This is a genomic window from Sphingobacterium litopenaei (genome assembly GCF_014692495.1).
Lineage (GTDB): Bacteria > Bacteroidota > Bacteroidia > Sphingobacteriales > Sphingobacteriaceae > Sphingobacterium > Sphingobacterium litopenaei.
Map to the genome: position 1 here is coordinate 1 of NZ_JACOIJ010000014.1, position 57,671 is coordinate 57,671.

At 36.8% G+C, this 57,671-nt stretch carries 45 protein-coding genes (1 of these 45 running past the window's edge); 7 read left to right on the plus strand and 38 right to left on the minus strand.

The window, feature by feature from the left end:
• Positions 1–530 precede the first annotated feature (530 nt).
• The 6 genes from H8B04_RS08765 to H8B04_RS08790 form a co-directional block, all read right to left on the minus strand.
• Positions 531–1,085, minus strand: a complete 555-nt coding sequence (locus H8B04_RS08765; protein ID WP_190302103.1) for a discoidin domain-containing protein — start codon at positions 1,083–1,085, stop codon at positions 531–533.
• A gap of 2 nt (positions 1,086–1,087) precedes the next feature.
• The gene (locus H8B04_RS08770) at positions 1,088–1,888 is read right to left on the minus strand and encodes a hypothetical protein (RefSeq protein ID WP_190302104.1); all 801 of its coding nucleotides are present in this window, start codon (positions 1,886–1,888) and stop codon (positions 1,088–1,090) included.
• A gap of 74 nt (positions 1,889–1,962) precedes the next feature.
• A complete protein-coding gene (locus H8B04_RS08775) occupies positions 1,963–2,556 on the minus strand; it encodes a hypothetical protein (protein WP_190302105.1) in 594 nt (197 codons plus the stop codon).
• Complete coding sequence (locus tag H8B04_RS08780; protein WP_190302106.1) at positions 2,502–3,719, minus strand: alkaline phosphatase family protein; 1,218 nt, start codon at positions 3,717–3,719, stop codon at positions 2,502–2,504. The genes H8B04_RS08775 and H8B04_RS08780 overlap by 55 nt, the downstream gene beginning before the upstream one ends.
• Before the next feature lie 11 nt (positions 3,720–3,730).
• Positions 3,731–4,150 (minus strand): discoidin domain-containing protein, encoded by a 420-nt coding sequence (locus tag H8B04_RS08785; RefSeq protein WP_190302107.1) that lies wholly within the window; start codon positions 4,148–4,150, stop codon positions 3,731–3,733.
• Positions 4,086–5,957 (minus strand): TonB-dependent receptor plug domain-containing protein, encoded by a 1,872-nt coding sequence (locus H8B04_RS08790; protein ID WP_190302108.1) that lies wholly within the window; start codon positions 5,955–5,957, stop codon positions 4,086–4,088. Before H8B04_RS08790 ends, H8B04_RS08785 begins: the two co-directional genes overlap by 65 nt.
• A 400-nt stretch (positions 5,958–6,357) precedes the next feature.
• Between H8B04_RS08790 and amaB the strand changes: the two genes are divergently transcribed.
• A complete protein-coding gene (gene amaB / locus H8B04_RS08795; RefSeq protein WP_190302109.1) occupies positions 6,358–7,887 on the plus strand; it encodes an L-piperidine-6-carboxylate dehydrogenase in 1,530 nt (509 codons plus the stop codon).
• A gap of 25 nt (positions 7,888–7,912) precedes the next feature.
• Positions 7,913–9,199 (plus strand): L-lysine 6-transaminase, encoded by a 1,287-nt coding sequence (gene lat, locus H8B04_RS08800; protein ID WP_165291186.1) that lies wholly within the window; start codon positions 7,913–7,915, stop codon positions 9,197–9,199.
• 40 nt (positions 9,200–9,239) lie between these two features.
• On the opposite strand, the gene H8B04_RS08805 is transcribed toward lat, so the two are convergent.
• From H8B04_RS08805 to hutH, 7 genes are all read right to left on the minus strand, one after another.
• A complete protein-coding gene (locus H8B04_RS08805; RefSeq protein ID WP_262891410.1) occupies positions 9,240–10,007 on the minus strand; it encodes a GLPGLI family protein in 768 nt (255 codons plus the stop codon).
• Between the two features lie 22 nt (positions 10,008–10,029).
• Positions 10,030–12,816 carry an outer membrane beta-barrel protein gene (locus H8B04_RS08810; RefSeq protein WP_190302111.1) on the minus strand — a complete coding sequence of 929 codons (2,787 nt, stop codon included), beginning with the start codon at positions 12,814–12,816 and terminating at the stop codon, positions 10,030–10,032.
• A 194-nt stretch (positions 12,817–13,010) separates the two neighbouring features.
• Positions 13,011–13,883: a pirin family protein gene (locus H8B04_RS08815; protein WP_165291189.1), complete on the minus strand. Its 873-nt coding sequence runs from the start codon at positions 13,881–13,883 to the stop codon at positions 13,011–13,013.
• Between the two features lie 27 nt (positions 13,884–13,910).
• The gene (hutG, locus tag H8B04_RS08820) at positions 13,911–14,879 is read right to left on the minus strand and encodes a formimidoylglutamase (RefSeq protein WP_165291190.1); all 969 of its coding nucleotides are present in this window, start codon (positions 14,877–14,879) and stop codon (positions 13,911–13,913) included.
• The gene (locus H8B04_RS08825) at positions 14,879–16,885 is read right to left on the minus strand and encodes a urocanate hydratase (RefSeq protein WP_190302112.1); all 2,007 of its coding nucleotides are present in this window, start codon (positions 16,883–16,885) and stop codon (positions 14,879–14,881) included. Before H8B04_RS08825 ends, hutG begins: the two co-directional genes overlap by 1 nt.
• 9 nt (positions 16,886–16,894) lie before the next feature.
• On the minus strand, positions 16,895–18,133 hold the full coding sequence (gene hutI / locus H8B04_RS08830) for an imidazolonepropionase (RefSeq protein WP_190302113.1): 1,239 nt from the start codon (positions 18,131–18,133) through the stop codon (positions 16,895–16,897).
• Between the two features lies 1 nt (position 18,134).
• Complete coding sequence (gene hutH, locus H8B04_RS08835) at positions 18,135–19,703, minus strand: histidine ammonia-lyase (protein ID WP_165291193.1); 1,569 nt, start codon at positions 19,701–19,703, stop codon at positions 18,135–18,137.
• Positions 19,704–19,782: 79 nt separating this feature from the next.
• Between hutH and H8B04_RS08840 the strand changes: the two genes are divergently transcribed.
• The gene (locus tag H8B04_RS08840; RefSeq protein WP_165291194.1) at positions 19,783–20,676 is read left to right on the plus strand and encodes a LysR family transcriptional regulator; all 894 of its coding nucleotides are present in this window, start codon (positions 19,783–19,785) and stop codon (positions 20,674–20,676) included.
• 80 nt (positions 20,677–20,756) lie between these two features.
• Positions 20,757–26,552, plus strand: a complete 5,796-nt coding sequence (locus tag H8B04_RS08845) for an alpha-2-macroglobulin family protein (protein ID WP_190302114.1) — start codon at positions 20,757–20,759, stop codon at positions 26,550–26,552.
• Positions 26,553–26,608: 56 nt separating this feature from the next.
• Here H8B04_RS08845 and H8B04_RS08850 read toward each other — a convergent pair whose 3' ends face one another.
• From H8B04_RS08850 to gyrB, 8 genes are all read right to left on the minus strand, one after another.
• Entirely contained in the window at positions 26,609–28,837 is a 2,229-nt protein-coding gene (locus H8B04_RS08850) for a sodium-translocating pyrophosphatase (protein WP_165291196.1), read from the minus strand.
• Between the two features lie 103 nt (positions 28,838–28,940).
• Entirely contained in the window at positions 28,941–30,839 is a 1,899-nt protein-coding gene (locus H8B04_RS08855; RefSeq protein ID WP_190302115.1) for a RecQ family ATP-dependent DNA helicase, read from the minus strand.
• A 2-nt stretch (positions 30,840–30,841) separates the two neighbouring features.
• Positions 30,842–32,500 (minus strand): ComEC/Rec2 family competence protein, encoded by a 1,659-nt coding sequence (locus H8B04_RS08860; RefSeq protein ID WP_223815341.1) that lies wholly within the window; start codon positions 32,498–32,500, stop codon positions 30,842–30,844.
• A gap of 133 nt (positions 32,501–32,633) precedes the next feature.
• Entirely contained in the window at positions 32,634–33,095 is a 462-nt protein-coding gene (locus tag H8B04_RS08865) for a DUF4131 domain-containing protein (protein ID WP_223815342.1), read from the minus strand.
• Complete coding sequence (locus H8B04_RS08870; protein ID WP_190302117.1) at positions 33,083–33,562, minus strand: hypothetical protein; 480 nt, start codon at positions 33,560–33,562, stop codon at positions 33,083–33,085. Before H8B04_RS08870 ends, H8B04_RS08865 begins: the two co-directional genes overlap by 13 nt.
• Before the next feature lie 2 nt (positions 33,563–33,564).
• Positions 33,565–35,133, minus strand: coding sequence for a ComEA family DNA-binding protein (locus tag H8B04_RS08875; protein ID WP_190302118.1), 1,569 nt, complete (start codon positions 35,131–35,133; stop codon positions 33,565–33,567).
• Complete coding sequence (locus H8B04_RS08880) at positions 35,123–35,923, minus strand: PorV/PorQ family protein (protein ID WP_190302119.1); 801 nt, start codon at positions 35,921–35,923, stop codon at positions 35,123–35,125. The genes H8B04_RS08875 and H8B04_RS08880 overlap by 11 nt, the downstream gene beginning before the upstream one ends.
• 134 nt (positions 35,924–36,057) lie before the next feature.
• Positions 36,058–38,016, minus strand: a complete 1,959-nt coding sequence (gene gyrB, locus H8B04_RS08885; RefSeq protein ID WP_165291202.1) for a DNA topoisomerase (ATP-hydrolyzing) subunit B — start codon at positions 38,014–38,016, stop codon at positions 36,058–36,060.
• 180 nt (positions 38,017–38,196) lie between these two features.
• Between gyrB and H8B04_RS08890 the strand changes: the two genes are divergently transcribed.
• Positions 38,197–38,817, plus strand: coding sequence for an OmpH family outer membrane protein (locus H8B04_RS08890; RefSeq protein WP_190302120.1), 621 nt, complete (start codon positions 38,197–38,199; stop codon positions 38,815–38,817).
• 86 nt (positions 38,818–38,903) lie between these two features.
• On the plus strand, positions 38,904–39,809 hold the full coding sequence (locus tag H8B04_RS08895) for a CorA family divalent cation transporter (RefSeq protein ID WP_165291204.1): 906 nt from the start codon (positions 38,904–38,906) through the stop codon (positions 39,807–39,809).
• Here the strand turns inward: H8B04_RS08895 and tsaB are convergent.
• The 5 genes from tsaB to mscL all read right to left on the minus strand — a co-directional run bounded on the left by tsaB (position 39,804) and on the right by mscL (position 41,934).
• Positions 39,804–40,496, minus strand: coding sequence for a tRNA (adenosine(37)-N6)-threonylcarbamoyltransferase complex dimerization subunit type 1 TsaB (gene tsaB / locus H8B04_RS08900; RefSeq protein WP_190302121.1), 693 nt, complete (start codon positions 40,494–40,496; stop codon positions 39,804–39,806). The genes H8B04_RS08895 and tsaB overlap by 6 nt on opposite strands.
• A 14-nt stretch (positions 40,497–40,510) precedes the next feature.
• Positions 40,511–40,762, minus strand: a complete 252-nt coding sequence (gene yidD, locus H8B04_RS08905) for a membrane protein insertion efficiency factor YidD (protein ID WP_190302122.1) — start codon at positions 40,760–40,762, stop codon at positions 40,511–40,513.
• Entirely contained in the window at positions 40,746–41,135 is a 390-nt protein-coding gene (locus H8B04_RS08910; RefSeq protein WP_190302123.1) for a ribonuclease P protein component, read from the minus strand. The genes yidD and H8B04_RS08910 overlap by 17 nt, the downstream gene beginning before the upstream one ends.
• Before the next feature lie 61 nt (positions 41,136–41,196).
• Positions 41,197–41,355 (minus strand): 50S ribosomal protein L34, encoded by a 159-nt coding sequence (rpmH, locus tag H8B04_RS08915; RefSeq protein ID WP_003002285.1) that lies wholly within the window; start codon positions 41,353–41,355, stop codon positions 41,197–41,199.
• 156 nt (positions 41,356–41,511) lie between these two features.
• Positions 41,512–41,934, minus strand: coding sequence for a large-conductance mechanosensitive channel protein MscL (gene mscL, locus H8B04_RS08920; RefSeq protein ID WP_190302124.1), 423 nt, complete (start codon positions 41,932–41,934; stop codon positions 41,512–41,514).
• A 182-nt stretch (positions 41,935–42,116) separates the two neighbouring features.
• Here mscL and H8B04_RS08925 point away from each other — a divergent pair, with 182 nt between their 5' ends.
• Positions 42,117–42,764 carry a response regulator transcription factor gene (locus H8B04_RS08925; protein ID WP_190302125.1) on the plus strand — a complete coding sequence of 216 codons (648 nt, stop codon included), beginning with the start codon at positions 42,117–42,119 and terminating at the stop codon, positions 42,762–42,764.
• Positions 42,765–42,842: 78 nt separating this feature from the next.
• Here H8B04_RS08925 and ftsZ read toward each other — a convergent pair whose 3' ends face one another.
• The 12 genes from ftsZ to rsmH all read right to left on the minus strand — a co-directional run.
• Positions 42,843–44,540 (minus strand): cell division protein FtsZ, encoded by a 1,698-nt coding sequence (ftsZ, locus tag H8B04_RS08930; RefSeq protein WP_190302126.1) that lies wholly within the window; start codon positions 44,538–44,540, stop codon positions 42,843–42,845.
• A gap of 139 nt (positions 44,541–44,679) precedes the next feature.
• Positions 44,680–46,047, minus strand: a complete 1,368-nt coding sequence (gene ftsA, locus H8B04_RS08935) for a cell division protein FtsA (RefSeq protein WP_165291211.1) — start codon at positions 46,045–46,047, stop codon at positions 44,680–44,682.
• Positions 46,048–46,058: 11 nt separating this feature from the next.
• Positions 46,059–46,877, minus strand: coding sequence for an FtsQ-type POTRA domain-containing protein (locus H8B04_RS08940; RefSeq protein ID WP_190302127.1), 819 nt, complete (start codon positions 46,875–46,877; stop codon positions 46,059–46,061).
• A gap of 1 nt (position 46,878) precedes the next feature.
• Positions 46,879–48,231 (minus strand): UDP-N-acetylmuramate--L-alanine ligase, encoded by a 1,353-nt coding sequence (gene murC, locus H8B04_RS08945; RefSeq protein WP_190302145.1) that lies wholly within the window; start codon positions 48,229–48,231, stop codon positions 46,879–46,881.
• A 7-nt stretch (positions 48,232–48,238) separates the two neighbouring features.
• Positions 48,239–49,333: an undecaprenyldiphospho-muramoylpentapeptide beta-N-acetylglucosaminyltransferase gene (murG, locus tag H8B04_RS08950; protein ID WP_190302128.1), complete on the minus strand. Its 1,095-nt coding sequence runs from the start codon at positions 49,331–49,333 to the stop codon at positions 48,239–48,241.
• Between the two features lie 12 nt (positions 49,334–49,345).
• Positions 49,346–50,566, minus strand: coding sequence for an FtsW/RodA/SpoVE family cell cycle protein (locus tag H8B04_RS08955; RefSeq protein WP_165291214.1), 1,221 nt, complete (start codon positions 50,564–50,566; stop codon positions 49,346–49,348).
• A 7-nt stretch (positions 50,567–50,573) separates the two neighbouring features.
• The gene (gene murD, locus H8B04_RS08960) at positions 50,574–51,947 is read right to left on the minus strand and encodes a UDP-N-acetylmuramoyl-L-alanine--D-glutamate ligase (protein WP_190302129.1); all 1,374 of its coding nucleotides are present in this window, start codon (positions 51,945–51,947) and stop codon (positions 50,574–50,576) included.
• Position 51,948: 1 nt separating this feature from the next.
• On the minus strand, positions 51,949–53,193 hold the full coding sequence (gene mraY, locus H8B04_RS08965; protein WP_165291216.1) for a phospho-N-acetylmuramoyl-pentapeptide-transferase: 1,245 nt from the start codon (positions 53,191–53,193) through the stop codon (positions 51,949–51,951).
• 8 nt (positions 53,194–53,201) lie between these two features.
• Positions 53,202–54,656: a UDP-N-acetylmuramoyl-L-alanyl-D-glutamate--2,6-diaminopimelate ligase gene (locus H8B04_RS08970; RefSeq protein WP_165291217.1), complete on the minus strand. Its 1,455-nt coding sequence runs from the start codon at positions 54,654–54,656 to the stop codon at positions 53,202–53,204.
• 1 nt (position 54,657) lies between these two features.
• Complete coding sequence (locus H8B04_RS08975) at positions 54,658–56,772, minus strand: penicillin-binding protein (protein ID WP_190302130.1); 2,115 nt, start codon at positions 56,770–56,772, stop codon at positions 54,658–54,660.
• Positions 56,773–56,790: 18 nt separating this feature from the next.
• Positions 56,791–57,201 carry an FtsL-like putative cell division protein gene (locus H8B04_RS08980; RefSeq protein ID WP_190302131.1) on the minus strand — a complete coding sequence of 137 codons (411 nt, stop codon included), beginning with the start codon at positions 57,199–57,201 and terminating at the stop codon, positions 56,791–56,793.
• A gap of 11 nt (positions 57,202–57,212) precedes the next feature.
• A protein-coding gene (gene rsmH, locus H8B04_RS08985) for a 16S rRNA (cytosine(1402)-N(4))-methyltransferase RsmH (protein ID WP_190302132.1) crosses the window boundary here: on the minus strand, positions 57,213–57,671 show its final stretch. It continues 459 nt past the right edge of the window; only the last 459 of its 918 coding nucleotides appear in the window; the start codon falls outside the window, past its right edge; its stop codon occupies positions 57,213–57,215.

Sequence of the window (57,671 nt, forward strand, 5' to 3'; positions counted from 1 at the left end):
TATTTATAAAAAAATAGAATTGTCTTTTTAATATCTATTTCCGTTATTGACTAAGGTTTGATTTTTTTAACTTTCGTTGTTTCTCAAACTACTCGTTACGCTACATGATCATTTTCTTAAAGAACTTCATTCGTCGCCGCATCGCGCTTTGACTTATATTTCGAGCATTACTGCTGTACTTATCTTTTTTTTGTTTTCCCTTCGTTTCCGTCGGACTGCAAAGGTAGAAACTTTATTTTAAACCGCAAATTTTATTTGAAGTTTTTTTTTGTTTACCTCCCGTTAGGGATGGCTTATGGTTTTCCCTGATTTCTCAGTTTAAACCGCTTCTAACCTCGTATTTCACTGCTGTTACCAGCATTCCTCCCTTGCGGAGTGCTGCAAAGATAGGGAAGTTTCTACCCTACTTCCAAGCTTTTTGGTAAAATATTTTTGAAGACAATGGTAAGTCATTGGAGCATTGGGGGATAAAAATTAAAAAAGGAAATCTTGTTTCCAAGACCGCCTTATAGGTAGATGTTAAATTATGCTTAATTTTCAGGATAGGCTGAGAAATTAACTTCAGCCAAGTTCATAAACGCGTGACCTGTTAGCGAATTTTTAAAATAAAGTCTTACATATTTAGTCGCTAATGGATTTGCCAATGAATAATCCACCATAGCGCCACTAGCACGATTACTATTTGAAAAGAATTCATGAGTTACCCAATTTACTCCATCGACACTTGTTTGAATATCAAAATCCTTATATACGTTGGGCGTAGTATTATTACGATTCTGTAAACTAAAACTAGTAATCAAATGAGATTTGGGAAATTGAAATGCAACCCAATGTGGATAATCAGTAGATCCGTCATAAGGAGTGTGCCAATACGTACCTGGAACACCATCAATTAGCCCAGGTCCTCCAATACCATCTCCAATGACATTAGAAGATACATTTACAATCCAATCCGATTTAAGTGCTGCAGTATTAAAATGTATAAAAGGAGTTCCACTAACTGTCGTATATCTAGATTCGGTTCTTTCGTCTTCAATACCAGCTGTATAATATTCAATATTTGTTGGCTCGGATGGCAAACCCAAAATCAATAAGGTATCTGTATATAAATCCGATTCTTTAATGCGTGTAATTTCCTGCCCCCCACTCTATATTTAACCACAACTTTGTCCGAACGTAAAGAACGATTTGTCCAACTCAATAATGCTCCTCCGTAATACTGTTTGGCAGTCAATGTTTCACTAATCACCAAATAAGGAACAGGTGAAGGCTTAATACTAGCTGTAAATTCATACGAATTGTGATCAAACACTTTATCATTGATCTTAACTTTAAAATTATAGATATGATTTTCATCCTCAATTTCATCCAGAACAAAAGTATCAACGGTATCAACTCCAGAATTAAATTGCTTCACTACATCTTTTCCATCATAGTTATAAGAAATCGTATAAGTATACTCCCCCATCAACAGTTTGGTAAAAGAAAATCTAGCTTTTCCGCGCACACCTTCTGCAACCATATTTTCTCCAATGATATTTACTTCATAATCTTTGGGACTTACAAAAATACTATGCGTTTTACTAGAAGATTCATCCTTCCCGAAATAAGTAATATCCACTTTATATTCTTCCATATCTTCGGATTGGAATATAATATCAGGATTAAAATCTGTTACAGTAATTTCATTTACAAAATCAGCCTTAGTAATAACCACTTTGGCAGAAGTCACATTTTTGGAAACCTCTGGCCAAGTTATCCTAATTTTACGATTTAATTCTCCTTCTACAATTACATTTTCAGGTCTAGCAATGATTCTAGGTGAGCCATCATCTTCAAACATCGGAGTCTTGTCCAAAAGAATTAATTCTTCTTTCGAACATGACATAAGCATTCCCGATATAAATAGTACACTATATAATAAGCGAATACATTTCATAATTAAAATCTTATTTGGTTAGGTTATTTTTTAACATTAATAAACTCACTCTCAAAAGTATTTAACACTTTAGCTCCTTTGAGATTCCATCCTGGTTCAGGAGTAATTCTTAACCAATAGAAAATCATCGTAACATAATCTTGGCTAGTTATCAAGATATTATTTAAATCATCTGCATTACACTTTGTAGATATTAACGATACATCAGATTTGGAAATACTATTTGTTGTAAATCTTAATATTGGTTTATCAGCAATATCATTTTCGAAAGAATTATTTATAACATTATCTAATTTATAAGAACCTATTTGAGCTGAAAATAATGGATCATCATTATTAATTTCATTTATATAACATGCTAATCTAGATGCATCCCTATTATCTATTGCTTTATTGTATATTCTCAAATCTGCAAATTGTAAATCATCTTTTGCTAACGCACTACCATTATGTCCCTTTCTAACACCAATAAATAATGGCGCTGAGGTAGTAAATGTACCATTAACAGATCCAGTCGTGGTAATTGTAGCGGTATTTGCTGTTGTACCATCATTAAATAGAGTTAATTGAACTGTCTTTTCTGCTGTTTTTTCAGTGAGAATGCAATATGATGCCATTTAAAATCGTTAATATCAGCACCAAAATTGTACTCGTATTTCACATCATCATCAAAAGTTATATAAAAAATCAGCTTATTATTCGCTGTAGCAACCCCCCAACCTTTACCTGATCCGCTATGATTCTCTCTAGAAGTTTTTCCTATCACAAACGCTTGACTTGTATGGTTGATATGCTGATTTTTCTTGAATTTAAACTCTACGCTCATTTCGCTAGAGTTGAAATTATACTCATTACCATCTGCCGCTTCTGCAACATTTGCAATATAATCATCACTCACACCAGCATATTGAGAGAAATTCGTTGAGCCTATTAGAGCCGGCTTAATTTCTTGTTTAGTAAAATTTTTATAATGTAAAATAGTAAATGTGTTTCTATCTTGGAATGCGTCAGAACCCGATGTACCATCTGGCGAACCGCCTTGGTTAGAAGTCACCATTACAATCCACTCTTCTTTGTCATAGTTTTCACGGGCAGAAAGTGCTTTCATAATCTCACCTATATAACCATCCACTTTCTCTATAGCATTAGCATACTCTTGATTTTCAACAGTAAAACCCTTACCTTGACCAGCAAAGAAAACATCACGAAATTGAACAACCATCACTTCTGGATCCTCATTGGCTAATTGAAATACCGCTGAATCCCTCGTAATTTCATCACTATTCGTAATCACTTGTGTCTCTGCTTCTACCAATAATTTAGAAACTAACGGTTCCCATGAAGAAACTATTGTTGTATTGTATTCTGGTCTAGTGGCAAAGAATCTATAAAAAAATGTTGGGGCAAAAGCTATTTCAGCATGTTGATCACTAGCATCAGCTTTTGCTGTAAAAGTTTCATCTTCTACATGATGTATTGATGAATTAACACCCGTCATCATGGTGGTCCATGTTGATACAGGATTACTTTTTTCATCACTGATAGAGTTAAATGTAAACTTCCCTTTGTCTATTAATGATTGAAGATTTTTAGGTATTGATTTTTCTAGTTCACGTCCTACCAAACCATCAATAGATATAAACAAAATTTTTCTTTGAGGAGGAGTTACTTCTTCCTCACTATCCTCAAAATACGGAGCTGGATTGTCATACACTGTACAAGAATTGTACAGTATAATCGTCCATAATAATATCAAATATTTAAAAAGATTTTTTTTCATAATTAAATTTCTTATTCGTCATAAAAAGTACCTATCTCGGCCATTGTAGCATGTACCCCACCTGCATAATTTGTAGGCTCATTGAAGTTGAAGCGAACATATCTAAATTTAGTTAGGCTTGGCAGCACTACTTCTTGACGGGTAATAACATTTGCCATATCAAAAGTTCCTAGGTTAGTCCAATTTTGATTGTCCGAAGACACTAATATTTCAACTTTACGAGAACGTCCATTCGCACTATTTTGACGCGCATAAAAGTAGAAGCCTTTTACATTCAACTCCTCATTCATATCTATAATAATATGGTGCGGAGGAGGAGGGTTAGCGCCGTTCCATTGTGTATGCCAAAAAGTGGACAAATCAACATCAATTGCCGCTACAGCTCGTCCATGAGGCCCACCCCATAGTATATGGACGAGATACTGTCGCAAAACCATTGTAAGAAATCATATTAGGCTCTTTGTCCCAACCCAAATCCGTACGGTATTGCGGACCATATGCATATTGATCAGTCAAAAAAGTTTCACCAATTCTTGCAAATGAAGCACCTAATCGAAGTTTATTTAAGTTATCACTTGGTTTAACAAAGGATAATAAATCCAATTCGGCCGAAAGACCAGAGCTGATATACCATCTTTTATCCGGAGTGCGATTGGAAGAACCGTCCGTTCTCAATGTATAATTGATATCCAAAAAGTCTTTGTAAGTATATTTTACATTCCCAAAGAAAGAAGACAGCTTATGTTCGATATCATCTGTATAACGGTAAGTCATAAAACCTACAGGTGACAAATACCCTCCTTCACTCGCATTTCCCTGAACCACATTCACTTTGATAAAATCACTTGGTCCATCATATGCTGTTGCATAATTGTATTTGTTTTTATCAGCCCAATACACATGCCCTAAATCGAATGACAAGCTATGATTGGAAGTCAAATCGATTTTATAATTCAATCGGTTAGTTAGGTTGAAACGCTGGTTATAACCAAAATAATTCGAAACAAAATTGATTGTCTCCATCAAAGTGGTTGGCCAGAATACGTCACGGATGGATTGATTGTAATCAAAGGAGAATTGGGTTTTATAACTCAAGTTTTTTAGGATATCAAAATTCAAACTGATATATCCCTTTGTCATGTTGTTGATATTGTTATCAATGACTTTTTGATATTCATTCAAGAAGCCTTGATAAACTGATCCTCCGGGAGGAAGCGGGGTAGTTACATCTGGCAAATAGCCTGTTTCGTTGTATCTATCTCGAAAAGATTTATTTCGATCACGATCCAATCGAGTAACATTGACCATACTGGCTAAGGAAAGCCACTTGAAAGGAACCATATTAATGTAGAAAACACCATTATATCGATCTAACTTTGTGCTTTCAGCACTTCCTGGAAGAGAATTTACACCACCATAAAATTTGAAGTTTGCCCTTTCAGAACCACCTGTAATAGACAAATTCACATTATGTGTTAAGCTATTATCGTAATAAGCTTTATGCCAATTGGTAGGTCCGTAATAATCGGTATTCGTGGAATCTCTTAAATAACCCGCATAATTTAGCTTTTGCGCTGAAGTAGCGTATTTTGCATAGAATTGTGATCTGAACCTATTTTCGTAATCGCCATTTACAGGGGTAATACTTTCTATCAGACTAGAACCTAAAAAACTATTGATGCTAATCTGTCTATCTCCAACTACAGCCTTTTTTGTGGTTATCAATAAGACACCATTAGTTGCCAAAGGACCATACTGTGCTAAAATTGCTGGATCTTTGATGACTTCGATAGACTTGATATTGTCCATATCCGAAGTAGCGAATTGATTCGTTGCTGGACCAATATTGATATTATCGTATTTTTTGATGTCGTACACAAATGGGTGATCGCCAATGAGTGGAATACCATCAAGGATATACAATGGCTGTTGATTGTGCAAATCAGACTTATAAATCAAAGGACTTTTCAACCCCCGAACTAACAAACTCTGCTCTCTACCTGGTTCGTATGTGTTTTCATTAACGATCACACCCGGAATCATTCCTTTAATAACTTGCTGCGGGGATACAAAAGGCTTCGTTTCTACAATAACCATATTTGCACTATCACCAACAGAAGTTCTCTTATTAATGGTTTGTAGCTTTTTTAAAAAATTAACAGAATCTTGATTAACTGTATCGGGTCTCAGTTTCAGCGAAGACAGCGTAATAACTTTCTTCTTTCCCCCAGGCTTCACTTCCAGATAGCGAGGACAAAAAGAACAAAAAACATTAAAAGTAGATGCGACTTCTATGATCTCTAACTTTGGTTAGTATAGTAATAGTTGAATAAGTTTATAATTTGATTTTTCAGATAGTTATACTGCGTTATGTATTATTATACTATGTAATACATAATCATATTCAATATTATATCTTTTTTGTTTGAATAAAAAATCTGGAAGAACATCAAACGTTTGCGCTATTTTTTTCTTTTACCACTCGCTAGTTCTAGGTATATTTTTAGAAATAAGAAAATAACAGAAATAAATTTCCTTTATCATGAACTTAATAATTAAGTTTTATTCGATAAAAAGTATTGATTTTAAGTTTTTATTCGGTATATTTATACATTAAAAGAATATTCGACATAATTTTATGAATCTAAAAGAACTATCGTCATTAGGAGTAATAGAGAATAACTTAGGAACTTCCACGGGTTCTATCTGGTTTGCTAGCGGAATCAACATTGATTCTTATTCTCCTACCAATGGAAAATATATTGCTAGCGTGGTAGCAAGTACTAAACATGAATACGAAAAAGTAATTCACGAAGCGGAGAAAGCAAAGCTATTTTGGCGAGACATTCCTGCACCTAAACGCGGTGAGATCATTCGTCAACTTGGAGATAGACTCCGTAAAGAAAAAGCGACGCTTGGCAAATTGGTATCTTATGAGATGGGCAAATCTTACCAAGAAGGACTTGGTGAAGTACAAGAGATGATTGACATTTGTGATTTTGCGGTAGGACTATCCAGACAATTGTACGGAAATACAATCCATTCCGAAAGACCTGGACACCGCATGTACGATCAATATCATCCCTTAGGGATAGTAGGTATCATTACGGCTTTCAACTTTCCTGTTGCCGTTTGGGCCTGGAATGCGGCTTTAGCTTTGGTTTGTGGGGACGTTATTGTGTGGAAACCTTCGGAAAAAACACCGTTATGTGCTGTAGCTTGTCAAAAAATCATAGCCGACATCTTGAAAGAAAATGATTTGCCTGAAGGCATTTCTTCGTTGGTAACAGGCGATGCAGATGTTGGTAAATGGATAGCTGAAGACGAAAGAATCGCACTAGTCTCTGCTACAGGCTCAACACGCATGGGTAAACAAGTGGCGGTAACTGTAGCTAATCGCCTAGGTAAATCCTTATTGGAATTAGGCGGGAACAATGCCATCATCGTAACTCCTTCGGCGGATTTAAAAATGACAATTATTGGTGCTGTTTTCGGTGCAGTCGGAACTGCCGGTCAACGTTGCACAAGTACACGCAGATTAATAGTACACGAAGAAGTTTACGATAAAGTGAAAGAATCTTTGGTCGAAGCATATAAACAAATCAAAATCGGCGATCCATTGGATAGTATTAACCATATGGGACCACTTATTGATAAGGCGGCAGTAGATATGTACCTGAAAGCTTTAGATAAAATTAAAGAAGAAGGTGGAAATATTTTAGTAGAAGGTAAAGTGCTTGAAGGAGAAGGCTATGAAAGCGGTTGCTACGTGACCCCTGTGATTGCCGAAGTAGAAAACCACTACGACATCGTTCAAACAGAGACTTTTGCCCCTATTCTTTATTTAATAAAATATACCGGAGAAGTTCAAAATGCCATTGCCTTACAAAACAATGTAAAACAAGGTTTATCCTCTGCGATAATGACGACAAATCTTCGTGAAAGCGAATTATTCTTAAGCCAGAATGGCTCTGACTGTGGTATTGCCAATGTAAACATTGGTACTTCGGGTGCTGAAATCGGTGGGGCTTTCGGTGGTGAAAAAGAAACCGGAGGTGGCCGTGAGTCGGGTTCAGATGCTTGGAAAGCGTATATGCGTAGACAAACAAACACCATTAATTACACCACAAATTTACCTTTAGCACAAGGCATAAAATTCGATTTATAAACCTAACCTAAATAAACACTACATTATGAACAAGACGCATGAAATATTAGCTCAACATATATTAGCGGATGGCTTACCATTCACTATGGACCTTAGCAAGTCCTTCAAATCGTATGTGATCGATACAGATGGAAACGAATATCTGGATATGTTCAGCATGTTTGCATCCTCTCCTATCGGCTACAATCATCCTTATATTTTAGAAAACTCGAAACAATTAGAGGCAGCGGCTATCAACAAATTAGCGTTGTCTGATATTTATACAGAGAGCTATGCGGAATTTTTAAAAACTTTTGAACGTGTAGCAATACCCAAAGAATTAAGCTATGCTTTCTTTATAGACGGTGGAACCTTAGCTGTAGAAAATGCCTTGAAAGTGGCTTTCGACTGGAAAACAAGACTTAATCTAAGTAAAGGAATCGAGAAAGAAGCTTCCCAAGTCATTCATTTCAAACAAGCATTCCATGGAAGATCCGGATATACCCTGTCTTTGACTAATACGAAGGACCCGCGTAAATATCAATACTTTCCAAAATTTGATTGGCCGCGTATTATAAACCCAAAACTTCATTTCCCGATTACGGAAGAAAATTTGATTGCAACGATAGCAATCGAGAATCAAGCTTTAGTTCAGATTAATGAAGCTATCTCTAAAAATCCTACGGACGTAGCCTGCCTTATTATTGAATCTATTCAGGCTGAAGGAGGTGATAATCATTTTCGTAAGGAGTTTTTCCAAGAACTGCGTCGCATCTGTGATGAGCATGATATTTTGCTGATCTTGGACGAAGTCCAAACAGGTATCGGGATGACGGGTAAAATGTGGTGTTATGAACATTACGACATTATTCCAGACATCATTGCCTTTGGTAAGAAAACTCAAGTGTGCGGTATCTTAGCTAATCGTGAAAAAATCGATAGAGTAGAAAAGAATGTTTTTAAAGAATCAAGCCGTATCAATTCGACTTTTGGTGGAAACTTGGTAGATATGGTGCGTTTCAAATTGATTCTAGAAGTCATAGAAAAAGAAAACCTTGTTGCTAAAGCAGATGAAATGGGTAAATATTTGCTTCAGCAAATAACGAAATTAGTTGAAGAACATCCTCGCTTATCTAATCCACGTGGAAAAGGTCTTTTATGTGCATTTGATTTTGACACCGTAGAAAATCGAGATGCTTTCATTAATAAAACCATGGAAAACAAACTTCTGATTTTAGGCTGTGGTGAGAAAAGTGTGCGTTTCAGACCGCATCTAACGGTAACCGTAGAGGATATCGATAAAACCTTCGAAATTGTTCGTAAATCATTATAACAAAATCGGCGTTCAAATTGGACGCCGATTTTTATTTAAACTAAAAAATTATCTTGCTCCACTGCTCTTGAAACCTCTTATCATCTAAATAATCATATGCGGATGTTTTAAGTTTTTTAATAATAGCTTCTTTTGATTCAGGAACTACTTTTTTCGTTTTGGTCAGCGTCGAAGAAACTACATCATTATTAAGCTCTACTTTAGTAGCAAACATGTTGATATTGAAAGAAGGAATGGACACGCCGAGAATGGTACCAGGTAAACCCTGAATCAACTCTGGTCCAGCTGGCGCTTCTAATTGATTCGTAAAAAAAGCCACAACGTATATCGAATCCTGAATCAACCCGTTTGCACGTCGACAGTCATACCCTGCAATATTGCGATATTCGTCTGTGTATTTCCATTTCACATAAGGAACTGAATCTGCCAAAATCAATTCTTCATCCCCAAAAGGAAGCAACTTGTGAAAGATTCCTTTGTCATAATTGACATAGGTTTTGGTTTCTGCTCTTAAGGGAATATACCACATCGCATTACGATAAGTCGAGGGATAGTCTTCCTTCACCGTCTCAAATACCGTTTCCATACCATTAAATTTTAAAGTATGATGGGTAACCAGTTCGGTAGGACCATGTTTTTGCAGATAATCTAACGTACTTTTGTCCCAGAAATCAATATCCGCCTTACTGCCCAATTTTTTCTTTAGGTAGTTTTGTAAATGAAATTTGCGTTCATAAGTAACTGTGCCACTTACAGGGAAATATGCATATTGAGCACTTACTTTTTCAAAACACAATATTGTTAGCATTATATAGAATAGCTGCTTCATCTTAATTATCTCCTTTCATTGTTGTAAAATTGTAAATCAACTTAAACATACCGTATCTTCTCAACGCATCATTAGTAGATTGTGAGAAGGTATAACCTGATTGATATCTTCTGACACCTGTATTTTTATTTAATAAATCATTCACAAAAAATTGTGCTTCTAGAGATTTATCCTTCAAGAATTTTTTAGATACATAACCTGAGACATTGACCACATTGAATTCTGGTAAAGTTTTAGTAGCCGCTTCATGTGATTGCTGCATATTCATTACTATTTTATAATCTTTAGGGAATGTATAACTCAAATCTAAATATGAACTCAATATAAAATTATTGATATCCAAATCAGGCTGTAATGTGGATTTTGAAATACGGTAACCCGGACTTACATTCGCATGAAAAGACCATTTGTTAGCTTTATAGGTACTAAAGCCTATATTTGGACTCAACGAATAGTTTTCTGTATTATTGAGTTGTGAATCTGTGTTTGGCAACGCCAAATAATTATAGTTATTCTGATAACCCAAATTAGCTCCAACATTCATACTTAAGGCAATTTTTTTCCAAATAGGTCGACGGTATCCCCCATACATACTTGATGAAATGTTTGATTTATTCACATTCACATATTTAATATCTCTTTTCCCTGTTTCAGTATAAAAAGTAACTTTACTATTTATTGGATTTATATATTGGTTAAAATCAGCTCCGAAATATACACTTATATCTTTCAACTGTTTGTACGAATTGAAATATCCATATATGCTATTATTGAATCCTGATTCTAGGTCTGGATTATCCAAAAAGTTGACTAAAGGATTATCATTTTGTTTTAATGGTTCAAATTGTCCCAAATCGGGTTGTACCGTACGACCATAGTAACTCAAATACAAACTTTTGCTTTTAGTTATTTGGTAATTCAGTGAAACCGAAGGATTAACAATGACTTGATCTCTATTTAACGCATGATTGAGGTTGTTATAATTTCTTTTTAGCGATTCGAAAGAAAGCGTATTACTCATATTTAGCGTGAATTTGGTCTTTTTAAAATTCACCCCTGTATTAACAGAATTTCTGAAGTTGCTATTATCAAAGTCATTTAAAAGACTTTGGTCAAGAATATCATATTTACCCGTTCCTTCATTTTTGTTAAATGATTGATTCAAAGTGTACGAATCAATTTTTCCTATGGTATACCCAATGGTAGCAGTAAGATCCTTTGTCAATGGCTCCGTATAATTAAGAGAAGCATTTACGTTCCTATTCTCCCAAACATTATTTTTTAATTGATCAATTAATAAAGAATCATTTGTTTGATATAAATTCGATTTCGAAAAATAATTAGATACACCATCTGTGTTATTAGAAGAAATAGAAGTATTTAAGGTCAATGATCTTCTCAATTTTTTGAAACGTTTGGTAAACATTACGTTAGCATTCAACGTCTCATTTATACTCGTATTATCATTGGTTGAATAGATATCATTCAAAAGCTTATCCTCCAAATTTCGTTCTAATGAATTATTCCTGCTGAAATTATCTCTATTAATTTTGTTGTAACCAAACTTTAAAGTCATATCAGATGTGGAATCAACTTTCAAATCATAACGCATATTTGCATTATGTGATGTGTTTTCGTTCAATGAAAAACCAGTGGATTGTTGAAAACTAGCCAACTGCGGAAGGTTATTTTGTACAAAGCTTCCACTATTATTTTCCACTTCCATTTGTCCTCTTCGGTAATTCACGTTTAATTTATGTTTATCACCTTTGAACTTGTCTGTATAGCTAGCTCCTAAATTCAAGGCATTAGGAACACCATTACCTCTATAAGCACCAGACCAAGAATCCATTCCATCACTTGATCCAGATGAACTAAAGTAATAACCTCCATCTTCCATCATTTCTAGACCACCCTCTGCACCATATTTTTGTCCATCCTCAAACCCAAGACTGACCATCCCATCATTAGCTGATATGGCATAAGCGGCGATTTTTTGGGCTCCTTTAAACTTATTGACCATACCTTTTACGCCATAGTAATTATCTGCCCCATACCCACTCAACACCTGCCCAAAAGCACCTTTCTTTTTATCTTCTTTTAAAGTAATATTAACTGTTTGTGTTCGCTCGCCATCATCCACTCCTGTGCGATCGTTCAAATCTGATTTTTTTTCATAAACCTGCACCTTGTCCACCATATCCGCACGGATATTTTTTGTTATTAATGTAGGATCATTACCAAAAAACTCTTCCCCGTCCAACAGCACCTTCTTGACTTCTTTTCCTTGCGCTGTAATTTTTCCATCAGCATCAATTGTCATTCCGGGCAACACTTTAAGCAAATCTTCGACTTTTGCATCCTTATCTACTTTAAAACTTGCGGCATTATATTCAATAGTATCTCCTTTGATGATAATGGGAAGTTTTCCAGTCACCGCAACTTCTTCGAGCAATAAAAAAGCCTTAGATAATTTTATCTGTCCCAAATTTTGATCCTCAAGGATATGCACATCTTGTACATAATCCGCATATTGAGGATAAGATACAATCATCTTGTATTGACCTGTGTCTAATTTTGGAATAGTAAAATTTCCACTTTCATTCGTTCGGGAAAATTTCATAAGGATGGAATCTTTGGGATTCAATAAGGCAATAGTAGCTTTTTGTAATTTAACATTGTCCATAGCATCCGCAATTGTTCCTGATAATTTGATTTGAGCAAACGAAGAAGAAATGCTGAAAAATAGAACAAATGCCAAAAAAGACATTAATTGATTAGAATTCATTCAATTGGCGCATTAAGTTTATAATGGATAAAACTAAAAATTTAGTTGTTAACATTTATTAAAAAACAGTTAAATTTTAATTCTTTAACTATTTTTAACAATATAAACTAAGAGATATTATTTTTGAATGATGCCATTTTAAATCAAATTCCATAAAAAAGTGCTGTATAACTACAGCACTTTAAAAAATTTTATTAATACCCTGGCAACGGTACATAGCCATCATCACCAGGGACGGTTGGAAATTGGTGATTTTTCCAACGTTCTTTAGCTTCTTCGATCGTTTGCTTATCTGTCGCTACAAAATTCCAATAGATAAATCGTTCTTCAGGAAATGGTTCTCCACCAAAAATATAAACGGTCGTATTAGCTTTCATAGTGAATGAACACAAATGTGCATCTTTGGTAATCAAAATTTGCTTTGCACCATATTGATGTCCGTTACTTTCGATTTCCCCTTCCAAAATATACAAGCCACTTTCGCCATATAATTCTCCACGAATATCAATCAATGCTTCCTCCGTAGTTTTTATTTCTATCATGTACAATTTGCTATACACAGGCACTGGCGATTTTTTACCGAAGGCCTCACCAGCGACTAGTTTATATTTTACGCCATTTTCTTCCCAAGCAGGAATGTCCTTTGCTTCGGTATGATGAAATTCGGGTTCCATAAATTCTAATGCTTTGGGTAAAGCCACCCAAATTTGTAAACCATGAAGAAATTTATCACGCTGACGCAAATGTTCAGGAGTACGTTCGGAATGTGTCACGCCCTTTCCCCCTGTCATCCAATTCACAGCTCCCGGCGTAATTTCCATAGCTGTACCCAAACTATCGCGATGAAAAATAGAACCTTCAAAAAGATAAGTTAAAGTTGAAAGTCCAATATGTGGATGCGGACCAATATCTAAATTTTCGTGATCTGCCAAACATGCAGGTCCCATATGATCTATGAAAACAAATGGACCTATAGAACGTTTTTGACGGAATGGCAGCAGCCTTCCTACCAAGAAATTACCAATATTCGCAGCAGTCTCTTCTCTGATGAAATCAATGTTTGACATAGTTCAAAAATTTTAACCTAAAAATAGTTAAAATTTCTGAAGGTACTGAAAGATTAAATTCGCAGCCAAACGTGCAGTTCGTTCATCCAAATCAAAGCGCGGATTGAGTTCGGCAATATCAAGATTTATTAACTTGGGTTGTTGATAGATAAAATCCAACATATTATAGAAAGTAACATCGGGAATTATTCCATTATATGCTACAGCACTTACGCCAGGAGCAAAAGCTGCCGAAAATGCATCCATATCAATGGTTAAGTACAATTCATCTACTTGATCAGCAAAGTGTTTTATTTTATTTTGAATAGACGCTAAGTTTTCAGCATAGATCTCATTAGAATTAATAATTTCTACACCTTGAGTTTGGGCATAATCAATCAAACCTTTTGTATTTGAAATTTCTTGAATTCCTATAGCTAAGTATTTCAGCTTTTCACCATTATCAAATAATTCTTTATTCAATTGATAGAAGCTCGTTCCCGAATTTCCCTTCCCATCGAGCAAGGGACGCATATCTAAATGCGCATCTAAATTAATTATACCAGTTTTTCTATTAGGCTGATGAAGTCCCTTAAAATGACCGTAAGTAATTTCATGACCACCACCTATTAAAAGTGGTTTTCCTCCAAGAGTTCTGATTTTTTGAACAGCCATAACTAAAGCTTCTTGTGCTGATTCTAAATCGTAACCATTGGTATTTATATTTCCAGCGTCCACTAAAGCAATTTCTGGAATAAAATGTACTGGTAGATTGGCTAATATTTTCCGTAAATAATCAGGAGCCGCTTTTGCGCCTTCACGACCTTGATTTCGGCGTACTCCTTCATCACAACAAAAACCTAAAATCACTACTGCATTATCTAAAGATTGAACCTCATTTAAATCTACACAGGAAACTATCTGATGCCACCGCTGAAATCCCGGTTGTTCACCATCAATTCTACCTTTCCATAAAGAAGAATCAGTCTTAGTATATAAATTTTTGAATGTATCCATTACGAAAAGATTTTTTCCAACAATGAAGTATCTACCAATTGGGCTTTTGTGATTTTCAAACTGTGCGTTCTTTCTAATTCGGTTTCAATAGCTTCCATAGCTTCCTTATTCCTAGCCCAAGCACGACGTGCTATACCATTATTAACATCGAAGAACAGCATTTGTTTCAATTTTTCATCAGCCTCTTCAGTCCCATCCAAGACCATTCCAAAACCTCCATTGATCACTTCGCCCCAGCCGACACCACCGCCATTATGAATAGACACCCACGTTGCACCTCTGAAACTATCACCAATAACATTGTGAATAGCCATATCTGCCGTAAATCGACTGCCATCGTAGATGTTGCTTGTCTCACGATAAGGAGAATCTGTTCCACTAACATCATGATGATCTCTTCCTAATACCACTGGAGCTTTAACTCTACCATTTCGTACCGCAGCATTAAAAGCTTCTGCAATTCGCATACGTCCTAAAGCATCCGCATACAATATCCGAGCTTGTGAACCTACGACCAACTTATTTTGTTCCGCTTCGCGAATCCATTGGATATTATCATCCATTTGCTGCGCGATATTCTGTGAAGCTCCCTCTCTTAATTCTAATAAAACTTCTAAAGCCAATTTATCCGTTAAACGCAAATCATCTGCATCGCCTGAGGTACACACCCAACGGAAAGGACCAAATCCATAATCAAAACACATAGGTCCCAAAATATCTTGGACATAAGAGGGGTATTTGAAAGTTAGACCATCTGGAGCCATCACATCTGCTTCTGCTCGGCTTGCTTCCAATAAGAATGCATTACCATAATCAAAAAAGTAGGTTCCACGAGAAGCATGCTTATTTATAATTGCTGCATGCCTGATAAGTGTATTCTGAACTTCTGCTTTGAATTTTTCAGGATGATTCGCAATTAAATCATTCGATTCTTCATATGATAATCCAACAGGATAATAACCACCCGACCATGGATTGTGCAACGAAGTTTGGTCTGAGCCAACCGTAATGTGAATATTTTGGGCATAAAATTCTTCCCAAATATCCACTACATTTCCTACATAAGCTAAAGAAACGACCTCTTTATTGATAATAGCTTGTTTTACACGAGCTGTCAATTCATCCAATGTGTAAAATAACTCATCCACCCAACCTTGTTCATGTCTTTTATTAGCAGCGACAGGATTAACTTCCGCACAAACCGTAATACAGCCGGCAATATTTCCCGCTTTGGGTTGCGCACCACTCATTCCACCCAATCCAGAGGTCACAAAAACTTTTCCTTTAATATTTTCTCCTGCTTGCAGAACTTTTCGAAAAGCATTCATTACTGTGATAGTCGTGCCATGCACAATACCTTGCGGACCAATATACATATACGAACCAGCTGTCATTTGACCATATTGAGTTACACCCAAGGCGTTAAATCGTTCCCAATCATCAGGTTTGGAATAATTCGGAATCATCATGCCGTTAGTTACCACTACTCGAGGTGCATTTTTAGAAGATGGAAACAATCCCATAGGATGACCAGAGTACATATGCAGAGTCTGCTCTTCTGTCATTTCAGCCAGATATTTTATCGTCAGGAGATATTGTGCCCAGTTTTGGAATACAGCTCCATTTCCCCCGTAGGTAATCAATTCGTGGGGGTGCTGGGCTACAGCTGGATCTAGATTATTTTGAATCATTAGCATAATAGCCGCTGCTTGTTGGCATTTGGCAGGATATTCCGAAATAGGCCGCGCGTACATTTCATATTCTGGACGAAAACGATACATATAAATTCGTCCATATGTTCTTAATTCGGCTAAAAACTCAGCGCCCAGCTCTTCGTGCCATTCCTTTTTGAAATAACGCAACGCATTTTGAACGGCTAATTTTTCTTCTTCCAAAGAAAGGATAGCCTTACGTTTTGGCGCATGACTTACACTTTCATCACGTTCCTTTTTAGGAGGTAAAATAGTTGGAATTCCTTGTAATATCTGTTGTTGAAATGTTGTCATAAGAATAAATTAAGCTTGTTGAGAATACACTTCTTGTCCATTTTTCCATACGGAAGAAGGTTGCAAAGCACCTTGTAGATAGGTAATGTTTTGATAATTATTGGTCGAATAAAGGGTAAAATCGGCTAATTGCCCTTCTACTAATCGACCTCTGTCCGACAATCGTAAAGCATGAGCTGCTCGATAAGTAATCGCAGCTAAAACCTCAGCATTACTTAATTTTTGCATCGTAGCCAAAATGCTAGCCGACGCCACTAACTGCCCCATCGGTGCAGAACCGGGATTCCAATCTGTTGCGATAGCCAACGAAGCACCTGCATCCAGTAAAGCCCTTGCAGGTGTAAAAGCACAGCCCAATCCTATGGAAGCTGCTGGCAAAGCCACCGCAACAACGTCCGAAGCCGCTAATAATTGAATTTCCCTTTCTGTGGAAGCTTCCAAGTGATCAGCCGAAACGGCTCCAACTTCTACCGCCAAAGCTGAACCCGAAGTCGTAAACTGATCTGCATGTAATGTAATATCAAAAACCCATTCATTAGCTTTCGCTAAATAGTTTCGTATTTCTTCAGCTGAAAAAGCAGATTGTTCGATAAAAGCATCAATTCTATTGGTCAGATTTTCCGCTTTTATTATTGGGAATAATTCTTGAATATATTTTAAATATTCTTCCGAAGTTCCTTCGAAATCTCTCGGTGTCATATGTGCTGCCAAACAAGTCGGAATTAAATCTACTGCAGTTTGTTTGTTAGCTTCCTTAATCGCCCGTAGTGTTTTCACTTCCTGTTCTACATTCAAGCCATATCCACTTTTGACTTCAACTGTTGTAATACCTTGTTGCAAAAGACTGTTTGCACGCATGACGATTAATTGCGTGAGGAGTTCCACATCACAAGCTCTAGTATGTTGTACCGTACTCCAAATTCCACCACCTGCTGCGGCTATTTCTAAATAGGAACTTCCTGCATTCCGCAAGGCAAAATCGTTCGCACGATTACCTGCAAAAGCAATATGCGTATGACAATCTACATATGAGGGAAGACAAACCATATCGGCCTCCAATATGACTTGTTCTACATGTTTATATTTTTCTTCCAGCAGTTGATAATCCCCCACCTCCAGGATATATTCATTTTCAATATAAAGTCCCGCATGGGAAATAATTTCCAATTGATTATCAGCTAACGCCCCTTTCAAGGGTAAAGCGCGCATGGTCAAAAGCTGTGAGATAGGACCAATTAGTTTTTTCATCTTAATAATTATCAAAATAATCCCCGTAGATTTCTTTATAAGGTGCTCCTTCTTGGGTTGCTACTTTCTTGGCTATCGCCAACAATTCGCCTGATTTCAACATATTTAATCCCGCATCCAAAATATCCTGCATCGGTTGGTCTTCTTCCAAATGTGGAATTCGGGTCCGTATATGTTGATGAATCTGCTCAATAATTGGTGTAGAAACTAATGGATAGTGGAAATCTTTGGCCTGCGCCGCACAAAGCAGCTCTATACTCAAGATCTTATCCACATTGTCGATAACTTGTAATAGCCTTCTTCCAGAAATCGAGCCCATACTCACATGGTCTTCCTGCCCCAACGAAGTTGGAATACTATCGGCACTTGATGGAAAACACAAACCCTTATTTTCACTAGCAATTGCTGCGGTCGTGTATTGTAAAATCATAAAACCTGAGTTTAACCCAGTCACTTTCATCAACAATTTCGGTACACCATTGGTTTCTCCTTCCAATGAGAGATATACTCTTCTGTCAGAAATATTTCCTATCTCCGAAACTGCCAACGTCGCATAATCCATAGGCAAAGCAATTGGTTGGCCATGAAACGAGCCTCCACTAATGGTCAATTCATCATTGATAATAATGGGATTATCCGTCACGGCATTGATTTCCGTTTCAATAATATCCTTCAGATGCAACCAAGCATTTCGAGACGCACCATGTACTTGTGGAATACAACGTAACGAATAAGGGTCCTGCACCCGCGAACAATTTTTATGTGATTCTAAAATAGATGACCCCGATAGCAGATTAAAAATCTTTGAAGCCACATACGAGTTTCCTTTATAATCACGCAATTGGTGTAACTCTTTAAAAAAAGGTTTAATCGAACCATTCAAACCTTCAATCATCAGCGTAGCAACTAAATCCGCGGTATCCAACACACGACTCATTTCGACCACAGCTTTGACTGCATGAGCCGCCATAAATTGTGTCCCATTTATTAAAGCTAAACCTTCTTTTGCACCGAGTTGAACTGGTTGCAATTCGAATTCATTCAATACATCTACCGTATTTCGTATGTCATTCTTATAATAAACTTTACCTAATCCAATCAAGGGTAAAAATAAATGTGACAACGGAGCCAAATCTCCCGAAGCCCCTACCGAACCTTGTTTCGGAACTACGGGAATAACATCTTGCTCAATATGCCAGATTATACGCTGAACCGTTGTTAATTGTACGCCTGAAAATCCTTTGGCTAGAGCATGAACTTTCAGAATAAGCATTAATTTCGAAAGCTCTTTATCAATAGGTTCTCCTAATCCTACGGCGTGACTTTTCAATATATTCTCTTGCAGTTTTCGGGTATCATCGGCATCAATTAAGGTCGTGCACAAGGGACCAAATCCTGTGTTGATACCATACACGACATCACCTTTATCCACAATCTTTTGCACATATGCCGCACTGCGATTGATATTTTCAATCGTTTCTGTTGATAAATTACCTTGTATTTCGCCCCTTGCAATCGCAATTGCGATAGAGCTTTTTAAATAATCGTCACCGTATTTGAAAGTTTTCATAGTCTTTAAGCTTACTATATCAAAATTACTTGCTACTTTTGATAACTAGTAATACTAATTACATCAATAATTGATAACTATGAATTATCAAATAGAACTCCGTCATTTACATTATTTTCATGTATTGGCAGAAGAATTACACTTCAGAAAAGCAGCAGAAAGATTATTTATTTCCCAACCGGGTTTGACCCGGCAAATCAAACAAATGGAAGAAATTTATAAAACGACCTTGTTTGAACGTGGAAAACGCACCGTCAAACTGACCGAGGCTGGACAATATCTAAAGCAAGAAGTGGAAATGCTGTTTAATCAGCTGAATAATATGCACACGCAGGTGCAAAAAATTGGCGAGGGAAAAATAACCACGCTCAAATTGGGTTTTATTGGTTCTGCCGTACAAACCATTCTTCCAGAATTGTTGGTAAAATTGAAAGCAAAACAACCTCTAATCGATGTAACGCTAAACGAACTGAGCAACGAAATACAAATGGAGATGTTGCTCAAAAATGAGCTTGACTTTGGTTTTGTTCGTACGGAAAGCTATCCACTCGATATTGCGACATTACCTATCTTAACCGAAAACTTTGCCTTAGTAGTTCCGAAAAATCATCTACTAAGCAATAAGAAGAAAATTAACTTACTTGATTTTAAAGAAGAATCCTTTATTCTATTTTCAAAACAGTACAGCGCTTCATATTACGACCTCGTCATGAGTATTTTTAGAGATCATCAATTTGAGCCAAAAGTTGCCCTTCGCACGGTAAATGCTTTGTCTATTTTTAATCTTGTCTCACAAGGTTTAGGGATTGCTATTGTGCCTTCTTCCTTAAAGAAAGGATATAATGCGGATGTGGATTTTATTGAACTCACACACATTCCACAGCGAACCACTCTTTATTTGGCCTGGAGTCAAGAAAACAGAAACCCTGGAATTCAATTGTTTATTGACATATTAAAGGATATAAAAAAATAATTATCCATATCTTATGGAATAGTAAGATATTTTGCATCCATCTGTTAAACATTCAGATGTACAATTTTTAAGACCTAATTATGAAAAAAATATTTTGGTTATTTATTCTTTTATTGCCCATCAGATTATTTGGACAAGAGTTTGACAACAAATTCATTGCAGAAAAATGGGATGAGGTGGAAAGTCTTCTAACCATCAAAAACTATGAGCAAACGCTTCCTTATCTTGCACTCATAAAAACTCATGCGAAGAAACAAGGAAATTCTGCAGAGTGGATACGAGCCATACTAGCCGAAAATCAAGTTAAAACCATAAATCAAACAGGAGAACAAGCATTCATTAGTATCAATAAATATTTTAAAGAATCAATTGCTCAGAGTAACACTATAGAAAAAGGTATTATAAATAATTATTACGCTATGTTCCTTTGGTCAAATGCCAACACTTACAAAACCAAAAGTGCTGATAATTATCTAATGGCAACAGCAGCTCAAAAACTTCAAATCATTGATTCCGTTTTCAAAGAATCCATCAAAAATGAGACGTTAATTATTCCCCATAAATCTGACAAGTTCATTGACCTATTTAGTGAAGTACAAAATCTTTCGCTTACACCAACTATTTATCATTTCTTGTCTTATCAGTATTTGGATTTTCTGAAGCAGATATCCAAAACAAAGGAGTATGATATACTACGACAAAATATTTTGGCTCTAAATAAAAAACATAATTTTAATGATGCCACTGGTTATCTTTTGACAAGAACAATCCAAATTAATAATTGGAGACAAGACTGGATTCCGCAAGTTGAACAAATCATCAACAACCATTCCTCTGATTACAATGCCTATTTGCTATACCAAATTGCCAATAGCTATTATAATAAAGACAAAGCAAAAGCATATCAGTACATTCAAAAAGCCAAATCAAACTATCCCAATTCCCCATGGATTGAAAACTGTTTGACACTTGAAAAAAGAATAAAACAAACGGAATTAGAAATACAACATAATGTTTTTGAGCCATCAAATACCTATATCCCTATAAAACTAACAGCTAGAAATGCAGATAATCTCTATATACGCGTGTACAAAACCACGAACACACCAAAAGATTATAAAGATTGGAAGGTAAACTATGATTCACTTACCTATTTGACTAGTATCGATGCCCCATTGATGTATGAAGAATCAAAGAATTTAAAATCATTTGACGATTTCGAGAATCATATTACGATTTATAAGTTGAATCCGCTTCCATACGGCCATTACAAGATTATAGCATCAAACAATGCCGAATTCAAAAATGACGGAGAAAAAAAAACAGTAGTCACTTCGAACCTTATCGTTTCTGATATTTTTTTATCTGCTTCCTTAGACACGGAAACAGATGATTATGACATGTACAAAGCCTTGTTGATTAATCGAAAAACAGGTGCTCCTTATGCCAATAAATCGCTGAATTTATACAAAATCATAAATAAAAATATTGAGCTAATTACAAAGCTTAAAACAGATAAAAAAGGTGAATTTTTCTATAAATCTTATTCCAGTACAAAACATAATGATTTAGATGACTTAGAAATATTTCTTCCTGAAGAGAATCAACTTATTGATTTAATGGATTTAAATGAAGTTCCAGAGCATTTGGATGAGGACGACGATTCAGATGGGAGTACACAATTTCAAACTATGTCTGATCGAGCAATTTACCGACCTGGACAAGAAATTTATTTTAAATCAATTTTGTACAACAATCATAAAATTAAAGGTCGTGTACTTACGAATGAAAAAATTAATGTGTCATTGCTAGACGCTAATCACCAAAAAATTGATTCATTATCATTGACAACGAATGAATTTGGTTCTATCAATGGAAAATTCAAAATTCCTGCGCAGAAATTATCGGGTTCATTTCGTCTTGAGTTAAAAACAAGAAATAATGAATCAGGAAGTCACTATTTTCGTGTAGAAGAATATAAACGTCCAACTTTCAAAGTAGAATTTGAGCAAAATAAAGAAACCTATACGCACGCAGATACCGCCGTTTTTGTTGGTAAAGTAGAATCCTTAGCAGGAGCTAAATTATCCGATGCCTCAGTGAGATATAAGGTAAATTTTTATAATAACAAAACTTACAAAAATATTAATTACATAGACTCCTTAATAGAAACCAACGATGAAGGAAAATTTTACATTAAAATTCCTTTATCGGATACTGTCTTTAGTCGACTCAATGATTTTAGATTAAACTATTCCGTAGAAGTAACCAATCAGTCGGGAGAAATGCAACAAGCTTCGGATGGGTACAATTTTACAACCAAACCATGGAGATTAACAATAAACACCGAGCAAAAACTAGAAGAAGGAAAATGGTCTAAAATCAATATCGTTACCTTGAATCAACATGGACATCCGTTAAAGTTTGCCGGCAAAGTCAGAATTTTTAAAATAGACAGGCAAAAAAAACCTATTACTTATAAGTTTAGTCAATATTTTAAAGATGTCAATTATCACCTCCTTCAAAATCAGGAATATGAAAAATACTTCCCCTTGTATTTTGATGAACAAACGATTAAAGAAAAATCTAGAACGCTTATTGCTTCGTATGATTTTGACACCAAGGACACATCTTTGGTCAAAATAGATTCCAACTTATTTAAAAAAGGGATTTATGAGGTGGAAGCTTACAGTATTCAAGGCACCGATACTATCCGAAATTTTGCAGATATAGCGGTTTATGATGCACAGACAAAAAAAGTAAATAATGCTAATTTCTTTTCCTTCAAATTGGATAAGAATACATATACCGTTGGCGACAACGTAAAAATTACTTTCCAGACGGATGTAGAAAATCCAGCAAATCTATTTTTATTTGAAAGCTTTGGAAGTAAAAAACAACCTACTCAAGTTTTGAAATGGAAAAATAGAGAAGTTACGTATAATTTTAAACTTACCGATAAAATGGTGTCTCCGACGGTCTCTATTACCGCACTTTTCGTTAAGAATAACCAGTTACAACATTATGATATCTATGTGCCTGTTTTGGAGAACGATAAAAATATAAAGATTACAGCACATACATTCAGAGATAAAATAAGCCCAGGGCAAAAAGAAAAATGGCGTTTTACGTTGAAAGCTAAAGATAATAACCTTTCCGCTGAATTATTAGCCAGCATGTACGACAGTTCCTTGGATGCTTTCGCCAGTAATTCTTTTCCATCGCAATTCTCACTGTATTTTGATTATTTCAGAATTCAATATTACTATATCTTAAGAGAATTCAATCAGCAAGGTGTCAGCCATACTTTATTTAATAAACCATCTAATTACTCTGAAACAGGAAATTCAATATCAATTCCACGCACCTATAACTTATGGATTCCGCAAGAATACAATTATTTAAGAAGAAATTTCGATGATGATAGCAATACAATAGAGGAAGTGGTAGTTCGTGGTTATGGAATTCAAAATAAAGTAGCGATGACTGGCTCAGTTACATTATCAAGTGATGTTTCTGGCTTCGCAACTGGTTCCACAAATGGAGTCGAAGGAGAAGCCGTATTCCAAAGCGTTGCACTATATGACGAATTAAAAGACCCTAATCTAAGAGCTGAAGTAGAAGCATTAAAAAATAAAGACAAACAAAAACAACTCAACAACGTACAAGCTCGAACAAACTTACGAGAAACAGCTTTCTTCTACCCGACGCTTTATACCGATGCGGAGGGAAATGTATCTTTTGAATTTGATTCACCAGAAGCTTTGACGAAGTGGAAATTGCTTTTATTTGCGCACAGCAAAACATTACAATCGGGTTCGGCTACATTTTTCACGCAGACACAAAAGCAGTTGATGGTCAGACCGAATCTTCCGCGCTACTTCCGTGAAGGCGATAAAATCACGCTGAAAACTCAAATCCAAAACCTAAGTAAACAAGTACAAAAGGGTAATGCACGTATTCAAATCATCAATCCGGAGACAAACGACGATATTACCACACAATTTATTACCGAAAATAGCACCAAATCTTTTGAAGCTGACGCTTCGAAAAATACCCTAGTAGAATGGGATGTCATTGTTCCAAAAGACTACCCTACCGTACATATCAAAATAGTTGCAGCTGGCGAAGAATTTTCTGATGGAGAACAACAAGAATTAGCAATCCTTCCAAATAGAATTTTAGTTTCTGAAACCGAAAAAATTGTATTAAAACCAAATCAGACGCATGAATATAATATTGGAGCTGCCAATAAAGACAATTTGCAAGCACGTATTCAGGTACAAAGCAATCCAATACTAGAGATTATTTCGGCATTGGATTATTTGAAAAATTATCCTTACGAATGCAATGAGCAAATCGTTAGTAAATGGTTTGGGTTAAAAATGGTGGAATACATTGGAAAAAATTTTCCAGCGATTGCAACCTATTTCAAATCTTTAAATCCCACTGAAGCAAATGGAAGATTAGAAGATAATGCGACTTTGTCTCTATTGAAATTAGAGGAAATGCCTTGGCTTCGGGATATACAACATGATGAAGCTAAACTAAAAGCCATAGCGCTGTTATTTAGTTCCAGAATGCAACAAGAATTAAAAAGCATAGAACAAAAAATCAGCAAAAATCAGATGCCTTCGGGAGGCTATGCATGGTTTGATGGCGGTAAAGAAAACATCTACATTTCTACACGTATCTTGGAAGTGATGGGTAAAGCGTTATTACTTGACCACACATTGATTAATGCTAACATGAAGGCAATTGCACAAAAGTTAGTTACGTATTTGGATAGCGACTCCACGATTTTTAATCCGAAATACAATTACCATAATGCTTTAGATTATCTGTACGCGCGTCATTATTGGAATGGAACTAATCCTTTGGATAAACAAAAAGTAGAAAAAATACAAGCTGTATTGCAAAAATCATCCTTAACCACAGCCAATCAACCAGCAGGTTTAGCCGCCAAATCTTGGGTTTCGAGTCAATTGTTTGGAACGGGTAAAACATCCAATGAACTTAAAAACCGTATCACACAAGAAGCTATTTTCGATTCGGAAAAAGGCATGTATTGGGAATCCAACAATTCTTATTTCAATAGTAGCAGCCTACAATCGTACATGGTCGAAGCATATAAATTGCATGATCCAAGCAAATTGCTCGATATCTCACAATGGTTATTCTACAGCAAACAAGCCAATCATTGGCAAACAACATGGATGACAGTAGATGCAGTTTATGCGCTATTATTGGCTAACAATCAAAAAGATTTTAGTGTAGAAAATACCGTAAATGTTTGGGTAGATAATACCCCAATTGAACAAAATAAATCTGTTCTAGGTCAGTTCACAAAATCGCTAAGCAAAGCAGAATTAACTACAGACAAACAAGTCAAAATTCAAAACAATAACGAAAGAACAATTTTTGGAAATATTGTTCATCAGTATTTCAGTCCATTAGAAGTCATTCAAAAAACACTAAAAGATATTTCAGTAAACAAGCAATACTTGGTCGAAAGAAATGGCAAATGGGTAGAAACTTCGGAAGCGAAATTGGGCGAACGCATCAAAGTTAAAATAACGGTCGTAAACGACAATCCTTTACAATATGTGCATATCAAGGATGCTAGACCATCAGGTGTAGAACATATCTATCAACCGTCAGGTTACAAATGGTGGCAAGGTTATTATTTCATGAGCAAAGATGCTTCTACGAATTATTTTTATGACAATTTGAAAAAAGGATTGACAGAATTAGAATATGAAATCAAAGCAAACAATGTCGGTGTATTCAATTCAGGAATTACAACCGTAGAATGTATGTACGAACCTTCGGTAAGTGCACGTTCTGAAAATAAAGTATTAACGATAGTGCTATAAGTTAGGTTGGTTAAAAGAAAAGTCCCTTTGAATAAACAAAGGGAATTTTCATCTTCTTATCTTTTCTGTTCTACTCGAACAATCTTTTCTTTTGAATCTACCACCTTATCTTTTTTAGCGTTGCTCAGTGTATGACCTCCTAATATTGGTGCAATCACCAACCCTACCAAACATGTTAATTTAATCAAGATATTCATAGAAGGACCAGAAGTATCTTTGAAAGGATCACCTACAGTATCACCAGTAACAGCAGCTTTATGTGCATCCGAACCTTTGAACGTCATTTCGCCATTTATTTCTACACCAGCTTCAAAAGATTTTTTGGCATTATCCCAAGATCCACCCGCATTATTTTGGAAAATAGCCCACATGACACCAGATACGGCAACACCAGCCATATAAGCACCTAATGCCTCTGCCCCCATTACAAAACCTACAATAATTGGAGTCACAATCGTAATTGCGCCTGGCAGCATCATTTCGCGTAAGGCAGCTTTTGTAGATATATCCACACATTTTCCATATTCTGGCTTGCCCGTTCCTTCCAAAATGCCTGGTATCTCACGGAATTGGCGACGGACTTCGTTTACCATATCCATTGCCGCCTTACCCACAGATTGCATCGCTAAAGCGGAGAAAACGACAGGAATCATACCTCCGATAAATAAAGCAGCCAATACATCCGCTTTGAAAATATTAATTCCGTCTATACCCGTGAAAGTCACATATGCAGCAAATAAAGCCAAGGCTGTCAACGCCGCAGAAGCTATAGCAAATCCCTTACCTACCGCAGCAGTGGTATTTCCTACAGAATCCAACACATCCGTACGTTGGCGTACCTCTTTTGGCAATTCGCTCATTTCTGCAATTCCTCCTGCATTATCTGCTATTGGTCCAAAAGCATCAATGGCCAATTGCATCGCTGTTGTCGCCATCATTGCCGAAGCCGCAATAGCGACCCCATAGAAACCTGCTAAAGAATACGAACCCCAAATGGCTAATGCAAATAATAGTACCGACGAAAAAGTCGAAATCATACCATTCGCCAAGCCTGCAATAATATTGGTGGCCGCTCCAGTTGAAGAATTTCGAACAATATTCAATACCGGTTTTTTACCCAATCCAGTATAATATTCTGTAAATGCAGAAATCAATCCACCTACTGCCAAGCCAACAATTGTGGAATAAAACACATTCATTCGATCAATATCCTTATAGCCTTCTCCAAAAAATTTCATTTGAATAACTTCAGGAAGCATATATCTAATTAAAAAGAAACAAGCGATTACGGTAAGGATTATAGAAATCCAATTACCTAAATTCAAAGCGCCTTGCACTTGATTTTCTTTCGCATCATTAGAAGAAACTTTTACGAAGAAAGTCCCAATAATAGAAGCCAAAATACCTACTCCAGCGATGACGATAGGTAATAAAATGGGGCCCATACCATTGAAAGCATCTGTAAAAACGCCACCATTGGCTTCCGCCATATCTTTGATAATATAATTTCCCAATACCATAGAAGCTAAAACCGTAGCCACATACGAACCAAATAAATCGGCACCCATTCCAGCTACATCTCCTACATTATCACCCACATTATCCGCAATTGTTGCTGGATTACGCGGATCATCTTCTGGAATTCCAGCTTCTACCTTACCTACTAAATCTGCTCCTACGTCAGCGGCTTTGGTGTAAATTCCACCACCTACACGTGCAAATAAAGCAATAGATTCTGCTCCTAAAGAGAATCCAGCTAAAGCTTCTAAAACAATGGTCATTTCGTTATAAAAACTACCATTGCCTGTTACAAACATTTTTAGGAAGAGTAGAAAAAATACACTTAACCCTAAAACAGCCAAGCCTGCAACACCTAAACCCATTACCGTTCCACCCGAAAAAGAAACTTTTAACGCCTGCGGAAGACTTGTACGGGCCGCCTGTGTCGTGCGTACATTGGCACTCGTAGCAATGCGCATCCCTATATTTCCTGCCAAAGCAGAGAAAAATGCGCCAAACACAAAGGCAACTACAATAATCCAATGTGTGGTCTCCACCATTGTAGAGACAAAAAATAATGCAATAGCTGCAATAACCACAAAAATTAATAGAATACGGTACTCCGCTTGTAAGAATGCCATTGCGCCTTCCTTGATACTTTTGGAAATAAATTGCATCTTACTTTCTCCTGAGTCTTGTTTATTGACCCAACTAGCTTTTGAAACCATGAATAGTAACCCCAAAACAGCGAGCGCTGCTGGCAAGTAAATCATTAAGTTTTCCATAAAAAAAGTTTATTTTGGTTATAATAAAGCTATCATTTTTTTTGGAAAACAAGAAACTTTAATCTATTAATTTTAAAGGAGTTGTGATTGAATTACAATAAACCTAATTGGCCTTCCAATGGTAGTTATCAGTTAATAAGGATACTTTACCTTCATCAATCAATTTCCGCAATACAGACAATTTTTTAGCATCATCACCTACTGTCAATGCATCGATGAGTTCATGCAATGACATCGGCTTTTCTAATAAAAGAACTCGAATTTCTTGTTCAATCTTTGCATCTATTCCTTCTACGTGTTTACGTTTTAGACATAAATCACATTCTCCGCAAGGTTTCGTATTCCTTTCTCCAAAATATGCTAGAATTGCGTTACTTCTGCATTCTTTGGTGTCCAGAAAATGATAAATAGCTTTAATCTGCTCTTCTTTAACATCTTTACGTTCTCGAATAAATTCCGCATCAATAAACAGATTTTTATAATCCACCCGAGGCTGCAGAAAGGTCAATTGAGGCTTATCGGTGCTCTTTAAGTATGAACCAACTTGTTGTTTTTCTAAACCATCGAGCATTTGCACGATAGTTTCATAAGGAACACCCAATTTTTTCGCAAACTCAAATTCATTGATAGGCACATAAAAATCAAAAACACCACCGTAAGTGCGTAATATCGCTTTGATCAAAGGATCATATTTCGCTGCCTGCACCTGAAATTTATACAAATCTTGAAAATCAATTTCAAATTTGAATCGCGATGGAATAAATACAGCTTCCGATAAACTCAACCAACCATCGCGCTCTAGAAATTTCAGCGCACTCATCGTCGGAACCACTTCTAATTTGTATTTTTTAACAAATTCTACCAAGTCAAAATCTACAGTGATATTTTTTCCTGCGCCATAGGCAATCTGGTAATGATTGGCTAAATAATGATAGGTTTGCTGTATAAGTTGAACCGAAGGAAAACTATCCTGAAAATTTTTCCACAACTTATCCCTATCCTCCTGCTGATAAAGTAATACTGGGAAAGCCCTTTTTCCATCTCGACCTGCTCGACCCGCTTCTTGGTAATAAGCTTCCAACGAATCTGGAATATCGATATGAATCACAAAACGGACATCTGGCTTATCAATGCCCATTCCAAAAGCATTTGTTGCCACAATAACCCGAGTTTTATTAGAAGTCCAAGCATTCTGTTTGGACTCTCGTTCCTTCATTGTCAAGCCTGCATGATAAAAATCAGAAGGTACCCCATGATTCAACAAAAAACGAGCAACTTCCTGCGTTTCTCGCCGATTACGCACATAAACCACACCCGAACCACCAATCTTCTTTACAATTCGCAACATACGGTTCATTTTGTTTTCCTCGTTCAAGGCCATATAACCCAAATTGGGTCGGGCAAAGCTCTTGGAGAACACATTCTTTTGTCGGAAATTGAGCCTTTTCTGCATATCTTCAACTACTCTCGGCGTAGCAGAAGCAGTTAAAGCCAAAATTGGAATATTTGGATGTGCTTCACGCAAATCAGCCAATTGCAAATAGGAAGGACGAAAATCATATCCCCATTGGGAAATACAATGCGCCTCATCAATAGCAAACAAATTGACCTTCATATACTTAATGCGCTCGCGCACCAAATCAGAATAAAACCGTTCGGGTGCGATATATAGAAATTTAATCTTCCCAAAAATGCAATTATCCAAAGCGATATCCACTTCGCGATAATTCATACCCGAATAAATCGCAATAGCTTCGATACCTTTGCTTCGCAAATTTTCGATTTGGTCTTTCATCAATGCAATCAAAGGCGAAATAACAATACAAATTCCTTCATTCACCATAGCAGGTACTTGAAAACAAATGGTTTTACCACCGCCCGTAGGCATCAGCGCCAACGTATCTTTACCTTGCAATACGGACTGTATAATATCCTCTTGCAAAGGCCTGAACTTGTCATAACCCCAATATTGTTTTAGTATGGAATGAATCGTAGTGCTCATGTTTATTCCTCTTGCCAAACATAAGCAAAATTATTTTTTAGAATATAAAGTCTGTCTGAATTACTTTCCAACGCATTTTTTAATCGTGTTATTGTTTTATCGCTGTTGCTGCCATCAACGATGATGATAGCTTTGGGATTTAGGGAATGTAAGTTATTTATGTCGGTGTAATTGTTTTTACGCCACAACACAAAATCAACTTCTGAAGGAAGCTCTAATGTTTTAATCTCCAGAATTAAGATTTTATATTTACCTAACTCGATCAATCTATTTTGTCTTTCGTTAGCGGCGATAGATGTAAATCCTATTTTATCTTCCGAAGAATAAAGTCTTAAATCTGGCAAGACACTAAATTGTAAGGTACTATGCTGCAATGAATCCAACGTAGAATACAGCATAACCTTGTTGTCCTTTATGAGAGAAATGCCGATCTCCGAACGTGTATTATAAAATTTTAATGCTGAGTAATTAGATTTTTGATAGAAGTTGTAACTATTAAACATCGTTAAGACAAAGAGAGCACTCATCAGTACTATAAAACCTTTGGCAACTTTTGAATTTAAAGCAACGATCAATGCCAAAATTCCTATTCCCAGAATGAAAACCTGGCTCCAGTGCCAATCCACACCATGCACTTCCGCAGCAGGTAGCTGTTCAATCCCTTTCAACCCACTCATCATAAAATTGAGCAACCACTCCACAATTTTCCCCAAAAGTTGATTAGTCCATTCCAATGGAATCATTACCAAGCCTATCCCTACATACATTATCAATGTACTTGGAATCGCAATAAACAGATTTGCTAACAAAAAGTAGTTCGGAAATTGCCCAAAATAATAAAATGTCAATGGCAAAGTAAATAACTGTGCTGCAATGGAAACATAGACATATTCAAGCACATAGTTGAACCATTTATTTTGTGTGAGATAATAGTTCTTGAGAATTGGATATAGCAAAATTATTCCCAAAATTGCCATATACGACAACTGAAAACCTACATCAAATAAATAATTTGGCGAGAACAACAAAATAAACAAAGCCGAAGCCGCCAAGGTATTCAAAGGGATTTGCTTTCGATTGATAAGGATGGAACTCACAAAAAACGAAATCATAATTCCTGCTCTCAATATAGGTGGACTCATACCTGTCAAGATTACATAAGCCCATATCGCCAAAAGAATGATAATTGATTTTAGCAATCTTCCATACGGAAATCGGTCCATCCAACGAAACACAAAATTCAATAAAGCAAAAACCAAACTCACGTGCAATCCCGATACACTCAATACATGAATGGTACCCGTACTGGTGAATGCCGAAATGGTACTTTGATCGATTTGGGAACGATATCCGAATATCAAAGCAACAGCCACATTAAAGGCTTCATCCTCCTTTATGTAATTTCGAAATTTAGCAATAAGTTGAGTTCGCAAATCTAAAGAATACGCTATCAACTTATTCCCGAATCCTTTATCCAAGATTTCAACTTCTTCCGGATTCAAGAGACATTGTGCTTCAATGCCTTTGTTAGCTAAATAGGCTTTATAATCAAATTCTTTGGGATTAAAAGGTGGATTAACCGCATTAAGTTTATTTACGAAAGCCATCTTATCACCGTAGTTAAATTGTTGGTCTTTTAGAGAATCCCGAAGAATTGTCAATGGCTCGGCGACTTGGCGAAGTAGCGAAGCTGTATCGAAGATACAAAAGCGGAGCTATTTAGCCAAGTCGCTTGTTGTAAGCAGTCCGCGAAGCGGCGGCTTACGGCAAGCGACGTAAGTCGCCGAGCCATTGTTAGCAAGGAGCGCAGCGGATTGCTAACAACATCAGTTTTCCAGAAACCACGCTGGATTGCGCTGAATCCGAAGCTACTTGCAGTTTCACAGGAAACCTAATCGTTTTCTCTTTATAAATAGGTTCGTCATCCACAATTCCGACATATTGTAACGCAGGATAGGAAGAATGATAGTTTTTGATGTGCTTGGACTGAGTACTCGCATACTGATAATAACCATAAAAAATAACTATCCCACTAAAGCAAATGCTGAATAGATACTTTTGAGAAAAGCTTTTGAAATAAGATAGCACAACAAAGAGGAACAATAGCAATCCTATTCCAATTAATAGAATTTTCGGTGACAGATCGGAATTTGAGCCAACAGCAATAAGAATGCCCGTTATATATAGCAATAAGGCTTTCAGCATAGGAACTTTGCCGATAGTCAAATCTAAAATATCGGCTTTTACCATTGCCATCTCACTTGCAATTTAATGTCCGTCTTCTTATTACCTTCAATTAAATCTAAGCCAGACCCAACATTTTCTCGATTAAAATACTGTGTCAAAGCATATCGAAACCAAATATCCGTGGACTTGAATAATCTGTACCGCGCATTCAAATAGGTCCGAATTCCCTTATCATAATACATCTGAAAACTAGAAGCATAAAGCACATCGCTTTCATAAGAATAGATCCTAGAATCATAATCCCTAGTATTAAAATAGGAAGCCCGAACATTCAAATTCAACTTGTTACGAAGTCCTTTCCAAGACATATCTTGAAAGATCATATAACCTTCACTTCGATTGTCTAATTCTTTTTCAAAGAGGGACAACTCTGCGCGAGTCTTGATATTCCAAATTTCATTTAGCTTGTACTGATATTCCAATCGAACTTGATTTCGAACCACATCTACTAAGATATTTTCATTTGCTTTAGGCAATGCTAGATTTTCTTGTTTAATTCTATAGCGACAGCGAACCAAAAACTTTCCTCGCTTGTACCAAGAGTAAGTCGCCTGCGACAAAAAATCCAACCCTTGACTTGGACCATCCACACGGAATCGAAGCCACGGAAACTTAAACATATCCACATAATTAACCCATTCAAACTTTCTAGTAACATGATAAACCACGCCAGTATACAACCCTTTTTCATTCGAAATATTAGAACCTTCTGAAACAGTTTGAGCAAAAAACTATGGTAATTTCGCTGAAAGTTTCTATAGTTTACAAAAGCTGAAACTTTGGGATGAAGACTGGCAATAATGCCATTTACGGTTGCTAAACCTGCATCTATACTGAGTGCTGTTTCACCAAATAGATAAAAATTACGGAAGTTGTATTTATAATTTATTCCGACCTGGAGCAAATCTTTCCCTTCAAAATCATATTGATTTCTAACTTCATTGCCTCTAATAATTTCCCCTTTATACCTTGTATATAATCCTGTAATTCCTAATTTCAAACGCTTATATTGATAAGTTATATCCGAGCCCACGACGAATTGTTTGATAGCATCTCGATAAGATTGTTCTGTTGGAGTACGATGCAAACCAGAACTATTTATGGTCTTTATCAGGTTCGTATGATCAGTCTTTTCTATATTTCCACTCAAGTGATTGTAAGCCATGAATGGTATTACTGTGAATCGTTTAAAAGCGAGTTGTGTAGCAATGCCTCGATGAAAGTTATTTTCATTCATCGAAGAATAAGACCTCAAACCAATACCTTGCTTTGCGACTGCACCTATCCACGTGCCTTTGCCAAAACTCAACCCATTCCAAATCACCAATCCTTGTCCACTTTGTATAGCGAAATCGCCTATTACAACTTTACGTATAGTTTTATTTACATCATTGATTTCGAGATAGCCTGAATAAAAATCAAAACCTCGCTTTTGAGCCAAGGTAAAGAAAGGTTCACCTGCATCTTTCTCTGCATTCAGACCAATCTTAATTTTTTGTTGATAATTCCATCGGTATCGCAACGAATATGCGTTAGGGTCACCCAAATATCTGGAACGATTTTCATCTGTAATGGAATACCCTTGTAGCTTTTCCAAAGTCCGACCAAAGCGTAGCATCAAACTATGCTCGTCTTCTTTTCCAATGCTTCTCCAAGACAAATCTTTCAAAGAAGATTTTTGCCCGACAAACACAAACTGTCTGAGTAAAGTAATGGTCTGCAAATCCAGACCTACAATACCTTGCAGTTCCAACACATTGATAAAATCTCCCGATAATTCACGATGAAGGATAATATTGTTGACTTGCTGCGGAGAGAGAAATAAAATCGATGATAATTCCTCATTGGTTACTTTATTCAAATCCAGAGGATTTTTCATAATACTATACAAGCGCTCCATTACCTCACTGACATCAACATTTTCACCCAAATCTTCGCTAATCTGCTCCAGTAAAAGTTCTTCAAAATTAGACTCCAATTCTTGCGCAAATAATATCGGATTTACGAAAAAGAATAGAAAAGTCCAAAAGAAAATACTAAAACGCATAAGCCAAAGCAATTTGTGGTGAAGAGCCTAATCTGGTATGGAAAGCAGAAGAAACATCAAACTGAAACCTATTCCATTTCAATCCAATCCCTCCAAAATATTGCATGGGGTTAGAGCTGGCTCCCGCTCGAAGAATTACTATATCTGCAGTGGAATACGCTATGCCAGACCTGATATTTATCCCCTGATCAAATTCGTAATACACATCTGTTGTCAAAGACAATATATTCGAAATTTTATAAAGAAATCCTGCTGCTGCTTCCGTTGGTAAATATTGTTCAGTATCGTCTTTGAATTTTGTGAGTGTGGTATTTCTAAATAGCAACCCAACATTAACTTTCTCTCCTAGCTTGATCAAGGCTCCCAAATCAAAAGAGAAAGCATTATCATTCACATAATCCTGAACATGAAAACGATGATAGTTGGCAGAAACCGAAGTTGAAAAAACGCCACCAAAACTTCTAGCATAAACAAGATTTCCTGTAAGGAAGGATGAAACTTGAGCTATCCCGTAATTCCTTATCCCCAGCCCAATCGCCCCGATATGCTTTAAAGGCACTCCCAAATATGCCGCCTGTGTTCGAAGATCTTTGGTCATGAAATGTGGTTGATATGTTGTAGCTAAGTGCGTAGAACTAAGATCAGCCAAGCCTGCTGCATTACACGTAATACTATAAAGGGATTCACTCGCTAACCCCGTATTTCCCATTCCATGAAAAGGTGCCGCATTAAAAGTTTGGGCACACAGTTGCACTGGTAACAATAAGATAAATAGTATACGTGTGATCATTTATTAGGCTTTGAGGTTATATTAAATTTAATAAAGAAAAACCAAATATTGAAATATAATTAATTTAAAAGAAAATATACTTTAACAAAAAAGACCAGTCATTGACTGGTCTTTCCTATTATATTTTCTGCGAATTATGCATCAATTCGTGCGTATCTGGCATTTTTCTCAATAAACTCACGACGCGGAGCTACCTCATCTCCCATCAACATCGAGAATACACGATCACACTCTGCCGCGTTTTCAATTGTAACTTGTCTCAACGTACGGTGTTCAGGATTCATAGTTGTATCCCACAATTGTTCAGCGTTCATCTCACCAAGACCTTTGTAACGTTGTACACTTACAGAATCTTCTTTACCAGAACCTTTCAAACGTTGGATAGCTGCCAAACGTTGATCTTCTGTCCAAGCATATTCGTGCTCTTTACCTTTCTTCACCAAATATAACGGAGGTGTAGCAATGTAAATATAACCTCTCTCAATTAGCTCACGCATGTATCTGAAATAGAATGTCAAAATCAACGTAGCAATGTGGCTACCATCGACATCGGCATCGGTCATGATGATAATCTTGTGATAACGAAGTTTTGCCAAGTTCAAAGCCTTTGGATCATCTTCGGTTCCTACCGAAACACCCAAAGCTGTAAACATATTTTTGATCTCTTCGTTTTCGTAGATTTTGTGCTCCATAGCCTTTTCTACGTTCAAGATTTTACCACGAAGAGGCATAATCGCTTGATAATTACGATCACGACCTTGCTTAGCCGTACCACCCGCCGAATCTCCCTCGACGAAGAATATCTCACATAATGCAGGGTCATTGCTCGAACAGTCAGCTAATTTACCAGGCAAACCCGAACCGCTCATTACCGTCTTACGCTGAACTAACTCACGTGCTTTACGTGCCGCTGCTCTAGCTTGTGCCGCAATAATTACTTTCTGAACAATAGTCTTAGCTTCTTTCGGATTTTCTTCCAAATATTGACCTAGAATCTCTCCAACAGCAACATCTACCGCGCCCATTACTTCGGTATTACCTAATTTCGTTTTTGTCTGACCTTCGAATTGAGGTTCAGCAACTTTAACCGAAATTACAGCAGTAAGACCTTCACGGAAGTCATCACCTGTTACCTCTACTTTAGAGTTTTTCAATAAGCCAGAATCATCAGCATATTTTTTCAAAATACGTGTCAAACCTCTACGGAAACCAGCAACGTGGGTACCACCTTCAATGGTATTGATATTGTTTACGTAAGAGTGAACGTTTTCTGAATATGTATCATTATATTGGAAAGATAACTCTACTGGAATTCCTTGTTTGATACCTTCCAAATAAATGGGTTCAGGAATCAACGCTGAACGTGTTCCGTCTAAGAATTTAACAAATTCTTGCAAACCACCTTCAGAATGGAATACATCCGTACGATCTGTACCATCTTCATTTTGCTCACGCTTATCAATTAGGGTTAATGTAACACCTTTATTTAAGAATGATAGCTCACGAAGACGATTCGCTAATGTATCGTAGTTGTAAATAGTAGTTTGTGTGAAAATCTCTGGATCTGGCGAGAAAGTAACAATAGTTCCTGTTTTGTCAGAAACACCTACTTCTTTCACCTCATACATAGGTTTACCGCGCTCATATTCTTGGTTATATATTTTACCATCGCGGTGAACTTCTGCTTTCAAGTGCGTAGATAATGCATTCACACAGGAAACACCTACACCGTGCAAACCACCTGAAACTTTGTATGTATCTTTATCGAATTTACCTCCGGCGTGAAGAACAGTCATAACCAACTCCAAAGCTGATTTATTTTCTTTTTTGTTGATTCCTGTCGGAATACCACGACCATTATCTTTTACGGAGATCGAATTATCTTCTAAAATAGTAACAACAATATCATTACAATATCCTGCAACTGCCTCATCGATAGAGTTATCGACTACCTCATATACTAAGTGGTGCAAACCTTTGGGTCCTGTATCACCAATATACATGGAAGGTCTCTTACGTACCGCTTCTAAACCTTCTAAAACCTGAATATTATCCGCTGAATACGTCGTAGGATTGTTTTTTTCTTCGCTCATGAATTAAAAAAAATCTGATTAATTTAACATTCAAAGTTAATAAAAATAAGGGACTTAAACAACCATTTCACGCAACGAAAAACAGGTAATTTCGTCGGACTAGAACGAAAAAAATAACAAAAAATGGAATTTTAATTTTTTTATAGTAGGTTTGTTCCTTAAACTGAAAATAGACATCAAATGAATAGATTTTTATCAAACTTATCGAAAATCACTTTAGGTATCGCTATTGTAGCTGGAGCTGCATCATGTGGTCAAAAGACATCAAATACTACAACTGCAAAAGGTGATAGCACTTCATCTACTGCACCTGCAACTAAAACTGCTGATAAAATTGTTTACGTAAACGCGGACACTTTATCTGCTCAATACGAATATTTCAAAGATGCTAAAGCGAAATTAGAAGGTAAAGCAAAAAAAGCGCAAGAAAATTTACAGTCTAAAGGTCAAGCTTTTCAAAGAGAATTAGCTGAGGCAGAACAAAAAGCTGCGACAATGAGTGCTTCGGAGCGTCAAGCAACAGAAGAAAGATTAGCCCGTAAACAACAAGAATTAGCGCAATTAAATCAAAATGCTTCAGCATCTTTAGCACAAGATGAGCAATCTGAAATGACTGCAGTGTACAACTCTATCACAGAGTACTTGACTAAACACGCAAAAGATAATGGTTACCAATATGTGTTAACTTACTCTAAAACGAATCCTGCAGTAATTTACGCGGATGAAAAATTAGACATCACAAAAGAAGTTGTTGCCGCTTTAAACAAAGAATATAAAGCTAAAAAAACAGACAAAAAATAATAAAGCTTACAGCTATAAAACAAAAAGGGATTTAATCGATGGATTAAATCCCTTTTTGTTTTATTTTTAAATTATAAACAACAATTATGATAGTTCACATCTTGTCTGCTGAATCGCATCCTTTTGAATGGATAGATATCACCAATCCTACTTTAGAAGATTTCAAAGAGTTGAAAGAAAAATTCAATCTGCGAGAAGCTTCCATAAAAGACTGCTTGGAAATTGGTCATCTTCCCAAAATAGAAGAATTTGAGAATTATCATTTTTTGATTATCCGCTCCACACCTCCCAAATTGGAAGAAGCGTCCGATTCATTGACTGAAATTACGGATAGAATTTCCATTTTCTATGGACAGAATTTCGTAATCACCACCCATAGAAGTCAAATTCCCTTTTTAGAGCACATTCAACGTCTAGACAGCAAGAGCAAGGTGCTGTCCTCCAGTAAATCACTTGTTAATACGTTAGTTTCTGAAGCCTTGAAATCATTTGAGACAATGGTATTAGGAGAAATGGCGACAAAATTGGATGAGTACGAGGAGATTGTATTTCTACATCAGAAGCGCAAGCCTTTCCTCAAAAAACTATATTATATCAAGCGACAGATTGATGTAATTCGTTCTATTTTGGTTTTGTATAAAGATATAGTGGATTATTTTCATTTACCAGAATACAGAAATATTTACACCCAAGACCTTCGTGATTTATTTTCGAGAACGAGTACTTTGTATCGCAACGCTTCCGAAAATACAGCACAACTCTTATCTATTTATTTCAATATAGAATCCAATCATACTAATGAGATAATGCGCATACTGACCATTATCTCGGTATTCTTTATGCCATTGACATTTATTGTAGGCGTTTACGGGATGAATTTTGACATCATGCCCGAGTTGCATTGGGAATATGGTTACCCTATAGTACTTTGTTCTATGTTGGGATTAAGCCTAATAATTTACCTTTGGTTCAAAAGAAAGAAGTGGTTATAGCTTATTCGCTTTAGGTGTAGTCGCTATAAATTCTTTTAAGTAATAAGGCTCGAAGTAAATCAAATCTTCGAATTCTTGATTCGTATACTTCTCAAACGCAGCAGCAGATAGATATGCTGATGAATGTTTATAAGTTGTGTCAATCGCGATATTAGCCTGATCCGATAATAAATCTTTCAATTTCGCAGCACCAGAACCAAATAAATGCAGCTGATAATTAGAATAATCAGAAAAAGTATCCGCATCAATAATCTCTGCCTTTGTCTCCTCTACTACCTTTCCTTGACCATTAAAAACCATCATGTACACTTCCATACGACGCGCATCCAGCATCGGAACATATATTACTTCAGACTGTATAGATGATTTCGTAAAGCCTCTATACATACTTTCTAAAGTATTAATAGCCAACAAGGGAATATCTAATGCATAACATAATCCTTTTGCAGTAGACACTCCAATTCGTAAGCCTGTGTAGGAACCTGGACCTTTACTTACTGCAACAGCTGCAAGTTGTGCATAAGTAATATTTGTTCTTTGCAAAAGCTCGTCGATAAACAAGGTCAATTTAGTGGCATGCAAATTTGGTTCTGCCGCATCTATTTGATCTATTACTTGTCCATCCAGACTTAATGATACCGAGCAAACTTCTGTTGCTGTATCTATTTGCAAAATATACGTACTCATTATAACTTAATCAATTAAGGAACAGGATCATGTCCATGTCCACCCCAGGGATTACAACTAGCTATACGTTTGATTGTGAGCCAGCCTCCTTTAAAAGGACCGTACTTCGTTATCGCCTCTTTGCCATATTGCGAACAAGTCGGTGTATAACGACAATTAGCTCCCAACAAAGGCGAAATAAAAAGCTGATAAACTTTTATTATAAACAAAAAAAGGTGTTTCAAACACCACAATAAAAAATTCCATATGCTAAGAAGAAATTTCATGCACTAACTGTTTTAATGTCTTATTCATTTTGACAAATAACAATTCATAACTCAATTCTTCTTTACCAACATATTGAATTGCCATATCCAAATGTAAGGAGAGTTTATTCACTTCCTCATATAAGATTTCATTTTTTTGCAAACGATAGACTTCGCGCATCAATCTTTTGATACGATTACGATCATGTGCTCTTTTGAATCGACGTTTGGATACAGATAGAATTACCTGAACAGGAGCAGATGTAGGCTGGATAGCACCAACCAAAAATACCACTCGGAAAGGGTAAACAATAAAAGAAGAACTACTATGAAAAAGAGAATCAATTTTTCTCCTACTACACAGTCGTTCTTCTTTCGTAAATGTTTTTTTCATTAGATGACTAGTTTGGCCGGAATATAGCCACAGTAAAAGTCACCGGCGCTAAAGAAAAGAATTAGCCTTTGTGACGGTATTCGTCAGAAACTGTTAGACGTTTTCTACCTTTTGCTCTACGAGAAGCTAATACTCTTCTACCATTAGCTGTGCTCATACGCTCTCTAAAACCGTGTTTATTTCTTCTTTTTCTTTGCGAAGGCTGAAATGTTCTTTTCATGACGCTCTATTATCTTTATTTATTTTTCTCTATTAACCAATATTATCCTCTAAGAGGAATGCAAAAGTACTGTATAATTTCAATATATACAAGTATATCAAAGAAAAAAGTTCACAATATGCTGTGAACTTTTTTCTTTCTTAGTAACAGTAAAAACTACTTATTTTTTAATAAATCTCTAATTTCCGTAAGAAGTACTTCTTCATTTGAAGGAGCTGGAGCAGGAGCATCTGCTGGTGCTTCATCTTTTTTCTTCAAAGAATTTATGGCTTTTATAACCACAAAAATACAAAATGCAATAATTAAAAATTGAATTACTACATTAATAAAGTTACCATAATTCAACGTAACTGCCGGATTCAACACTGACCCATCTGGATTGAGAACTGCCTCTTTTAAAGTGATAACTTTTTCTGAAAAATCTACTCCTCCTGTAATTACTCCAATCACGGGCATGATCAAATCATCCACTAATGATGTTACAATCTTACCAAATGCACCACCAATTACTACACCGACAGCCAAATCAATGACATTGCCGCGCATTGCAAATTCCTTAAATTCCTTTATAAATCCCATAAATTTTTTATTTTAATGAAACAAAAATAACTATAAAAGTTCTAAATTTGATAATACAATTATAACCGTAAATTTATATCACTTAAAATGGTTACATTTACTCGTTATTATTATTTTAAAATAATAAAATTTTTCCTATTTTAAGAAAAGTATAAATAAAAAACAACACACCAAATCACCATATGAACAGTATACTTATTGCAGACGACCACAGTATAGTACGTTTCGGTACTGCTGTAGCCATAAACGAGTCTTTCAAAGACGCGCAAATTACGCATGCCTCCACTATCAAGGAAGTGTATTCGCATCTGAATTTCAAACGCTTTGATCTTCTTCTTTTGGATATCAATATGCCTGGTGGAAACAATATTAACGTAATTAAAGAAATTTTAGATTTACAATCTGATATCAAAATATTAGTTTTCTCCTCCTATGATGAGAACATTTACGCCCTTCGTTATATTGAAGCAGGAGCTGCTGGGTATTTGAATAAAAACACAGCCATGGAGGAGCTGAATAACGCCATTACAAGCATTCAAGAAAGAGGAAAGTATATGTCTCCCGCTGTACGTGATTTGTACATACAAAAATTGACAAGCACCAAATCAAGCATCGACAAGGTTAATCCTCTTAATAAATTATCTAACCGCGAAATGGATGTAGCTAAACATCTCATTGAAGGTCATGGAATATTAGAAGTGTCAAACCTACTAGATTTGAGTTCGTCTACTGTGAGTACGTACAAGAGCCGTATTTTCGAAAAATTAGGTGTTACTAATATCCCTGAATTAATAGAATTATTTAAACTACACGCACAAAACACATATTAAAATAATATTACTTTTTATAAAAATAGGAAAGGCTCAACATATGTTGAGCCTTTCTATTATAATATATTTTGGGGTATATTAATCTACATTGTCATGTAAGAATGAATTATTGGAACGAATCTCTGTCACACCATCATCGAATGATAATGTGAAACGTGAAACTTGTGAATCAGATGAATGAGGTACATCATCCAAAGACTTTTGTTTTCTTTTATAAGCCGGCTCGTTTTCTAATTCTTGTAAACCGTTGGAAGATTTTAATTTCATACTCAACTCTTTAAGACGTAGGATACGCTCTTTAGTTTTCAAAAGTTGGTCTTCGAAATTTACTTCTTCTTCTACCTTCACAGTATTGTGTGTAAATGTAGAAGTATGATTTGTTTCAACAATATTATTAACCTCTTCTTCTACTTCTTCGTTCACCTTTTCATCATAAGCATCGAATACTGTAGGTAATTTAAATTCAAATACAGAAGGTGAAGTTTTCAATTCAAAACCACCGTTATCTTCCGTATTTTCCTCTGCAGTAATTTCTTCTTGAACATCTAACGTATGACGTACTACATTTGACTCTTGTACGGCAACATTAGAAACATTATTTGATTTAATAGGATTGAATAAATCAACTTGAGGAGCAGTTGCAGACTGAGCAACATTCGTAGGAGTAACAGGAGTTACATAAGTCGATGTTACTGGAGCTGCAGACTTTTCAGCAAATTGATTTTGAGAAACAGGTTTCACAAAAGAATGAACTGTTTCAGGAGTCAAAGGCAAAGCAACTTTTTCGTTTTCTCTTTCTTTCTGACGTTCTTCGGCAGTTTGGAAACCAGTAGCAATAATGGTTACAGACAAGTCTTCTTCTAGGTTTTCGTCGATACAGTTACCCCAGATTAAGTCCGCTGTTAAACCAGCTTTCTCTTGAATATAGTCAGTAATAATAGCCACCTCATCCATAGTTACTTCTTTTCTACCAGAAGTAATATTTAATAAAATGTAACGAGCACCTTCAATCTCATTATCTTTCAATAATGGAGAAGCTAATGCACCTGTTACCGCTTTAATAGCACGATCATCGCCTGTAGCGATATGGTTACCCATAATAGCGACACCACTATCATTCATCACTGTACGTACATCTTTGAAATCGACGTTTACGTAACCAGGAATAGTAATAATTTCGGCAATACCTTTCGCAGCAGTAGTCAATATATCATCTGCTTTAGCAAAAGCAGCAGTCATAGTTAAGTTTCCGAAGATCTCACGCAATCTATCATTCGAGATTACTAAGTATGAATCCACATATTTGCGCAATTCATTCAAACCTTCTTCAGCTTGAGAACGACGTTTTTTACCTTCGAATGTGAAAGGAGTTGTGATAATCGCTACAGTAAGGATACCCATTTCTTTAGCTGCTTTAGCTAACACGGGACTTGCTCCGGTACCTGTACCACCACCCATACCAGCAGTTATAAATAACATTTTGGTATTGGTACCTAGCATTCTTTTGATATCATCAATACTTTCGATAGCAGAGTTTTCACCTACATCAGGATCGGCACCAGCACCCATACCTTCAGTAAGACTAGCTCCCAATTGTACTTTGTTAGGAATAGGACTTAATTCCAATGCTTGCGCATCGGTATTACACACTATAAAATCAACTCCACTGATCCCTTGCTTGTACATGTGATTAACGGCATTACCACCGCCACCACCAACACCTATAACCTTGATTATAGATGATTGCTCCTTTAACATTTCAAATTGTATCGACATAATAATATCCTATTTTTAAAGAACTGCCAAGCTTACCTATTAAACCAAACTCAACAATTCGAATGTAATAATACCAAAATCTTAACAAGAGTTTTCCACATTTGTGAAATTGTGGAAAACTCATTCCGTTGTGGAAAAATTATTTTTTCCCGATAAAAGTTTCGTCGTCTATTTCTTGATTATCCTTGATAAATTCTGAGATAATTTTTGTAAACCAACTCTCTTTTTTGCTTTGTTTGTCGGCAATTTCTTTCACTTGCTCTTTACGTGGTTTTTTAAGCTCACGCTCTTCAAAAGCCATTTCTTGCTCGTCTTCGACAGCTTGAATACCTTTAATCAACAAACCAATACTTGTCGCATACATTGGGGATTTCATCTCTTCCAATGTTTGTTTGTTCAACATGTCAGTTTTCGCCAAATATTCATTTGGATAACCAATACGACAATCGATACCTGTGATGTACTCTACCAATTGAACCAAGTGTTTCAATTGCGCACCACCACCTGTAATCACGATACCAGCAATTAATTTATCCTCATAACCAGAAGATTTAATTTCGTAATACACGTGCTCAATGATCTCTTCCATTCTAGCTTGTATGATGTAAGCTAAATTTTTAACGGAGATTTCTTTCGAATCACGACCACGAATACCTGGAACGCAGATAACTTCGTTTTCTTTATTTTCATCAGCTAAAGCTGATCCGTATCTTACTTTTAATTGCTCAGCTTGATTTCTAAGGACAGCACAACCTTGACGAATATCTTCTGTGACAATATTACCTCCTAATGGAATTACAGCAGTATGACGGATAATACCTTCGTGGAAAATTGCCACATCAGTAGTACCACCACCAATATCAACAAGAACTACACCAGCCATTTTTTCTTCTTCATCCAATACAGCTTCGGATGATGCTAACGGCTCAAGTACTAATGAAGATACCTCTAAATCAGAGTTATCCACACATTTCTTGATGTTTTTAATATCAGTTACACGACCTGAGATGATATGGAAATTAGCTTCCATGCGACGACCAGCCATCCCAATTGGTTCTTTGATACCTGGTTCATTATCAATCGTAAACTCTTGAGGCAACACATGAATAATTTCTTCACCCGGAGGCAAAACCAATTTATACATATCAGAAATCAAACGCTCTACATCCATACGGTTGATTTCATCATCATCGTTCTTAGTTAAAATACCACGATGTTGAATACTTTTGATATGTTGACCGGCGATACCAACATTAACTACTTTAATATCCACATTGGACTGTCCTTCTGCCAAAGAAACAGCTTCACGGATACTAAATACAGTCTTTTGAATATTAGCAACCACCCCACGGTTCACACCAGCAGATTCTGCCTTACCCACACCTAATAATTCAATTTTGTTTGTACCACTGCGTCGTCCTACAGTAACACAAATCTTTGTCGTACCGATATCTAAACCAACGATGATCGGATTTTCTTTTTCATTGTCTGTAATTCTTGGTTTCATATGCTGTATTTTTAATTTTTCATGTTAATTTTCATCTGCAAGCTATCCATGTACCATCCTTCTCTCCGTTCACAGATGATTTGTCCGCCGTACTTCACATTCACTTTAGCGTACGCTTCTGTTCCTACTTTTGGCAATATATTTTTATAATACATTTCCAATCTTTTGAGTTTGTAATCCAAAGAATCTGCTGAGCCGACAACCAACACTTCTTTGCCTACACGTGGAATTAATTCAATATCATTCTGTTCATTAACATAAATCTGAACAATCTGATTTTCCCACAAATCATTGCCCTTCACATGGTCCACGATGTGGACTAGGTCTTTCACCATTTTGGTTTCTACTTGCTCCAACGGCTTCGTGTAACTTTCACGGATTTTACCATTAGCCACCAACACATGGGGCACATATTTCAATGTTACTGGAATTTTATGTCCCTTTGTATCCACATAAAACTCGCGTCCATCCTGGTTAATCACACGCAAAACGACTTCACGCTGTCGAACATTGACATTGACTGTCCCATCCATGTCGGTATGAATCTCGGCATTTGACACATATGGTAACTTTTCAATAGCTTGTTCTATTTCTTCAAACTTTATAGTTTTCAATTCTTTACCTGTAATGGTACCGAATTGATTGTTAATCATTTTTGAAATATCATGTTGGTCAATAAAAGTTTCTTTACCTTCCACATTTACTTTCAAAGATTTGCAAACCTGAGCAGCATCTTTATGATTAATCAGACTCATGAGCACGATCAAACCAGCCAAGGCCGCAATGCCAAGGAAAGTATAGAAAACTAGCCCCCATCTGATATTCTTCATATTATTGTTCTAAAATTGCTTTCAATGGTTTTATTAATCTATCAATATCTCCTGCTCCTACCGTTACTACTAATTCTGGCTTTTCATTTTTGATGAAACCCAACACTTCCTCTGGAGATACCACGCGCTTGTTGTCTGATTTTACTTTATCCAATAACCAAGAAGAAGTAACACCTTCAATGGGTAATTCACGCGCTGGGTAAATTTCCATCAACAATAATTCGTCCGCCATACCCAAAACTTCAGCAAATCCATCCACGAAATCACGCGTACGTGAGAATAAGTGTGGCTGGAATACCACTGTTAGTTTTTTATTAGGGTACAACTTATGCAAGGATGATAAAAATGCGCGCAACTCTTCTGGATGGTGTGCATAATCATCTATATAAATTGACTTTTCGTTACGAACGATATATTCAAAACGTCTTTTAGCTCCTCTAAAATTCGCTAATGCTGCAACAATTTTATCTTGTTCAATCTTAAGTAACAAAGCAACTGTAATAGCTGCCACAGCATTTTCAATATTGTGAAGCCCCGCAATTCCCATTTTGATATGCTCGAGACGAAAATCCCCTTTAACATAATCAAAATAGAATTCGCCATCCACTACTTTAATATTCTCTGCATGCGCATCCGCTTGCTCGTCTTTTGAATAAGAAATATCTCCAGAGAATGGCAATCCTTTTTTCACGATACGATGACCACCTTCTACCACTCTGTCTAAATACATTTGAAATGACTCGATCAAATGCGATTCATCTCCGTAAATATCCAAGTGATCAGCATCGGCAGAAGTCACAACTGCAATATTTGGATGCAACGTCAAGAATGAACGATCGTACTCATCCGCTTCAACTACGACTACATTATTATTTCCGTACAATACATTCGTATTATAATTAGAACTAATACCACCTAAGAAAGCCGAACAATCATATCCAGAATCTTTCAAGATATGGGCAATCATAGTCGAAGTCGTCGTCTTACCATGCGTACCTGCTACACCAATAGTGAAACGGCTCGCACTGATAAAACCTAAAACTTGCGAACGCTTAAAAAGCTCAAATCCTTTATCAATAAAATAATGCTTGATTTTCGAATCCTTTGGAATAGCAGGTGTGAAAATCACTAAACTTTCTTCCGAAGGTTGAGCAAATCCCGAAGGAATTAAACTCGCGTCATCTTGATAAATAATATCAATACCTTCTTCTACTAAGGCAATAGTTAAATCTGTCTCTGTACGATCATAACCCGACACTTTACATCCCAAATGTTGGAAGTAACGTGCCAAACCACTCATACCAATACCACCGATACCGATAAGATAAACTTGCTTTACTTGATCAATATTTATCATTCCCTTATTTTATTATTTTTAAAACCTCATGAGCAATTACATCATCTGCATCCAATAAGGCTAGCCTTTTGATGTTATCTTCTAAGTCGTTCATTTTACTTTCATCCTTCAATAATGCTAAAGCTTTGTCTACTAAATGATGACGAGCTTCTACATCTTTCACTATCAATGCGGCATTTTTATTCACTAATGCCATTGCATTTTTAGTTTGGTGATCTTCGGCAACATTCGGTGATGGCACCAAAATCACGGGTTTGCCTACTACGCACAATTCTGAAATTGTACCAGCACCCGCTCTCGCGATAATCAAATCGGCAGCGGCATATGCATAATCCATACGTTGTAAAAACGGCATCATTTTCACATTGTAAGGTAAATCTTGAATTTCTTTATTCAATGTTTCATGATAATAGCTTCCACACTGCCAAATGACTTGCACATCTGCGTCTTTGAATTTTTCAAATGCTTGCTTAACACAGTCATTCAATGTTCCAGCCCCAAGACTTCCTCCTGTTACCAGAATTGTTTTCTTTCCTGCTTCCAACTCAAAGAAAACCAATGCTTCGCCTTTTTTGCCTTCGATATCTACCGAAGGACGACGAATGGGATTTCCTGTCAACAACACTTTTTCCGCAGGAAAAAACTTGTCCATACCTTCATAGGCTACGCAAACTTTCTTTGCCTTACCTCCTAAACTCTTATTCGTCTTACCTGCAAAAGAATTTTGCTCCTGGATCAACGTAGGCAAGCCCATCATGTTTGCCATCATCAACAATGGACCTGAAGCATATCCACCAACACCTACTGCAACATCGGCTTTGAAATCCTTTATTATTTTTCTCGCTTTCAACAGACTATTAATCATTTTGAAAGGAAGAGAAATGTTCTTCAATAATGAAGAACGATTAAAACCTTGAATATCTAACCCAACGATTGTATATCCAGCAGCAGGTACTTTCTCCATTTCCATCTTACCGTTTGCACCTACAAATAAGATCTCAATATCAGGTTCGATACGGCGCAAGGCATTCGCTATTGCAATTGCCGGAAAGATATGCCCTCCAGTTCCACCACCACTTATGATTACTTTATGCGCCATAATCAATTTTCTTTATACTGTACCTACTACCACTTTTTTAGGAGAAGCTGTTTTTGGAGCAGTAATATTACCTTCCTGCAACTCCTCTTTATTTTTTAATTCCTCGATACTTCTACTTACCGAAAGAATAATACCTAATGCAACACTTGTAAATAATATCGACGTACCACCCATACTTACCAATGGCAATGGCACCCCTGTTACTGGTCCTAAACCAACAGCTACCGCCATATTTGCTAAGGCCTGAATAGTCAGACTAAATCCTAATCCTGCCGCCAAAAAAGCACCGAACGCTCGCGGACTTAATGTCACAATACGAATCACACGATACATCAAAGCCAAATACAGCATGATCAAAATGACTCCACCAATAGTTCCATATTCTTCGATAATGATTGCAAAGATGAAATCCGAATATGGGTGCGGCAACACATTACGTTGAATACTATTTCCTGGTCCTTTTCCAAACAAACCGCCTGTTGCTATCGCAATTTTTGCATTATTAGCTTGGAAGTTTTTATCTTCTTGAAATGGCACTGTCGCAGCAACACCATCCACTTTTTCTGTTTTGAAGAAACCTTCAATACGGCTCATATATGTAGCACGGCGAGGACCTAATAGAATAACCAGCGCCAAAAGCACTCCTCCGCCCACACATACAATTCCAATTTGCTTTGCACTTACACGACCTATCAACAGCAACAATACACTCGTTCCAAACAACATCAATGCTGTCGATAAATTGGCCCATGCAATCAAAACAAAAACCGCACAAACAGTTCCCATGATTGGGATAAATGATTTTTTCAAATCCTTAATTTCGTGCGCTTTACGTGAAAGCATTCGCGCCAAAAACGTAATCAAAGCCAATTTTGCTAAATCGGATGTTTGAAAGGTCTGATTAATTACTGGAATGGTAACCCAACGTGAAGCGTCGTTCACATTGTTACCGAAAATCAACGTATAAAACAACAATGGAATAGTAATTACCATTAAGATTTTCGATATACCAGCGTACCATCTGTAATCGAGTTTATGAGACAAATACATCAAAACTAAACCCACAGCAATAATGGAGAAGTGCTTCACCAAATACAATTCTGTTCCTTTGCCTTCTTTATAAGCCAAAGTACCTACCGAACTATATACAGCAAGCAAAGACCATCCTGATAAGATTATCACGATAATCCAGATCCATTTATCGCCTTTTAGTTTTGAAAAGATTTGCTCCATAACTAAACTATAATGCCATTACAGCTTCCTTAAATTTATCGCCTCTTTCTTCGTAATTTTTGAACCAATCGAAACTTGCACAAGCTGGAGACAACAATACAGTATCACCTTTTTCTGCAATATGCGATGCAATGTTTACAGCGTCATCCATCGAAGAACTGTTTACAATTACCTCAACTTCATCTTCGAAAGCATCGTGAATACGAGAAGTGTCTTTACCGATACAGATAATTGCTTTTACTTTTTGTTTTACCAAATCACGAAGCATATCGTAATCGTTTCCTTTATCTACTCCACCTAATAACAGAACGATGTTTGTAGAGAAGCTTTCCAAAGCGTACCACACGGAATTCACATTCGTAGCCTTAGAATCGTTAATGTAATTTACACCACCAATCAGCGCGACATGTTCTAATCTATGCTCAATATTCACATACGATCCCATGCTTTCTTTCATGCTTTGGTTGCGTAATTCTTGCACTTTGGCAATTAAGCCAGATGCCATATTATTATAGACATTGTGCTTTCCTTGTAATGATAACTCTTCAATATTCATCTCAAACTCGTCTCTATTAGGTAAGTTAATTTTCACATTTTTATTTTCGTCCAAATAAGCACCGATTTCAACAATCTGCTCTTGTGTCATAGGCAATTGCTGTGCTTTTATTTCAAATCTTGGCAACGCTTTTACCGTTTCTTCATCATCCAAACAGTAGATGAAATAGTCTTCAGGAAATTGATTTTGAATCATGCGGAATTTAGAATTCACATAATTCTCCATCTTGTATTCATAGCGGTCCAAATGGTCCGGTGTAATATTTAATATCACGGCTACATCCGCACGGAAATGATACATATCATCCAACATAAAACTGGAAATTTCTAACACATACGTATCATAAGATTCACGAGCCACCTGCAAAGCGAAGCTTTTGCCAATGTTACCCGCAAGACCTACATTTTGTCCCGCTTTTTGGAGCATGTAATAGGTCAACATTGTCGTCGTCGACTTACCATTTGACCCTGTGATACAAATTAATTTTGCATCTGTATATTGTGCTGCAAACTCAATTTCTGAGATCACAGGTATATTCAAAGAACGAAGCTTCTTAATCAAAGGCGCCTTTTCAGGAATACCGGGACTTTTGACAATAACAGCAGCATTCAAAATCAAATCTTCTGTATGCTGTCCAGATTCAAAAGCAATTCCTTCTTCTTCTAATATTGCTTGATATGAATCAGCAATACTCCCCATATCCGATACAAAAACATCAAAGCCTTTGTCTTTACCCAATATGGCAGCTCCAACTCCGCTTTCACCTGCTCCAAGGATTACCAAACGTCCCGACTGCGGATAATAGGTATTTGCTATATTTCCCATATTATCTAACTTTTAATGTTACTATTGTCAAAATCGCTAAGATCACCCCCACAATTACAAAACGCGTAACGATTTTAGCCTCGTGATAACCTTTCTTTTGATAATGGTGATGTAATGGCGACATCAAAAAGATTCGTCTGCCTTCACCAAATCTTTTCTTGGTGTATTTGAAGTACGATACTTGTAAAATCACAGAAAGATTTTCGATCAAAAACACACCACATAAGATTGGAATTAACAATTCTTTACGAATCAAAATCGCAAATGCCGCAATAATACCACCGATAGCTAATGACCCTGTATCTCCCATGAAGACTTGCGCAGGAAAAGCATTGTACCACAAAAATCCAGTACACGCTCCCACAAATGCTCCCGCAAAAATCACCAGCTCACCCGAATTAGGGATATACATAATATTCAGGTAGTCAGAGAAAATAATGTTACCCGAAACATACGCCAAAATCGCTATGGTTATACCAATAATGGCGGAAGTACCCGTCGCAAGACCATCAATACCATCGGTAATGTTTGCACCATTGGAAACGGCTGTAACAATGAAAACAACGACAACCAAGAACAACCCAAATGTTGCCCAAGGATTATCTATACCAATCACAGTCAATACTTTAGAATAATCGAACTCATTATCCTTGTAAAAAGGAATATTTGTTTTTGTAGACTTCACATTATCCGCATAGGTTGTCTCGCCCGTGCTAGGATTCACCACCACTTCAACAGGTTTATCCGAAGTAGGATTCAAAACTTGCTCACGAACTACAATATCCGGATGGAAATACATTGTAATAGCAATTAGAATTCCTAAGCCAACTTGACCAACTACCTTAAAACGACCTGCTAAACCTTCTTTATTCTTTTTAAATACTTTGATATAATCATCTAAGAAACCAATTGCCCCCATCCAAAGAGTGGTAACAATCATAATGATGATATAAATGTTGTCTATTTTTGCAAACAGTAAAGTGGGAATCAAAATACCAGCGATGATAATCAAACCACCCATCGTTGGCGTACCTTGTTTCGTTTTCTCCCCCTCTAAACCTAAATCGCGAATAGTTTCACCTACTTGTTTTTTGTGCAATAATCGGATCAATCGGCTACCATAAACTGTCGTAATGATAAGCGATAAAATAACCGCCATCGCAGTACGAAACGAAATATATTGAAACAATCCCGATCCTGGGATCTTCCAATTTTCTTGTAGCCAATCAAATAAATAATATAACATCGTTCCCCTTATTGTTCGTTAAATGTATTTTCCAACTCCTCTCTATCATCAAAATGATGACGCACCCCATTTATTTCTTGATATTTTTCGTGTCCTTTTCCTGCTACCAACACAATATCACCAGGATTAGCCAAATGAACCGCAGCACGGATAGCTTCACGACGATCTGTAATGCTAAACGTATTTTTCTTCTTCTCTGGCGAAATTCCCACTTCCATATCTTTGATAATCTGTACAGGATCTTCAGTACGCGGATTATCAGACGTGATAATCAATTTATCACTGTATTTCAATGCCACATTCGCCATTTCTGGACGTTTTGTTTTATCTCTGTCACCACCACAACCTAATACCGTGATGATTTGCTGACCTGCGTTACGTAAATCTTTTACTGTTTCTAACACATTTTCCACCGCGTCAGGCGTATGTGCATAATCCACAATTCCAACAATTCCCGATTTCGAACGAACCGTTTCGAATCTTCCTTCCGCACCTGAAATTTCACTTAAAGCAACTAATACTTTTTGTGTTTCCTGTTCCAACAGAATAGCAGAAGCGTATACCGCTAATAGATTATAAGCATTAAATCCCCCTACTAATTTCACCCACAAATCATGCGCATCAATTTGCAACAACATGCCATCAAAATGTGACTCCAATACTTTCGCTTTAAAGTCAGCCATATTTTGAAGACCATAGGTTTTACGGTGCGCAAATGTATTCTGAAGCATTACGTTTCCGTTTTTATCATCCACATTCGTCAAGGCAAATGCAAAACCATCCAAATCATCAAAGAATTTTTTCTTCGCTTTGATATAGTTATCAAATGTGCCGTGGAAATCTAAATGGTCGTGTGTAATGTTGGTGAAAATCCCACCAGCAAAACGCAAACCTACAATTCGTTGCTGCACAATTGCATGAGAACTCACCTCCATAAAACAATAGTCACATCCATCATCCACCATTTGACACAATAGCTTATTCAAAGCCACCGGGTCTGGAGTGGTATGTGTCGCTGGCACTACAGTCGAACCAATTCTATTTTCAACAGTTGAAAGCAATCCTACATGATAGCCCATTTGTTTAAAAAGATTGAATAATAAGGTTGCTACCGTAGTTTTACCATTTGTACCTGTCACACCAACAAGTTTCAAGTTTTGAGAAGGATTACCGTAAAAATTACCTGCAATAATTCCCAAAGCATAAGCGCTATCACTTACTTTAATGTAGGTAACTTCTGAATTAATATCTTCTGGCAAATCTTCCAGCACAACTACAGCCGCATTACTCTCAATAGCTTTCGCTAAATACAAATGACCGTCTGTATGCACACCACGCACCGCTACAAAAAGAGAACCTTGCTGCACTTGTCTAGTGTCAAACGTAATAGCATTCACCTCCACGTCAAGTGAACCAATCACCTGCAAAACAGGAATAGCGTGCAACAACTCTTTTAATATCATATCAATTCAATTCTAGTGATACATTAGAACCTATTTTCAATCTTTGTCCAGGTGTTAAAGATTGCGCAATGACTTTACCTTTGCCAACTACTTTCGTTTTAAAACCTGCATTTTCCATTGTAAAAATTGCATCGACTAAGCCCATACCTTTTACATTTGGAACTAAACCTTCTTTTATATTTACCTCCATAAATGGAACACCTTGATGAGCTACCGCAGAGTCGCCCTGACTGATAACATTCCAATTTTGAGGATTAAATCCTAAAGCTTGATACACCTTTAATGATGATTCTTTCGAACCATTCAATGTTAATGGCGTACGTGAACCAGCTGTATTAACAGCTTTATTCGCAAATGTGCCATGCAATTTCATATCATTAGCATACACCATATCCGCTAATTCTTTGAACACCGGACCAGCGACCGAACCACCATAGTATCCATTGCGTGGATTACGAATCACCACAATCATGGAGTACCTTGGATTCTCTGCTGGAAAATACCCTGCAAAAGAGGATTGATAACGTCTAGCACCGTATCCACGAGAATTATCCGCCATCTGCGCAGTTCCCGTTTTTCCGGCCGCTGTATACCAAGGACTTGTCAATTTCTTGCCCGTACCTTCAATCATCACCCCTTCAAGCATTCCTTTCATTTTGCTAATAGCTTCCGGAGACGCCATTTGCTTATTGATTACGCGAGCTTCAAAACGCTCAACTGTATTTCCCAAGTGTCTAATTTCTTTCACAAACAACGGCGCAATCATTTTACCATTATTTGCCACCCCGTTGTACAATGTCAACGTCTGTAATGGTGTCAACAAAAGTTCGTAGCCGTAAGCCATTTGTATTAAAGACAATTTACTCCAGGACTTACTTTGTGGAGTTTTCACAACCGGAATTCCCTCTCCTGGTATTTGCAAATGCAATGGCTCATGTAAGCCCCAACTATGTAATTTCGAAGTATACTTCGATGGATTATCGCCGTAATGCTGGTTCACCAACTTGGTAATCCCTACGTTAGAAGATTCCTCAAAAGCTTCTTTTACCGTAACTATAGACTTCTTCGGAGCATGCGAATCACGAATGGTGTGCGAAGGAACTTTATATGTTCCGTTTCCAATATCAACCTTAGTCGTCGTGTCTACATACCTATCATCAAGCAAGGCTAAATACGAAGCCAATTTAAATGTCGATCCTGGATCAGCACGCTGAGCTATCGCATAATTAAATTTCTCACGATACTCCCCGTCCTTATCTTTGGTAAAGTTGGCTATAGCTCGAATTTCACCAGTTTGCACTTCCATCAGCACCACACAACCCTCATCCGCATTACTGACAACCATTTGTTTACCCAGTGCGCGTTGTGCCATATCCTGCATATTCACATCGATAGTCGAAATAATATCCGACCCATCAACTGGCGCAACCTCCACCTCTCTATTCAATGGAACCCAAACACCGCCCGCAATACGTTGCATCATTTGTGCCCCACTTGTACCTTCGATATAATCTCCGTAAGCACCTTCTAACCCCACTCTAAACTCATCATTCTTGTAACCAATTGTCCGAGCAGCAAGATTTGTAAAAGGCAAAATTCTTTTGTTTTGTCGCACCGCAACCAAACTGCTGGAGTATCTTCTTTTCCCTTCTCTAAACGTTTTAAACAAAGGAAAGGTCTTTAAGACCTTCAAATCTTGATGCGAAACAGCACGTTTCAACAACACATAACGTTGTTTTTTACTTCTCGCCTGTTTTAAAATCGTCAAATACTGACGAGAAGATTTATCTTTAAAGAAGCCCGCTAGTTTTGATGCCAACGAATCCACTTTATTATTGAAAACTTCATTGTATTCTACAGGAATCGACATCGCATCAAAACGAATTTCATATTCCGGAACCGAAGTAGCCAACAGACTACCATCTACCGAATAAATATTTCCCCTTGCCGCCTCAACTACGCGCTCTTGAATAGTTAAACTATCTGCTATCGTTCTCCATTTATTTCCATCCACATACTGCAAGTGCAAAAGCTTAGCAAAAACTGCCAAAGCTCCAAATACCATCAAGCCAAAAGCCAGGTATACACGCACTAATATGGACTTCCTTATATTCATCCTAAGTAATAAACCTACTTATTCTTCCTCTTTTACAATCTCAAGTTTAATTGGCGGCTCAGTACGCTCTTTCAAACCAAGCGTATCCGCTCTTTTGGCTATCTCCGACTGCGTAGTCAATTTCATCAACTCCGCAGACAACGACTTATAATCCCAACTCAACTCTTTCACCTCTCTACCCAAACGATCAATCTGTCTCACCGTACGCTCCGCTAAGTGGCGATTCGAAATATACAACAACGCTAATAACGCTAAGAAAGCACCAAAAGGTAGATTCTTTGTCACTAAATAAGTAGACAATTTAGCCGGTGAAAATAGATTACGAAGAAAACTACGTGTTTCCTCCACCTTCTCCTCTACCGACTCCGAGATTTCCTCTTGAACATCTTCACTCAGCTCTTCGTTACGTAACGTATTTCTTCTCGCCATAACGCTTCCAGCTAGTTATCAATCTTTTCCGCAACGCGCAATTTTGCACTTCGCGAACGGTTATTTCTCTGCAACTCTTCTTCAGAAGCTGTAATCGCCTTGCGTGTGATTACACAGAACGGTTTTATCTCATTGCCAAAAAAGTCTTTCTCCACCTCACCTTTAAACTTCCCTTTCAACATGAAATTTTTCACCAAACGATCTTCCAAAGAATGGTAAGACATAATTACCAAACGACCACCTTCTTTAAGAACAGAAATACTTTGCAGCAAAAACTCTTGCAAAGCTTCCAATTCTTTATTTACCTCAATACGCAACGCTTGAAAGACCTGAGCATGATATTTATGTTCTTTACCTTTCGGCACCATCTTTTTTATCACCTCTTTCAGTTCCGCTACCGTATTGATTTCTTTCGCTAATCGCGCAGTAACTATAGTTTTGGCTAAAGATTTTGCATTTTGTACCTCTCC

What these genes read in the sequence shown, in the direction of transcription:
- H8B04_RS08980 (WP_190302131.1), bottom strand. Translation starts at nt 57,201, where the DNA reads ATGGCGAGAAGAAATACGTTACGTAACGAAGAGCTGAGTGAAGATGTT.
- H8B04_RS08780 (WP_190302106.1), bottom strand. Translation starts at nt 3,719, where the DNA reads ATGAAAAAAAATCTTTTTAAATATTTGATATTATTATGGACGATTATA.
- gyrB (WP_165291202.1), bottom strand. Translation starts at nt 38,016, where the DNA reads ATGAGCGAAGAAAAAAACAATCCTACGACGTATTCAGCGGATAATATT.
- H8B04_RS08815 (WP_165291189.1), bottom strand. Translation starts at nt 13,883, where the DNA reads ATGTCAAACATTGATTTCATCAGAGAAGAGACTGCTGCGAATATTGGT.
- H8B04_RS08890 (WP_190302120.1), top strand. Translation starts at nt 38,197, where the DNA reads ATGAATAGATTTTTATCAAACTTATCGAAAATCACTTTAGGTATCGCT.
- hutI (WP_190302113.1), bottom strand. Translation starts at nt 18,133, where the DNA reads ATGAAAAAACTAATTGGTCCTATCTCACAGCTTTTGACCATGCGCGCT.
- mscL (WP_190302124.1), bottom strand. Translation starts at nt 41,934, where the DNA reads ATGGGATTTATAAAGGAATTTAAGGAATTTGCAATGCGCGGCAATGTC.
- H8B04_RS08970 (WP_165291217.1), bottom strand. Translation starts at nt 54,656, where the DNA reads ATGATATTAAAAGAGTTGTTGCACGCTATTCCTGTTTTGCAGGTGATT.
- H8B04_RS08875 (WP_190302118.1), bottom strand. Translation starts at nt 35,133, where the DNA reads ATGCGTTTTAGTATTTTCTTTTGGACTTTTCTATTCTTTTTCGTAAAT.
- H8B04_RS08810 (WP_190302111.1), bottom strand. Translation starts at nt 12,816, where the DNA reads ATGAATTCTAATCAATTAATGTCTTTTTTGGCATTTGTTCTATTTTTC.
- H8B04_RS08880 (WP_190302119.1), bottom strand. Translation starts at nt 35,923, where the DNA reads ATGATCACACGTATACTATTTATCTTATTGTTACCAGTGCAACTGTGT.
- H8B04_RS08975 (WP_190302130.1), bottom strand. Translation starts at nt 56,772, where the DNA reads ATGAATATAAGGAAGTCCATATTAGTGCGTGTATACCTGGCTTTTGGC.
- H8B04_RS08925 (WP_190302125.1), top strand. Translation starts at nt 42,117, where the DNA reads ATGAACAGTATACTTATTGCAGACGACCACAGTATAGTACGTTTCGGT.
- H8B04_RS08840 (WP_165291194.1), top strand. Translation starts at nt 19,783, where the DNA reads ATGAATTATCAAATAGAACTCCGTCATTTACATTATTTTCATGTATTG.
- murG (WP_190302128.1), bottom strand. Translation starts at nt 49,333, where the DNA reads ATGGCGCATAAAGTAATCATAAGTGGTGGTGGAACTGGAGGGCATATC.
- H8B04_RS08770 (WP_190302104.1), bottom strand. Translation starts at nt 1,888, where the DNA reads ATGTCATGTTCGAAAGAAGAATTAATTCTTTTGGACAAGACTCCGATG.
- hutG (WP_165291190.1), bottom strand. Translation starts at nt 14,879, where the DNA reads ATGGATACATTCAAAAATTTATATACTAAGACTGATTCTTCTTTATGG.
- H8B04_RS08850 (WP_165291196.1), bottom strand. Translation starts at nt 28,837, where the DNA reads ATGGAAAACTTAATGATTTACTTGCCAGCAGCGCTCGCTGTTTTGGGG.
- H8B04_RS08845 (WP_190302114.1), top strand. Translation starts at nt 20,757, where the DNA reads ATGAAAAAAATATTTTGGTTATTTATTCTTTTATTGCCCATCAGATTA.
- H8B04_RS08825 (WP_190302112.1), bottom strand. Translation starts at nt 16,885, where the DNA reads ATGACAACATTTCAACAACAGATATTACAAGGAATTCCAACTATTTTA.
- tsaB (WP_190302121.1), bottom strand. Translation starts at nt 40,496, where the DNA reads ATGAGTACGTATATTTTGCAAATAGATACAGCAACAGAAGTTTGCTCG.
- H8B04_RS08910 (WP_190302123.1), bottom strand. Translation starts at nt 41,135, where the DNA reads ATGAAAAAAACATTTACGAAAGAAGAACGACTGTGTAGTAGGAGAAAA.
- mraY (WP_165291216.1), bottom strand. Translation starts at nt 53,193, where the DNA reads ATGTTATATTATTTATTTGATTGGCTACAAGAAAATTGGAAGATCCCA.
- H8B04_RS08955 (WP_165291214.1), bottom strand. Translation starts at nt 50,566, where the DNA reads ATGGAGCAAATCTTTTCAAAACTAAAAGGCGATAAATGGATCTGGATT.
- H8B04_RS08895 (WP_165291204.1), top strand. Translation starts at nt 38,904, where the DNA reads ATGATAGTTCACATCTTGTCTGCTGAATCGCATCCTTTTGAATGGATA.
- murD (WP_190302129.1), bottom strand. Translation starts at nt 51,947, where the DNA reads ATGGGAAATATAGCAAATACCTATTATCCGCAGTCGGGACGTTTGGTA.
- H8B04_RS08865 (WP_223815342.1), bottom strand. Translation starts at nt 33,095, where the DNA reads ATGGCAATGGTAAAAGCCGATATTTTAGATTTGACTATCGGCAAAGTT.
- lat (WP_165291186.1), top strand. Translation starts at nt 7,913, where the DNA reads ATGAACAAGACGCATGAAATATTAGCTCAACATATATTAGCGGATGGC.
- H8B04_RS08940 (WP_190302127.1), bottom strand. Translation starts at nt 46,877, where the DNA reads ATGAAGAATATCAGATGGGGGCTAGTTTTCTATACTTTCCTTGGCATT.
- ftsA (WP_165291211.1), bottom strand. Translation starts at nt 46,047, where the DNA reads ATGAAACCAAGAATTACAGACAATGAAAAAGAAAATCCGATCATCGTT.
- yidD (WP_190302122.1), bottom strand. Translation starts at nt 40,762, where the DNA reads ATGAAATTTCTTCTTAGCATATGGAATTTTTTATTGTGGTGTTTGAAA.
- amaB (WP_190302109.1), top strand. Translation starts at nt 6,358, where the DNA reads ATGAATCTAAAAGAACTATCGTCATTAGGAGTAATAGAGAATAACTTA.
- H8B04_RS08855 (WP_190302115.1), bottom strand. Translation starts at nt 30,839, where the DNA reads ATGAGCACTACGATTCATTCCATACTAAAACAATATTGGGGTTATGAC.
- H8B04_RS08775 (WP_190302105.1), bottom strand. Translation starts at nt 2,556, where the DNA reads ATGGCATCATATTGCATTCTCACTGAAAAAACAGCAGAAAAGACAGTT.
- hutH (WP_165291193.1), bottom strand. Translation starts at nt 19,703, where the DNA reads ATGAAAACTTTCAAATACGGTGACGATTATTTAAAAAGCTCTATCGCA.
- ftsZ (WP_190302126.1), bottom strand. Translation starts at nt 44,540, where the DNA reads ATGTCGATACAATTTGAAATGTTAAAGGAGCAATCATCTATAATCAAG.
- rpmH (WP_003002285.1), bottom strand. Translation starts at nt 41,355, where the DNA reads ATGAAAAGAACATTTCAGCCTTCGCAAAGAAAAAGAAGAAATAAACAC.
- H8B04_RS08805 (WP_262891410.1), bottom strand. Translation starts at nt 10,007, where the DNA reads ATGCTAACAATATTGTGTTTTGAAAAAGTAAGTGCTCAATATGCATAT.